The organism is Accumulibacter sp. (genome assembly GCF_029255285.1).
Taxonomy (GTDB): domain Bacteria; phylum Pseudomonadota; class Gammaproteobacteria; order Burkholderiales; family Rhodocyclaceae; genus Accumulibacter.
Genome location: NZ_JAPUVI010000098.1, coordinates 56,493 through 113,344, shown reverse-complemented (window position 1 = coordinate 113,344; position 56,852 = coordinate 56,493). Strand labels below are relative to the sequence as shown.

Genomic DNA, 56,852 nt, shown 5'->3' with positions numbered 1-56,852 from the left:
CACCGGCTTTCTCTATGCCGGGCTGATGATCGGCAAGGACGCGTCAGTCAAGACGGTCGAGTTCAATTGCCGCCTCGGCGACCCGGAAACGCAACCAATCATGATGCGCCTGAAATCGGACCTTCTGAACCTGCTGGAACACGCCGTCGCCGGCCGGCTGGATGAAGTCGAAGCCAGTTGGGATCGTCGGGTCGCCCTGGGCGTCGTTCTGGCGGCAGCCAACTACCCCGGCCAGCCGCGTACCGGGGACGTGATCCTTGGGCTGCCGCCGGGCTCCGACGACAGTCATGTCTTTCACGCCGGGACGACCGGGAAGGACGGCCGGATCCTGACTTCCGGCGGGCGCGTACTGTGCGTCACCGCCTTGGGCGACAACATTCGGCAAGCCCAGAAGCGCGCCTACGACGCGATCGTCGGCATTCACTTCGACGGCATGCAGTATCGCCGCGATATCGGCCATCGGGCCTTGAGCCGGTGAACTACAGGCGGTTGCGACCTGCTGGTAACGGGTGCGGCGAGTGATTCGGGAATGATGATCGACACGGACGTCCTGCGCGACTACTTCACGGGTTTGCAGGCGCGCCTGGTGTCAGCGGCCGAGGCGACCGAGGGCGCCGGCGGCGCCCGCTTCCGCCGCGACACGTGGGAAAAGGCTGCCGGCGCGACGCTTGGCGGCAGCGGCTGCACCTGCATCGTCGAGGAAGGACAAGTCTTCGAGCGCGGCGGCGTTGCTTTCTCGCAAGTGCACGGTGCGGCGCTGCCGGCGTCGGCGACCGCCAAGCGTCCCGAACTCGCGGGTCGCGCCTTTGCCGCGATGGGTGTTTCAGTGGTGCTGCATCCGCGCAACCCCTATTGCCCGACAGCGCACATGAACGTCCGCGCGCTGCTGGCCACGGCGGCCGAAGCGGAACCCGCGTGGTGGTTCGGCGGTGGCATGGATCTCACCCCCTACTACCCGTTCGTCGAGGACATCCGTCATTTCCACGCCACCTGCCGGCAGGCGCTTCTGCCCTTCGGCGACGATGTCTACGCGCGTTACAAGAAGGGGTGCGACGACTACTTCTTTCTCAAGCACCGCAACGAGCCGCGCGGCGTCGGCGGCGTGTTTTTCGACGATCTCAACGAGGGTGGCGTCGACCGCTGCTTCGCGCTGACGCGCGCGGTCGGCGACGCTTTCGCGGCCGCCTATCTGCCGATCGTCGAGCAAAGACGGGCGCTGCCCTACGGCGAGCGCGAGCGCGACTTCCAGGCTTACCGGCGTGGGCGCTACGTCGAGTTCAATCTGGTCTGGGACCGTGGCACGCTCTTCGGCCTGCAGTCGGGCGGACGCACCGAGTCGATCCTGATGTCGCTGCCACCGCTCGTCAAATGGCGTTACGACTGGCAACCGGACGCGGGTACACCGGAAGCCTCGATCTACGAGGTATTGGCGCCACGCGACTGGGTGTGAGCGGGCTTCTCCGACCGGGTCGAGCAGATCTCCGCGGCGATCCTGCGATGCCACATGCCGAGAACACCATTCGCGAGCGCCATGCCTAGGCACTGCCTATCGAGTGGAGGTTCATGCCGCACCGGACGTCCGACGATAGCCCCCTCGTCTCTATCCTCCTGTTTCAACAGGCTGACTACCAGGCGTCGAGTGTTGCCTCGGGTAGTCGCCCGTCGGCACGCGTAGGCGTTCGAGCAAGGAGTCACGTTTGGCGCGCGCCTGCTGCGCCGCTGCCGCCTTGACGTGCCCGAAGCCACGTATCCGCTCAGGCAGGCTGGCCAGTTCGAGCGCGGTGGAAAGTGTGGCCGGCCCGAGTCGCGACAGGATGAACTCGATATCGGCTTCGTAGTCGGTGATGAGTTGCCGTTCCAGGCGCCTTTCGCCGGTCCTGCCGAAAGGGTCGAGGAAGGTGCCGCGCAAGCGCTTCAGTCTGCTCAGCCAGACGAATACCGTCATCATCCACGGCCCGTAGCTACGTTTGCGGATTCTGCCTGTCCGGCGATCCGGCCTGGCGAGCAGGGGGGGGGCGAGGTGGAAGCGGAGCGTGAAATCCCCCTCGAACTCGTCGGACAACTGCTGGTGGAAGGCCGGGTCGGAATGAAGTCGCGCGACTTCGTACTCGTCCTTGACCGCCAGCAGCTTGTAATAGGCGGCAACGACAGCTTCGGTGAGCTTCGTCGATGGTACTCGCGCCTCCGCGGCGCGGACTCGCTCGACCAGCGTTCGGTAGCGTTCGGCGTAGCGGGCGTCCTGATAGATGGTGAGCATGTCCACGTAGCGCTGGATCGTTTCGTCGAGGGAGCGGGCGGGTGGCGACGAGACGCCCGCCGGCTGGAGAAGGCGAGCGACGGCGGCCGGGTCGTGCGCCGCGCGCCTGCCCCAAAGGAAGGCTAGACGGTTCTGGGCGACCGCCGCGCCATTGAGTTCGATCGATCGATCGATGGCCGCCAGCGAGAGCGGCACCAGTCCGCTCTGCCAGGCGACGCCGAGCAGGAAGAGGTTGGCGTAGAGCGCGTCACCCATCAGCCGGCGCGCCATCTCGGCGGTGTCGAGGAAGAGTGTCCGGCCAGCACCACAGGCCTCGTCCACTCGCGCGCGCATGGCTTGCCGTGGGAACTGCCAGTCGGCGTTGCGGGTGAATTCGGCGGTCGGCGTCTCGGCGATGTTGACGACGGCCCGCGTCTTGCCGGCGAGAACCTTTGACAAGGCTTCAGCACCGGCGGTGACGACCAAATCGCCACCGATCACGGCGTCCGCTTCGCCGGTCGCGATGCGTGCGGCATGCAAATCTTCGGGACGGTCGGCAATCCGCAGATGCGAGAAGACGGCACCGAATTTTTGCGCCAGACCCGTCATGTCGAGCACCGAGACGCCTTTGCCGTCGAGGTGTGCGGCCATGCCGAGTAGCGCGCCGAGGGTGACCACACCGGTGCCGCCGACGCCGGTGATCAGGATGTTGAAGGGGTGTCGCGTGTCGGCGAGTGCGGGTTCCGGAAGGTCGGCGAAAGCGGCGTCCAAGGCGCTCTCGTCAGCGGCGATGGCGCGGCCGGCGCGCCGCTTGCCGCCCTCGACGGTGACAAAACTCGGACAAAAGCCGTCAAGGCAGGAAAAGTCCTTGTTGCACGAGGACTGATCGATCGCCCGCTTGCGTCCAAGCTCGGTCTCGACCGGAACAACCGACAGGCAGTTCGACTGCACGCCGCAGTCGCCGCAGCCTTCGCAAACGGCCTGATTGATGAACACCCGCCGCGCCGGGTCGGCGAGTTTGCCACGCTTGCGTCGGCGGCGTTTCTCGGTGGCGCAGGTCTGATCGTAGATCAGCACCGAAACGCCGCGATGTTCACGCAGTTCGCGCTGTACGGCATCGAGCAGGTCGCGGTGATAGATTGGCGTGTTCGGAGCGAGGCCAGGCACGCCGTTGTATTTGGCGGGTTCGTCGGTGACGATGACGATCTTGGCGATTCCTTCGGCCTCGAGCTGGCGGGTGAGCTGCGGAACGCTCAGGCTGCCGTCGACCGGCTGTCCACCGGTCATCGCCACAGCGTCGTTGTAGAGGATCTTGTAGGTGATCGAAACGCCGGCGGCGATCGCCTGGCGGATGGCCAGCAGCCCGGAGTGAAAATAGGTGCCGTCGCCAAGGTTGGCGAAGATGTGCTGCTGGTCGGTGAAGGGCGCCTGACCGACCCAGGTGACACCTTCACCACCCATGTGGGTGAAGGTTGCCGTGTGCCGATCCATCCAGGTGACCATGTAGTGGCAGCCGATCCCGGCGACGGCGCGGGAGCCTTCGGGAACGCGGGTCGAGGTGTTGTGCGGGCAGCCGGAACAGAAGTAGGGTGTGCGCTGCATGGTCGCCGGCGCCGCTGAGCCAGTCGAGTTTGCCGTCGGGAGGGTGAGGCTGTTCTGCTTCGCTTCGAGAAGCGCCAGACGTTCGACGATGGCTGTTGAAGTGAAGAAGCGATCGATGCGCGCGGCCAGCGCACGCGCGACTTGCGCGACAGACAGTTCGCCGGCAGCGGGCAGCAGCCAGTCGCCGTGCGTCAGGTGGCCGCTGCTGGTCGGCAGCAGCGACCATTCGCCTTTCTCGTCGAACTTGCCCACAACGCGCGGGCGAACATCTTCGCGCCAGTTGTACAGCTCCTCCTTGAGCTGGTATTCGAGCAGTTGCCGTTTCTCCTCGACGACCAGGATCTCCTCGAGACCCTCGGCGAAGCGACGTACGCCGTCGGCTTCCAGCGGCCAGACCATGCCGACTTTGTAGAGGCGAATGCCGATGCGCGCGGCGAGTTCGTCGTCGATACCCAGTTCGGTCAGCGCCTGACGAACGTCGAGATAGGCCTTGCCGGCCGTGATGATTCCCAGCCGCGCCGGCGTCGCCGGGTCGCTGCTGTCGATGACGATGCGGTTTATCTGGTTGGCGCGACAATAGGCGAGCGCGGCGTAGAGCTTGCGGTTGAGCAGACGGGCTTCCTGCTGCAGAGGCGGGTCCGGCCAGCGAATGTTCAGCCCGTGCGGATCACTCTCCGGCATCGCGAAATCGTCGGGCAGGCGGATCACCGTCGACAGCGGATCGATCACTACAGACGCCGATGTCTCCACCGTATCGGCGAGCGCCTTCATCACCACCCAACACCCCGAGTAGCGGCTCATCGCCCAGCCATGCAGGCCGTAGTCGAGATACTCCTGGATGTTGGCCGGGTAGAGGACCGGCATCATCACCGCTTTGAAGATGTGCTCTGTCTGATGCGGCAGGGTCGACGACTTTGCCGCGTGGTCGTCGCCAGCGATCACCAGGACACCGCCGTGCCGGGCGGTGCCGGCCGCGTTGGCGTGACGGAAGACGTCGCCGCAGCGATCGACGCCAGGCCCCTTGCCGTACCACATGGCGAAGACCCCGTCGTAGCGTGCTCCGGGGAAGAGATTGAGTTGCTGCGTGCCCCACACCGCAGTCGCCGCGAGGTCTTCGTTGACCGCCGGCTGAAAGACGATGTGTTGCGTGTCGAGGTGTTGCTTGGCCTTCCACAGCGCCTGATCGAGTCCGCCGAGCGGGCTGCCGCGGTAGCCGGACACGAAGCCGGCCGTGTTCAGGCCGGCAGCCTCATCGCGCTGCCGCTGCAACATCGGCAGACGGACGAGGGCTTGCGTACCGGTCAGGAAGACGCGTCCCGAACTTGCCGTATAGCGGCTATCGAGCGTGACCGAGAGATCGCTCATTGCTTCTCCTCCTTTGCTATCAACGCCCGGTACCGGCTCTGGCCAGCGGCCGGCACAGCATCCTTGGCGGACGAGTCTACCGATCACGACTCTGAGACTCGCCACTCGTTCCCCATCTTGACCCGGAGCCCGAGTGGCGATGTCGGGGTCACTGCGCTGGCGCACTTCCGCCTGGTTGCCGTCGATATGGATGCGAGGCACTCGATCTGGCGGCAGCGCGTGTCGCTTTACGCCATGTTAACACGGCGCTTGGCTTGGACCTCCCGGAAACTCGCGCGCGATCAAGTCCGGTGCCTTCTGCCTCGGCACGCGTGGCCGTCCGACGTTTGTCACTCGATCTCTCCGCAGATGCGGCGAAATCGGCCCCCAGAGTTCAGTTCATTCCGTTTTTGCGAGGAGCTTCGCGGCTATTCGCCGATGGCCAGTCGTCAGGATCCCTCAGGCTGGGCAACGCCGAACCTGTCGAAGGAAAACCGATTGTCTGGCGGTGCTTGGCGCGGCCCCTCGCGGCCGGCCACCCAATAGAGGCCTCGGCTCGCCTCGCCGGCGGATAGAATTCGCCAGGACGATTTTCTCAACCCATCGGAGGAGCGAAACGCGGACTATCTTGAACCGCAACCGAGGCGACATGGATGTCTTCCTCGAGAAGCGCCAGGCGTCGATCCGCGGGGTCGTTGAAGAATTCGACCGGATCATCTTCCGAGGCTGTCTGAGCTCGATCCATCCGCCTGGCGCCGGGCCGGCTCCGCGTTCCCGCCCCTGGCACAGCTGCCGCGCTTCCGGTGCGCTAACAGCGGCGCGGATGATTTCCGTCTCGCCGGGCCATCAAACGAGCGTCCTATCCGTTGAGCGCTTTTTTTGTCGCATCAAGCCATTTCGACGTGCGCTCCAAGCTACGACAAACTCGCCGAGCGCTTCGCTTCCTTCATGACCCTCGTCACATCCGTCGTTTGGCTCGCTTGAACGTCAATGCCCTCTAGCGCAAGCCGGAAACATACTCGGCGAGCGCCCCGATCTGCTGATCGGAGAGTTTGCCCGCAATGGTCCGCATCACCTTTTCCGCATCGTTGGCGCGCTCATGGCTGCGGAAAGTCTTCAATTGGCTGGCCGTGTACTCGGCATACTGCCCGGCCAAACGCGGGTACTGCACCGGCAAGCCCGCGCCAGCCGGACCGTGGCAACCGGCGCAAGCGGGAATCCCTTTCTCGAAATCGCCCATGCGCCACAAGGTCTTACCTTCGGCGAGCAGCTTTTCGTCCTTGGCGACCGACGGCTTCATCTTCTGTTGCGAGAAATACACCGACAGCCCGCGCATGTCTTCGTCCGAAAGGGCAGCGACCATGCCGCTCATGATCGCGTTATTGCGCTCCGCCGGCTTGCCTTCCGCCGCTTTGAAGTTGCTCAGTTGTTTGTACAGGTACTCCGGGATCTGGCCGGCAAGAATCGGATTGGCCGGCGTTGGACTATTTCCATCGGCGCCGTGGCAGGCCACGCACACGCCCTCCGCGGTCGCCTTGGCTTTGGCCAAGTCAAACTTTGCTTTCGCCGGTTCGGTCGCGAAGGCGGAAAAACTGGCAGTCAGAAGAACCGCAAGTGCCGTGATACGAATCATGTCCAACTCCCATTGACAACATTGACGAATCCGAGGTCGAAGAAGCGAATCCATAAACGCCATATTCTATCTCAGTTTGTTCTCTCGGCGAATGCCGCCTTGGTTGGTGCGCCAGGTCTTGCGCAAATCCACCGGCACGCCCGGCGGTTTTCAATACCGATCCGGGTTGCCAAGTCGCTGGTGGCGAATTCACGGGGCGGCTCAAGGCGCACCAGTGCCAAGCCGGCACCGGCAGCAAGGGACTCTGGCGCGACAACAGCTTTGTCAAGCGCTCGTGGAGGAGCGTCAAGTACGAAGGGTGCCTGGCTACGACCGCGTCGCGTCCCGGAAGGCAAGGCGTTGGAGGTCGCCGGATTCTCGGCACTCGCGGCTGCAACGCGATCGGTGGCGTGAGTCCGGACGAACGGGGCCAACTCTGTCGCGGCAGCGTAGGCTAGCGCGGAAGCATGCGAATGACGGGGGCGACCATTTTCCGTCGTCAGGCTCATGCTTTCCCCGGTGGAGTTGCTGTTGGGCGCAGCAGGTCTATGTGGAACCTGGCTCTAGAACTTGTCCTGTCGCAGCACTTGCGCATCCACCAGGAAGCTCACGATTCCATAGTCCGCGTAGTAGCGCTCTTCGAGATGCGCGATGATAGCCAATGCGCTTTCTTCGCCGCACAGCACCTCGATGCGGATGTTGGCGCTGGAGGGCCAGGCGGCATCGCGCGTGCCATGTGTGCCGTAGCCGCGCGCATCGGTGATCGTGTAACCTTTGGCGCCCAGCGCCTTCAGGTCGCGGACGATGGAAGCCTCCAGTTCGGCTTCGCAGACGATGGTGAGCAGCTTGCGCAGCGACAGTCGAGTACCCATCAGGCGACTCCTTGAAGTTTGACCGCCAGCCAGTGGTAAAGCGGAATGCCGACCAGCAGATTGAAAGGAAAAGTAATGCCCAGCGCCGCACCGATCGACAGTGCCGGGTTGGCTTCGGGTACAGCGATGCGCATCGCGGCAGGCGCGGCGATGTAGGAAGCGCTGGCGTAAAGCGTGGCGAGCAGAACCGCACCGCCAACCGAGAGACCGAGTTCATTCGCCGTCACGATGCCCAACAGCCCAGCGCACGGCGGCATGACTGTGGCGAAGGCGAGCAGGAACGGTCCGCTACGCCGCAGGTCGGCCAAGCGGCTTGCCGCGACCAGCCCCATTTCAAGCAGGAAGAACGCCAGCATGCCCTTGAAAAGGTCGAAAAACAGCTTGTCGAGAGGTTTGATTCCCTCGCCACCTGCCACCCATCCGATGAGCAGACCGCCGACGAGGAGAACGATGCTCTTGCCGGACAAAACTTCGTGCAGAAGCGCTCCCCATCGGGTTGCGCCTGTCGTCCGCCGGGCCAGTATGACGCCGATCAGCAGCGCGGGGAATTCCAGCAGAACGAGAAATACGACCAGATAGCCTTCAGCCGGCTCGCCGAGCCGGGCAAGGAAGCTGGCCGCCACGGCAAAGGTCACGACACTCACCGAGCCATAATGGGCGGCAATCGACGCCGCATCGGCACGCGCCAAGCGACCGAAGCGGTGCAGGATGGGAAAGGCGGCGAGCGGAATCAGCGTGGCAACGAGAACCACGATCAGCGCCTGGCCCAGCAGGTCGGTCAGCGCGTAGCGAGACAGTTCCACACCGCCCTTCAGACCGATGGCCAGCAGCAGGAAGATGCTCAGTGATTCATAGAGCACACCCGGAATCTTCAGATCCGAGCGGACCAATCCGGCCAACAGACCAAGAATGAAGAACAGGATGACAGGTTCAATTGGCATGCGGCCTCACAGAAAAAGTAGAAATCGGTTCGCGGGCAACACGCTGGGCAACGCTTCGGAGCCGTCCGAGGGGCGGTGAGACATGATCGATTGCCTGGCGACGCTTGACCAAAATAGCTCTCCCACATCGCTTCTTGCCTGCTGGGGCCACTATTGCAGCTGCTTTCTATAAGTGCAAATCAATATTTATCAATAAATGATTTGTTGTAATTTATTTATCAAACGTCTTTGAATGACATTTGGATCGCCTGGAACCTGGCCATCGTGGCTCGACTGCACCGCATTACCCAAGCCGCAGAAGCGCCGCGTCGGATCGGTCATGCAAATTCCTACGCCGTCAGATGATCCTGTCGTGGTCGCTGCTGTCGCGGCCTGTCGATAAGGCTTGCCCCATCAGGCGCAACGCGTTTTCCCCTCAGTGATCGTTCTCCTCCTGGGGAGACTACCGCGCCGCCGACAACCGGTCAGAGCACGGCTCGCAGCGCGACGACGGTGCCGACGCCAATCGCCACCACGGCGATCATCGGCAGGCGCAGGATGGCGGCGCTGGCCGTGATCGCCGCCGCGACGGTTTCCGCTGGGCCGGTCGTGAGGACCGTCGGTGCGATGAGCGCCATCAACACGGCCGGCGGCAAGGCGTCGAGAGCGGCCTTGAGCCGCCCCTTGACGTTGACTCCGCGCATCAGATAGAGGCCGCCGACGCGCGTCAGGTAGGTCGCCGCCGCCATCGCAAGAATGGTGGCGACGGTCGGCAGGTCGTCGCTCATGTCGCCGCCTCGTCGTCACGGTGGAGAAGTGCCGCGACGACCACTCCGGCCAGGCCGCCGACGATGATGTACCAGGCGCCGGACAGCGCCAGTTTGGCGAGTGCGGCGCCGACCGCACTGGCAGCGAGCACCGCAGCGGTGCGCCGGCCTTTCCAGAAACCGGCGAGAATGGCGATGAACATCGCCGAGAAAGCGAAATCGAAGCCATAGGCGGCCGGGTTGCCGAGCGAGCGGCCGGCCATGGCGCCGGCCAGCGAGGCGGAGGTCCAGACCAGCCACATGGCGCTGGCGACGCCGAAGTAGTACGCCGGCCGCAGCGCTTCGCTGAGCGCCTTGCGCTCGGCGAAGGCCCAGCTTTCGTCGGTGAGCAGAAACATCGCCAACAGTCGGCCGGGGCCCGTGAAGCGGTCGAGATGTCGTTGCAGCGAGGCGCCCATCAGCAGATGCCGCAAGTTGACGACGAAGGTGGTGAACACGATCAGTACGAACGGCACCGGGTCGCGCCACATATCGACGGCGACGAACTGCGAGGCGCCGGCGAAAACGGTGGCACTGGTCAGCCAGGCCTGGAAGGGCGAAAATCCCCGCGCTGCCGCCAGTGTTCCCCACAGCAGACCGATCGGTGCGGCAGCGGCCAGCACCGGCAGGATATCGAGAACGCCATGACGAAAAGCGGCCGCTGGTGACGCCCGGCGCGTGCCAGGCTTCGCCGCTCGATCACTCATAGCCAGCGCGCGAGGACGGCGTACAGCTCGGCCTCCTTGAACGGCTTGGCGATGAAGTCGTCCATGCCGCTACTGGTGCAACGCTCGCGATCGCTGGCAAAAGCGTTGGCGGTCAGGGCGATGATTGGCACGGGCGCCTTGCCGCCGGCTGCGGTTTCCTTTTCGCGCGCCCGAATCTGCTGCGTTGCCGCAAAACCGTCGAGCTGCGGCATCTGACAGTCCATCAGAATCAGATCGAAACATTGCTCGCCGCTCATCCGGACGGCTTCGAGGCCGTTGTCCGCGAGACTGACCTGCAAACCGAAACGCTGCAGAAAAGCCTGCGCCACCAGTTGGTTCACGCTGTTGTCCTCGACTAGCAAGACGTGTCCGGAGAGTGGGCGGCTGAAGTCGGCCAGCGGCGCACTCGCCGAGGCGGCGAGATCCCGGCGACTTGCCTGCCAGGGTAGGGAAAACCAGAAGGTCGAGCCTTTCCCCGGATGGCTGTCGACGCCGATCTGGCCGCCCATCAAGGTGACAATCTGACGAGAAATCGCCAGGCCCAGGCCGCTGCCGCCATGCCGGCGGGTAGGCGAGTCGTCGGCCTGGGCAAAGGCATCGAATATTCTCGTTTGCTCGCCGTCTGCCACGCCGATTCCGGTGTCCTGCACGGCAAAGCGCAGGTACTGGTCGTCGAGCTTGTCTACCGTTACCCGGACGTGCCCGGAGTCGGTGAACTTGATGGCGTTGCCGATCAGGTTGGTGAGCACCTGGCGCAGACGTGCCAGGTCGCCGTGCAGGCCGGCGGGAACGTCGGCCCCGATGTGCGAGGAGAGCGTCAAGCCCTTGCTGGCGGCGGTGGCGGCAAAGGCCTCGAGGACATCGCCCAGCATGGTGTGCAGGTCGAAGTCGCTGGTTCGCAGTTCCAGCTTGCCCGCCTCGATCCTGGAAAAGTCGAGAATGTCGTTGATCAGGTCGAGCAGGGTCTGGCCGGAACGGTAGAGTGTTTGCAGCCGACTGCGCTGTTGCTCGGCGAGCGGAGTGGCGAGCAGCAGTTCGGCGAGGCCCAGCACGCCATTCAGCGGCGTGCGGATTTCATGGCTCATGTTGGCGAGGAACTGGGACTTGGCCTGGCTCGCCGCCTCGGCGGCTTCCTTGGCGGACTTGAGCTGGAGGCGAAGGCTGATCGAGTCGATGGTCATTCTTTCGAAGCGCCGGGCGTTCGAAAAAACGATGTAGACGAATAGAAAGGTGGCCGCTCCCGTGAGTTGCTGTCCGGGGATCCCGGAAGCGAGCAGCCACAGGCACATCGGGACCAGAGTAAGGCCGGCCAGGGGAACATAGGACAGGAAATACGCCGCCAGGGTAAACATCCCGGTGGCGGCGACGCCGATCAGATAGATACCGACGAAGAATTGCGCCTGACTTTCCGGCGGCGGAAAAAGGATGGTTCCGACGGTGGCCCAGAGCAGCCCGGCGGCGGTCGTGCCGATGACGAATCGCCGCGCCCATAGTGCCGCCGCGGCCGGCTCCGGAGCGGCGCGGCGGTAGCCGAGGATCAGCCGGTAGCGGGCCAGCGTGACGAGATGATGCGTCACGTACCAGCCGACAAGCAGGGCGGTAGAGGCCGACGACCAGAGGACGACGAGGACCAGCGTCGCACCGATGACCGACATGGCCAGCGTATGCGGCGTCAGCTGGTAGACCAGCGCGATCTGCTCGGCAAACACGCGTGCCGCGAAATCGCTCGGTCGGTATTCGGCGTGAGTCATCGCCGGTGGCTGTCGGCTACCAGCGATAGCCGTAGCGCTCGAGCAATTGCGCGGTTTCGCACAGAGGCAAGCCCATCACCCCCGAGTAACTGCCGGCGAGGTGCTCGACGAACATCGCGGCACGACCCTGGATGCCATAGGCGCCTGCCTTGTCCATCGGTTCCCGGCTTGCCACGTAGCGGTCGATCTCGCGCTCGTCGAGCTGGCGGAAGCGGACTTCGCTGATCGACAGCGCCGATTCGATGCGGCCTTCGTAGCCGAGCGCCACCGCCGTCAGGACGCGATGCGTCTGGCCGGAGAGGCGGCGCAGGATGCGCGCCGCATCCGCCGTGTCGAGCGGTTTGCCGATCAATTCGCCGGCCAGATCGATCGTCGTGTCGGCGGCCAACACCGGCTGCGCGGGCAGCTTTCGCCATTGGACGATGCGGCAGCCGTGCTCGGCCTTGGCATGGGCGACGCGTTGCACGTAGCCGACCGGGTTCTCGCCAGGCCGTGGCGTCTCGTCGAGTTCCGCTTCGTGGCGCGCCAGGCCGCGGAAGACGATGGTATCGAACTTGACGCCGATCTGGGCCAGCAACTCGCGCCGTCGCGGGCTGCGCGACGCCAGGTGTACGCGGGGCGGCGGTGGCGGGGTGAGCGTCATTCAGCCCTCGCGATGGTAAGGGTGCTGGCGCACGATGCTGATCGCACGATAGAGCTGTTCGCAGAGAATCAGGCGGGCAATGGCGTGCGGCAAGGTCAGGCTGGACAGGCGGATGGTCTCGTCAGCCTGTTGTTTCAAGCTTTCGTCGACGCCGTCGGCGCCGCCGATCACGAAGGCCGTCGCGCCACCGGTACGCATCCAGGCCGCCAGGCGTTCGGCCAGTTGGCGCGTCGCCAGGTCGACGCCGCGCTCGTCGAGAACGATGATCCGCTGGTAGCCGTTCAGCGCGGCGAGCAGGCGGGCTTTCTCGGCCGCCAGCAGTTGTGCGCGGTTTTTCGCACCGCGCGCTTCCGGCCGGATTTCGACGATCGCCAACGGCAGTTCGCGCGGCATGCGCCGGATGTACTCGGCGCAGCCCTGGATGACCCAGTCCGGCGCCTTGTGGCCGACCGCCAGAATGCCCAGTTTCATCCCTCGCCGAGGTGGCTGGCTTCGGCCGCGGCTCGGTGCAGTCGCTGCGCTGTCTTGCCGCCCCACAACTCTTCGAGTTTGTAGTAGCTGCGGATGGCCGGTTGCATCACATGTACGACGATATCGCCCAGGTCGACCAGAACCCACTCGCCGATTTCCTCGCCTTCGCACGAGAGGACGCCGGCACCAGCTTCGCGCACCTTGTCCTGGACGTTGCGGGCCAGTGACTTGACCTGGCGGTTGGAGTCACCACAGGCAATGACCAGGCGGTCGAAGAGCGGCGTCAGCCGGCTGGTGTCGATCACTTGGATGTCGCGCCCCTTGATGTCTGCGAGCGCGTCGACGACGAGTCTTTCGAGTTGAGCGAGTTTCATTGCGCGGTCAGTTCTCCTGGTAAAGGCGGTGCTGCTGCAGATGGGCGAGCACTTCGTCAGGCAGCAGATAGCGCGCACTACGGCGGCCGGCGAGCAAGGCGCGAATCTGCGTTGCCGAGATCGCCAGTTGGGTGGTGGCAAACGAAGCGATGCGTCCGCACGGCGATTCGGCGAGCGCCGCGGGACGGTCGCAGAAGCGCTGTCGCCAGTCGGCCGCCAGTGCGGCGGGCAATTGGCCGAGATCGATAGGGTGGCCGGGCCGATGGGCAACCGCCAGGTGTGCCAGATCGTACAGCGATGGCCAGCGATGCCAGGCGGGCAGGGCGGCAAACGCGTCGGCGCCGAGCAGCAGGACCAGCGGGCGTCGTGGGCCATAGTGATCGACTTGCCGCAGGCGCTCGAGGGTGGGAACGGTGTAGCTCGTGCGGGCCGCTTCGACTTCGGCCGTATCGAGCACGAAGCGCGGGTTGTCGGCAATCGCCAGACGAACCATGGTCAGCCGCTGCCATGCGGCGACTCGCGGCGTTTCGCGCAGCGCCGGCTGGCCAGCCGGAATCCAGCGGATTCCGGCCAGGTCGAGCGCGTCGACGGCTTCCTCGGCGAGGCGCAGGTGTCCGTAATGGACCGGATCGAAGGTGCCGCCGTAGATTCCCAGCGGCCTGTCGTCCTGCGCTTCAGGCATCGACGTCGGTACTGACGAAGACGTCCCGGTAGCTGACGTAGAAGCTGGCGAACAGCGTCGGCGCGAGAACGAGGATGATCAATACCATGGCCATGACGGCGAACAGACCGCTACCCTCGGGCAGCAGCACCGCCAGTAGTCCCAGGAGCAGACCCGGAATCAGCGCCGCCACGCAGACGATGGCCAGCGCGTAGACCAGGAACGCCCGCCAGTTCCGGGCGCAAGCGAAGAAACTGAAGAACAGCGCCTTGGCCGGCGAAAAGCCGTGCCAGGCGGCGAGCAGCGGCGCGTACCAGTAGGCCATGATGAGCGGACAGAGCAGCGCCAGAGCTATCTGGAGGGCCGACAACAGGCTGCCGTCGGCGACCGACTTTTCGTCGTATTTCTCGCCGATCAGCATCAGGCGCATCAACTCGCCGCCGTCGGCCAACGCGGACAACGCGAGAATCCCGCTGGTCGCTACGAGGTAGATCGCGCCAAGCGTCAGCAAGGAGCGCAGGTTGCTCTGGAAGCCGGAAAAAAGGATCTGCGGCGCCAACGGCTGACCCCGCTCGATGAGGCGGCAGGCGTTCATCAGGCTGACCGAAAAGGCTGGAATGCAGAGCGTGCTGGCGATCGTGCCGAGCCAGGGGATGACGTTCACCAGGGCCATCAACATCCAGTAGCTGACGATCAGGAAAGGCAGCATCAACTGATTGCGACGGAGGATGCCGAATCCGCCGGTCAGCCAGCGCCAGCCGCGTGCGGCGGGAAGAGTCAGGGCTTGCATGGCGTGAGAGTGTTCAGGCGGCGACGAAGATGTCGCGATAAGACGCATAGACGGCGCCGGCCAGCACGGGCCCGAGGACCAGAAAACCGAGGCCGAAAGGTAGCGCGGCAAAAAAAGCGAGCACCATGACGATCAGTCCGAACACCAGAAACACGACCAAGTTCCTGAGGCAGGCGTTGAAGCTCGCCTTCAGCGCGTCGACCGGCGCCAGGTTGTTGAACATCACCAGCGCCGGTGCAAACCAGATCGCCATGGCGATCGGTATCGACAGCGCCAGCCAGAGCGTCGCGGCCACCAGCATGCCGCCGACCGCCAGGCCGGCGCCGGCCGGATTGCCCATCAGCAGGCCACCGGCCACGCTGCCGCCGCCGAACACGACCACCAGCAGGCCGACCACCAGCATGCCCAGCATGTAGAGTACGCCGAGCATCATCAGCGGGCCGGTGTTGCGCTGGAAACCGGCGAACAGGTCGCCGATTTCCAGCGGCTCGGCGTTGGCCACCTTCCGGCAGGCGACCAGCATGCCGGCGCCGAGTACCGGCATCAGCAGATGCGCGGCGAGCTGACCGATCAGGGGGACGATCGCCAGACCGATGAAGAGTACGATGACGATCACCATCATCGCAATCCAGGCACCGGGATTGGAGATGAAGATCGTCCAGCCCTGTTTGAGCCAGTCGAACGAGTCGGCGATGTCGACGCGACGGCTGGCGCCGTTGAAGACGGGAGCGGGAATCGGGAAGTGTTCGTTGTCCATGGCCGTGCCGAGGTGGTGGTAAGGATGTGGATGCTAGCCGCCCTGGCATCGTCAGGCAAGCCGGGCAGGAGCGGGGTCGGCGGCGCGACGGGCGAGCAGGATGGCCCGGTAGGTCGCCGGTTCTCGCGCCACGACCAGTTTGCCGGGTCGTGGCAGATGACGGTCGTACAGTCGCGACAGCCAGAAACGTAAGGCGGCGGCGCGCAACATCGTCGGCCACGCCAGGCGCTCGCGGCGGTCGAGCGGCCGGCGTGCGTCGTAGGCGGCAAGCAAGGCGGCGCTGCGTGCCTCGTCCAATTCGCCATCGGCCGAAGTGCACCAGTCGTTCACCGTGACGGCGAGGTCGAACAGCAGGTCGTCTACCCCCGCGAAGTAGAAATCGAGCAGGCCGCTGACGCGATGGCCGACGAACAGCACGTTGTCGCGGAAGAGGTCGGCGTGGATCACGCCACGTGGCAGGTCCGGCGGTCGGCTGGCCTGCTGATGAGCGAGTTCGTCGCGCAGCAATTGCGCATCGTCTGCCGCGAGCTGCGACTCGATCTGCGCCGCGACGCCCGCGCACCAGGCCGTATCGCGTTGGTGTGGCAAGGGATTCGGGTACGACTGCGCGGCCAGATGGAGGTCGGCCAGGAGGCGGCCGATGGCCGCGCATTGCGCCAGGTCCGGCGCACTTTCCGAGCGTCCGGGCAGCCGCTGGACGATCACCGCCGGTTTGCCACCGAGTTCGGTGAGATACCCGTCGTGGACAGTCGCGACCGGGGCCGGACACGGGATGGCGCGCTCGGCCAGGTGCGCCATCAGCCCGACATAAAACGGAATCGCCAGACGGTCGACGACTTCGAAGATCGTCAGCACGTAGTCGCCCTGGGTCGTGGTGAGGTAAAAGTTCGAGTTCTGCACGCCCTCCGCGATCTCTTCGAGCGACTGCAGCGTCCCCAGCGCATAGCCCGCCAGGCAGGCGCTCGCCTGCTCGGCACTAAGCGAGGTAAAAACCGACACGACGCTTCGGCAGAGCTCGCCGGCCGGGGTTCGCGCGCTCCGTGGCCAGGCTCAGAAGGTACCGATGACCCACTGCGGCACGCTCACGTCATGGCCACCCATGGTTTCCTGGCTGAAGTTGCCGTCTCCTTGACGGTCGATCAGCCAGTAGGGGATGCCGTCCGCCGGGATCACCTTGATGCGGTAAAGCCGGCCGTTGATGCGGTGTTCCTCGACCGTGTCGCTGTCGCGTTTCCTGATCGTCACCTCGGGTTCGAGTGCCGCGTCGAAGGGTGCCATTTCCGGTGGCGGCGGCGGGACAGCCGGCAGGGCCTGCAGATCCTGGTTCTGTGCGACAGCCGCGGCAGCGGTAAAGGCGAGGACGGCGAACAGGGCTGGCGTGCGGCGCATGGGAAAGCTTCCAGGTGGTCGATCGGAGAATGGCATCAAGCAATGCCGATTGTAGTACAGATTGCGCGACAGGCTTTGTTCGCAGGGCAATCGCGTGAATGTCTTGGTCGTCGAGAGCTTGCCGCGCTCCAGGTCTTGCCCCGTTCCGCTTCCTGTTGGCGAGATGCAGCGAGTACAGGAAAGCTTTCATCCAGCACCACTTGACCGCCCTGTCGGCGTTCGCGAGCCAGCGCCTTGCCGGCGAGTCCCGCGGCCTCCCCGCAGCTCCGGAAGCAGCCATCGCCCTGGCTCAGCGTTCGCGCAGGCTCTCGTCGGCGTGCTGCAGCAGCGGACTGAGAAAGTACTCGATGACCCGCCGCCGGCCGGTTTTCACCTCGACGGTGACCGCCATGCCCGGCGACAACTGGACGACCTTGCCCTCGACCGGCATCGTCGTGCGGCCGAGTAGCACGCGTGCCGAGTAGATCAGCCCCCTCTTCTCGTCGTTGATCGCGTCGCCCGAGACATGCGTCACCCGCCCCGGAACCGTCCCGTGGCGGGTAAAAGGGAAGGTCTCGATCTTCACCACCGCCTCCTGCCCGGCATCGACGAAGCCGACGTCCTTGTTCTCGATGAAGGCTTCGACTTCGAGCGGATTGTCGACCGGAACGATCACCATCAGCGCCTGCGCCGGCGTCACGACGCCGCCGACGGTAGGCACCGCCAGTTGCTGCACCGTTCCGTCCACTGGTGCCGTCAGCGTCAGCAGACGGCCGCGCGACTCCGCCTTGATCAGTTCCTGGCCGAAGGTGCTGGCCTTCTGTTCCGCCTCGTTCAGGGTGTCGAGCGCCAGCCGCCGCGTTTCGGCGATCAGCGCCGCACGCTGCCCCCGGACCTCGGCGATCGCCGCCGTCAGTTCCCTGAGCCGGCTGCGCTGCGTCGCCAGATCGCCCTCCTGCTCGATGCGTACCTGCTCCTTCTCCAGGTAGCCGTGCTTCGAGATGAACTCCTTGTCCACCAGATCGCGAAAATCCAGCGCCCGCTGGCGGGCGATGGGCACCGTCTGCTCCAGCTTGCCCACGATCTCCTGCGTCGAGCCCAGTTCCGCCTGGCGGCGCTCGAGGTCGGCGTCGATACGCCGCCGCCTGGCCTGGTACTCGCCGTACTGGCCGTCGAGAATACGCTGCTCCTGCGCCTGGCGCTCGGCCGGAACGTCCGGCAGCCGCTCGAGCACCGGCGGCAGGCCGGCGTCGATCGCCGCCAGCAGCGCACGCGCCCGGGCGCCCTGCGCGAGCGCGCTGATGCGGTCGTTGGCGAAACGCGCGCGGTCGGCTTCGGCACTCGTCGCGTCGAGTTCGAGCAGCACCTCGCCGGTCTTCACCGGCTGCCCGTCGCTCACCCGGATCGCCTTCACGGTCGCCGTCTCGAAAGGCTGGATCGTCTTGCTCCGGTCGCTCGGGACGATGCGGCCGCGCGCCGTGGCGACGATGTCGATCTGCCCGAAAACCGCCCACAGCACGGCGATCGCGGCAAAAGCGACGAGCAGCCACATGGCCGCGCGCGGCGCCGGCGAGACCGGCGTCTCCTGCAGCTCGAGCGCCGCCGGCAGGAACTGCGTCTCGTGCGGCAGGCGCGGCGGGTCGTCGAGACGCTTCCGCTCGCGCCAGGACTGTCCGAAAACGGCGGCGTAACGCCGCCCGAGATCGAGCGCCGCGGCCAGCCGTGGCGTGCGCGGCCGGCTCATCGCGCCGCCCCCTGCTGCAGCCGATGCAGCCGGGCGTAGTGCCCCGCCTCGTGCGCCAGCAGTTCGGCGTGCGTCCCCTGTTCGGCGATCTGCCCGCGGTCGATGACCACGATGCGGTGCGCATCGCGCACGGCGCTCAACCGGTGCGCGATGATGAGCACCGTCCGACCCTGGCAGATGCCCTGCATGTTGTTCTGGATGACGCGCTCCGACTCGTAGTCGAGCGCGCTCGTCGCTTCGTCGAAAATCAGGATGCGCGGGTTGCCGATCAGCGCCCGGGCGATCGCGATGCGCTGCCGCTGGCCGCCGGAGAGCGTCGCGCCATGTTCGCCGACGACCGTATCGTAGCCTTCCGGCAGTTCGAGAATGAAATCGTACGCGCCGGCCAGCCTGGCGGCGGCGATCACCGCCGGCATCGGCAGCCCGGGGTCGGCGAGTGCGATGTTGTCGCGGATCGTGCGGTTGAACAGCATGTTCTCCTGCAGCACGACGCCGATCTGCCGGCGCAGGCTGCCGGTGTCGGCGAGCGCCAGGTCGACGCCGTCGATCAGCACGCGGCCGCGCTCGGGGACGTACAGCCGCTGCACCAGCTTGGCGAGCGTGCTCTTGCCCGAACCCGAACGGCCGACGAGGCCGATCACCTGGCCGGCTTCGATGGTCAGATCGATGCCGCGCAGAATCTCCGGCGAATCCGGGCGGTAGCGGAAGACGACCTGGTCGAACTCGATGCGCCCGGCGAGCGGCGGCAGCGTGCTGCGGTTGGCGCGCGCGATCTCCGGCCGGGCGTTGAGGATGTCGCCCAGGCGCTGCACCGAAATGCCGGTCTGCTGGAAGTCCGTCCACAGTTGCGCCAGGCGCATCACCGGCGTCGCGACGCGGCCGGCCAGCATGTTGAAGGCGATCAACTGGCCGACGGTGAGTTCGCCGTCGATCACCAGGCGCGCGCCGAGCCACATCGTCGCCACGGTGACGAGCTTGCCGATCAGCGAAACGCCTTCGTGCGCCAGCGTGCCGAGCGTCGCGCAGCGGAAGCCGGCGCTGACGTAGGCCGCCTGCTGATTCTCCCAGCGGCGCGTCATCTGCGGTTCGACGGCCATCGCCTTGAGCGTGTCGAGGCCGTTGATCGTCTCCACCAGAAAAGCCTGGTTTTCGGCGCCGCGGTTGAACTTCTCGTTCAGCCGGGCGCGCAGGAGCGGCGTGATGGCCAGCGACAGGACGAGGTAGCACGGCAGCGAGGCGACGACGACGAGCGTCAGCCAGCCGCTGTAGGCCAGCATGACGGCGATGAAGACGACCGAGAAGACGAGGTCGAGGAGCAGCGTGATGGCGTTGCCGGTGAGAAACTGGCGGATGTTCTCGAGTTCGCGCACGCGCGCCACGGTGTCGCCGACCCGGCGCGCCTGGAAGTAGGCGAGCGGCAGGTTGAGCAGGTGACGGAACAGGCGCGCGCCGAGTTCGACGTCGATGCGGCTCGTGGTGTGCGCGAAGACATAGGTCCGCAGTGCGGAGAGGGCGACCTCGAAGACGACGACGACCAGCAGGCCGCCGGCGATGACGTCGAGCGTCGTCAGCCCGCGGTGCACCAGCACCTTGTCCATCACCACCTGGAAGAAGAGCGGCGTGACGAGCGCGAAGAGCTGCAGGACGAAGGAGACGAGCAGCACTTCGCCGAGCAGCTTGCGGTATTTGACGACCGCCGGGATGAACCAGGTGAAGTCGAAGCGCGCCAGTTCGCCGGCCAGCGAGGCGCGCGAGGCGAAGAGGATCAGTTCGCCGCTCCAGCGCGCGGCGAAGTCGGCGTGGCCGAGGATCTGCGGGCGCGCGAGCCCGGGATCCTGGATCAGAACCTGCCCGGCGTCGGCGCGCGCGACGATGAAGAAGCGGCCGTCGACGGCGCGCGCCAGCGCCGGCAGCGGCGTGCGGTCGAGGCGCGAGAGGTCGCTGCGCACGAGCCGCGCGCGCAGGCCGAGGGCTTTGGCGGCGAGGAGGATCTGGGGAGCGGCGAAGGGCTGGCCGGCTTCCTGAAAGTCGTGCGCGAGCTGGTCGGGGTCGGCGGCGACGTGATGGAAGCGGGCCAGCATGACAAGGCCGGCGAGGCCGCTGTCGAGCGGCGGCGCGGCGTGGGCGCCAGCGGCGGAGGGCCCGGCGCCGGCCTCGGGCGCCGCCGCCGGGCGGGGCGCCCCCGGCGCGGCGCCGGGTGGCGGTGCGCCGTCCGGCGCGCCTGGCGTCGCCGGACGGCGGGCGGCATCGCGCGGCGGGCTCGCTTCAGGCATGAGCGATCCTCTCCCCCGCCGGCCGGCGGGGAAGTGCGAGGCGAAGCGGCACGCCTACTGCCAGTTGGCCGCCAGCACCGGCGCCAGGGCGTCCTGGTAGGCCGGCGGCAGGCTCGTCTGTCCGGCCGCCGGCGGGGAGAAGGCGGCCATCGCCTGCACCAGCGCTTCGACCCGGCTGTCGAGCAGGAGCTTGTTGTCGGCCGTCCGGAACTGTTCGACGTGCGACGACGCGCCCGTGTACCAGTTCTGGATGGTCAGCGAGTCGGTCGTGCCGATGACGCTGACCTGCAGGTCGTTGCCGACGTGGCGGAACCAGAGCTGGTCGGTCGCGATGCCGGCGGCGAACAGTGCGAGGTCGGTGTTGCCGGCCGTCGCGTCGCTGTCGACGACGATGTCGGCGCCGCCGCCACGCGCGAAGCGGTAGCTGTCGTTGCCCAGACCGCCGCTCAGGACGTCGTTGCCGGCGCCGCCGTCGAGGACGTTGGCCAGCCCGTTGCCGCTCAGCGTGTCGTCGAAGGCGCTGCCGGAGAGGTTCTCGATGCCGCTCAGGGTGTCGCTGCCGGCACCGCCGGTGACTTGCGCCGTAGAGACCGCCAGACTGACGCTGACGCCGGCCGTGGCGGAGGCGTAGGAAGCCTCGTCGTTGCCGGCGTCGCCGTTGAGCACGTCGTTGCCGTCGCCGCCACTCAGGATGTCGTTGCCGGCGTTGCCGTACAAGCTGTCGTCGCCGGCGCCGCCGTCGAGGGTGTCGTTGCCGCCGTTGCCGTAAACCGTGTCGTTGCCGCCGTCGGCGTAGACCTTGTCGTCCCATTGGCCGAAGTCGGTGAAGCTGGTGGCGCCGTCGCCCAGGTGGACGCCCAGCGTCGCGACCAGTTGCTGCGCTCCGTACGTCTGGCCGTCGGCGAAGCTGAACTGGCTGACCATCTGGTCGCTTTGGTTGCGGACGCGGTAGAAGTAGTCAACCAGGCTGATCGTGTCGCCGCCGCCGAACTGCACTTCGAGGTGGTTCGCGGAACGGAACAGCGTCGCTTCGCCGGCCGTGTAGTCGGCGACCTGTACCCGGTTGTCGGCGCCGCTGTTCCAGCCGCTGTCGGCGAAGCGGTCGATGCCGTTGCCGCGCTGATAGCGCAAGGTGTCGTTGCCGGCGCCGCCGTCGAGGCTGTCGTTGCCGGCGCCGCCGCTCAGGATGTCGTTGCCGTCGTTGCCGAGCAGGCTGTCGTCGCCAGCGCCGCCGTCGAGGGTGTCGTTGCCGTCCGACCCGAACGCCGTGTCGTTGCCGCCACCCACGAGCAGAATGTCGTCGCCGGCTTGACCGTTGATGTAGTCGAGGCCGCTGACCCCGACATAGATGTCGTCGCCCGCCCCCGGCGTCGCGGTGAAGTGCGAGCCCATCGCCGTCCGGATCGCCTCCCAGTCGCCATCCGCTTCGGCCTGCGCCATCCAGTTGGCGAGAATCTGTTCGCCGCTCCAGCCCATGGCGCGCAGACCCTGGCCGGCGTACTTGATCAGTTCGAGCCGGTCGATGAAGGCGTTCGGCTTGTCGGCCAGGTATTCGGCGTCGAGCTGGCTTTCGAGCGCCGTGAAGTCGGCGTGGATACCGGTTTCGTCGATGCTCAGGGTGACGGCGTCGAGGTAGGATTCGAGTCGTGTCTGCACGACGAGTCCGTCGTAGATGGATTGCTTGAGAGCGTCGTAGCTTTGTTCGAGCAAGGAGGCTTGCTGGTCGGCGAGCTGAAGATAGAGGTGCGTTCCGACCAGACCCGTGGTGGGATCGGTTTCGGTCCGGGTGTTGACGAATTGTCCGTTGCCGCGCATGACACCCAAGTCCTGGACGTCGACGAAGTGGGTGCCGTTGAAGGTTTCGAGAACCTCGATCAGGTGTTCGAGTCGGGCAACCCGGGCGATTTTTGCCTGCAGCGCTGCCGCTTCGGTGGGGGACAGGAGTTCGCCCGACCCGAAGTGGTCTTCCATGCCGGGCAGCCGGTAGTGCAGGGTATAGCCCTTCTCCTGCGCGGCGGCGAGAGACGAGGTGAAGTCGCTGCTCTCGGCCCATTGGTCGATCAGGGCGTCGAGGTTGCCGAGCAGTTGGGCGCGCGTCAGACGGCCGGCGCTGACCAGACTCTGCAGGGTGGCGGCGAGTTCGGGCGACAGGCTGGCGGCTTCGCGCAGGTCGCGCACGGCGCCGCTGCCTTGCATGTCGGGCAGGGTGGCGACGGCGCTGGTGTCGAGGGTGTCGGTGAATTCCCGATGGAAGGTGTCGTCGGCCAGGTTGACGTCGGCGAGGTTGCCGGCGACGGCGCCGGTGGTGCCGACGCTGCCGTCGCTGCGCGTGTAGGTGCCGAGGTCGGCGATCTGGTTGCCGTTGGCGAGCGTCTGGCTGTTGGCGGTCTTGACGACGTCGATCGAGGCGATGCCGAGCGCGTTGAGCGTGAACAACTCGCCGCTCTGGCTGATGCCGTCCTGGTTGAGGTCGCGCCAGACGCGCAGGCCGGCGAACTGGGCGTCGAGGCGGCTGACCTTGCCGTCGGCGTTGCTGTCGAGGTCGGCAAGGGCGGCGAAACCGTCGGCGGCGCTTTTGCCGTCGCTCTTGATCGTCGAGTCGCCGAAGAGTTCGCGGCCGGAGTCGATGACGCCGTTGCCGTTGCGGTCGAGGACGAGGAAGCCGTCGTCGGAACTGACCCAGCCGGTGCCGGTCTTGACGCCGTCGCCGTCGTGGTCGAAGAGGATCGGGTTGGTGGCGGAGGCACCGACGGTTTCGAGACCGTCACCGTCGAGGTCGAGGGTCAAGGGGTCGCGGCGCGGGGTGAAGCGGGAGGAGGCGGTGAAGGTGGAGTTAGTGGCGGGATCAACACGTGCTTTCCCTCGTTCTATGATCTGATTTCGATACTCTGAATACTGTCGCTGTAGATCGTCGCTTGCTGCACCACCCCATGCCCAAGAACCATAAGCGGGTGCTGGAGGCGTTGTATACCACTTTCCATCTTGCTCGTTATACCAATACCCACCGATATTGTTTGGTGGACATGAAAAGTCAACAGTACAATCCCCCAGTCCCGGCGACCAAATAAATAGTCTTACATAAAAAGTATTTGGTGAAAAAAATAATTTGACCAACTTCCCTACGGCTTCCATTGTTTTGTCTCCTATCCAAACAAAACCATTGCCCCTATGAAATAAAGCGCAATAAATAAACCAATAGTCAATGCCAAACGTCCGACCTTGTTCACTGGAAACGGCTTCCTTATTCCCCACTCATACAAGAAAACCATGCCGCAGAAGGCGAAAAACAAGATAAGCTCACCCAGGAAATACTCCTTCATACCCGCATTAGCCAAGGCACAAAAGGTGCAGCGCATCTCGTTGCGACAAATTTAAGAAAAACCGTCGACGTATCAGATGGCGTGCTGTAGTACGCCATTATTTGCCCGGCAAGGTTTGCCGTGGAATTAATGCTCATTGTCTTACCTCCGTTATTTTTCGTTCCAGAATCGCGGTCCCCAAAAAGCCGACCAACCCAATGATCAAACCGACGAATACCGATTCGCGCCCCATCTTTGTTCTGGAATCAGTAGAAGAAAAACGTACACCGCGGTGAGGCCCAGGTCGCAGATGAGTATCCGGCGTCGTCTCTTGGCGTCAAAGCGTGGTTTCTTCACGCTGCCTGAATTAACGGTCTCACGATCTGTGGCCGCACGCCTGGGGTCGGTTTCCGTCATGGCAATTCGTCCTTCCCATCGTTACCCGTCAGCCACCCCGATGAGCTGTGATGGGCAACTATCCGTAGCGGCGCGTCTCCCATCCCACCCACCGCAACCGGCGAACCCGGCGAACCCGGCACCGGGCGCCGATCCGCCTGCCACCAGCCCGACCACCCCAAGGCTCGACGCATTGGCCCCTTCCTACTGCCCATTCGCCGCCACCAGCACCGGTGCAAAGGCGTCCTGCCAGGCGCTCATCGGGCCGCTCTGCGCGGCGGGCGGCGGGGCGAAGGCGGCCATCGCCTGCAGCAGCACGTCGATCCGGCAGTCGACCGGGGGGAAATTGCCACCGAGGTCGCCGCCGATGGCGGCGACGACGCGGGCTTCGCCGCTCGTGCGCCGGACGACCTCTTCTTCCCGAACCGGCGACGCCAAGCCGTCGGAAGCCAGAATCTGGCCGGACAGCGCGCCGACACGGTCGACCCGGCCGTCGCCGTCGCGGTCGAGAACGAGGAAGGCGTCGTCGCTTTCGAGCCAGCCGTCGACGGTCTTGAGTCCCTGGCCGGCCGGGTCGGCGGACGGGTCGGCGGGGTCGGTGCCGCTCGCCACGCGGACTTCCTTGTCGACGGCGAGCGGCTCGCGAGGAGCGGCGGCGAGCGAAGCGGCGGCAAGCGAGGCAAATCGCTGCCAGAACGCGCGCTGTTCGCTTTCCAGCGCACTCGCTGCGCCGGGACGTTCGTTGAGCGGGCCGTCGGTTCCGGACTGGCGACTCGCCGATCGGGCCGATGCCCGGAGTTCCTGCCAGGGGTTGTTCATGAGTGTGACCGCCTTCCTGCGGGTGGGTGGCTGGCGCCGGTGGCGGGAGAAGTCGCCGGGCGAGGCGCACGGGGTGGCCAGGGGCGGCGGGCGGGCGCGGTTCGGGCAATGGGTTTGCTTGCGCGGGCGCGGTGCGAGAGCGTGGTCCGCGTCGCCATGACCGGGTGTGGGGAGGGGTTTTGAGGCGACTGGCGCTCGTCGCGGCGCCGACGGCGGGTGCCGGGCATCGCCGGTCGGCGAGTCGGGCCGCTCATCGCGCCTGCCCCGGCCCGGATCGATTTGCCCCGCACTTCCCCGCTCACTGCACGGCCTTCCTTCCCGCTGCCTCGACGCGTTCCGCGCCCCGCGCCGGGGTCGACGAACGGTCGGCGAGACGGCGCAATGGCGTTCTTTCGTGCGGCGTAGGTTCCGACCGTGCCGGGCGCCGTACCGGGTCTTCTCCCGCTCGGCTCCGGCCGGCGACCCTACCCCCCTCGGTCGCTCGTCGGTCGCGTGCGCCACCTCCTCCAGCGCACTGCGGCGCACTCTACGCCCTGTGCGGGCTGGCCCTTTTGATCGGGGTCAACAAGTAGGCCGGTCGCGCCGAGTTGGAAGTCGATGCGGCTCGTGGTTCGCGCCGGCGCAGGTCCGCGATCCCGCAGGAGTCAAGCTCGATTTCCTCGTTGGTCATGACGAACGAAGACGAAACGGTACTTGCGCCGCTCCTTCGCAACGTCGCTTCAGGCGACGATTTCCTGGCCGCGCTCCTGCACCAAGGGCAAGCGCTCGAGGGCCGTGCCCGTGGGCCGCTGCTGGCCGATTTTCCACTTCCGCACCGTCGAAAGGCGGGTGTTCGGAAGGCGGGCGAACACCGCCTGGCTGACCCGCGCGGCTTCGCGGATTGGCTCGATCTGCTCCGGCGCGAGGGGCGCCACGGGCGGCAGGCGCAGGCGGTCGAGTTCCCGCATCGTGTTTTGATCCCTCACGCCGGCCTGGTGCCGTCCGCCGGCCGTCTCGTGGGCAGTCTCAAGAATCCTGTCGATGTTGCTGCGCTCTAGACCACGTCACGCCATTCCCGATCTGCTGGTGAGCTTGGCCCCGGCAGGCGGCCACGTCATGATCGACGCCATGGGCACTCGGCCAACGCGTGGTCGGGGGACGAACTCTGCCATAATGCCAGGGATTCGCCAGCACCCAGGGCATGGCCGCGCCGGGCCGGGCCCCGGCGGTCTGGTGCGCAAGTTTCCTTTCCTCCTTGTCCTGCCTGCCGATGCCTACTCTGCTGCTGGTTGATGGATCGTCCTATCTTTACCGTGCCTTCTATGCGCTACCCGATCTGCGCACGACGACGGGCGAGCCGACCGGCGCGCTGCATGGCGTCCTGAACATGCTGCGCCGCCTGGAAAGCGACTACCAGGCGGCGAGTGTGGCTTACAAGGCGTGCGTCTTCGACGCCAAGGGAAGAACCTTCCGCGACGACTGGTATCCGGAGTACAAGGCCAAGCGGCCGCCGATGCCTGACGACATGGCGCGCCAGATCGAACCGCTGAACATCGCCATCGCGGCTCTCGGTTGGCCCGTGGTGATCATCGACGGCGTCGAGGCCGACGACGTCATCGGCACGCTGGCCAGGCAGGCCGCGGCGGCCGGCGTCGAGGTGGTGGTGTCTACCGGCGACAAGGATCTGGCGCAACTCGTCGGCCCGCGAGTCAGGTTGATCAATACGATGAGCAACGAGGCGCTAGACGAGGCCGGCGTATGCGCCAAGTTCGGCGTGCCGCCGGAGCGCATCGTCGACTATCTGGCGCTCGTCGGGGACGCGGTCGACAACGTTCCGGGGGTCGACAAGGTGGGGCCGAAGACCGCCGTCAAGTGGCTGAGCCAATACGGCTCGCTCGACGGGCTGATCGCCGCCGCGCCGTCGATGGCTGGCGTGGTTGGCGAGAATCTTCGCCGGTCGCTCGATTTCCTGCCTTTGGCGAAGCGCTTGTTGAGCGTGCGCTGCGATCTCGAGTTGCCGTTCGCGCTGACCGACCTGACGCCTCGTCCAGTCGACCGCGAGCGCCTGGTCGAGCTCTTTACGCGCTACGAGATGCAATCCTGGCGGCGCGACGTGCAGGCCGCGGAGTCGGCCGCTGGCGCGCGGCCTGCCATGGCGGCCGAGAGCGCCGGCTTGCCGGCCGTCCACTCGGGCGTGCCGCCGGGTGGCACGCACCGGGCGGCCTACGAGACGATCGTCGATTGGCCAACCTTCGACGGCTGGCTGCGCAAGATCGAGGGGGCCGCGCTGACCGCCCTCGATACGGAAACGACCAGTCTCGATCCGCTGGCGGCGCGTATCGTCGGCCTGTCGCTCGCTGTCGCGCCAGGTGAGGCGGCCTATCTGCCGCTCGCGCACGATTACCCCGGAGTGCCGGTACAACTGCCGCGCGACCCAGTGCTGGCGCGTCTGAAGCCGTGGCTGGAATCGCCCGGTCACGCCAAGATCGGTCAGCACCTGAAATACGATCAGCACGTCCTGGCCAACCACGGCATCGCGCTGGCCGGTGTCCGGCACGATACGCTGCTGCAATCCTACGTGCTCGAATCCGGCAAGGATGGCGCGCGCGGCCATGATCTCGGGCAATTGGCGGCGCGCCACCTCGGCCTGTCGACCATCGCTTACGAAACGCTGTGCGGCAAGGGGGCGAATCAGATCGGCTTCGACCAGGTGGCGATCGACCAGGCCGCCGACTACGCGGCCGAAGACGCCGACCTCTGCCTGCGTTTGCACACGGTGCTTTATCCGCAGATCCGCTCGGACACCGGGTTGGCGCGTGTTTATGAGGCGATCGAAATGCCGGTGCGCGATATTTTGTTCCGCATGGAGCGTCACGGGGTGCTGATCGACAGCGCACGCCTGAACCGTCAGAGTCACGAAATCGGCAGGCGGCTGCTCGAACTCGAGCAACTTGCGCACTCTGCCGCCGGCCAGCCGTTCAACGTGAACTCGCCGAAACAACTGGCGGAGATCCTGTTCGACAAGCTCGGCCTGCCGGTGAAGAAGAAGACGCCGTCGGGAACGCCGTCGACCGACGAGGAGGTGCTCTCCGAACTGGCACTCGACTACCCGTTGCCGAAAATCCTGCTCGAATCCCGGCAACTCGCCAAGCTCAAAGGCACCTATACCGACAAACTGCCCAAGATGGTCAACAGCGCCACCGGGCGCGTACACACTAGCTACGCGCAGGCGGTGGCGGTCACCGGCCGATTGGCGTCGAGCGACCCGAACCTGCAGAACATTCCGGTACGCACGGCCGAAGGCCGGCGCATCCGCGCCGCCTTCATCGCGCCGCCCGGCAGTTCGCTCGTCTCGGCCGACTATTCGCAGATCGAACTGCGGATCATGGCCCACCTGTCGCAGGACCCACGTCTGCTCGAAGCCTTTGCGCAGGGCGAGGACGTGCATCGGGCGACGGCGGCGGAGATCTTCGGCGTCCGGCCCGACGAGGTCGGTCCCGACCAGCGGCGCGTCGCCAAGGTCATCAACTTTGGACTGATCTACGGCATGAGCGCCTTCGGCCTGGCGCGCGAACTGGCTCTCGAACGCAGCGCCGCACAAGCCTACATCGAGCGCTATTTTGCCCGTTACCCCGGCGTGGCGCGCTATATGGCGACGACGCGCGAGACGGCCAAGGCCAGGGGTTACGTCGAGACGGTTTTCGGCCGCCGGCTGTGGCTGCCGGAAATTCGCTCGAGTCAGGCTGGCCGCCGCCAGGGCGCCGAACGGGCGGCGATCAACGCCCCGATGCAGGGTTCGGCGGCCGATCTGATCAAGTCGGCGATGATTGCCGTGCAAGGCTGGCTGGACGCCGAGTGCCGGCGCAGCCGCCTCTTGCTGCAGGTGCACGACGAATTGGTGCTCGAAGTGCCGGACGACGAGTTGCCGGCGGTACGTAGCGCGTTGCCCCGGCTGATGACCGAGTTCGCCGGATTGCGCGTGCCTTTGGTGGTCGATGTCGGTGTCGGTGCCAATTGGGACGAGGCGCATTGAGCCCTTCGATGGCGGAATGCCGCGCGCCGGCCTGCGGCGCGCTTCGGGTGCGCTCCGACCGCGCAGCCACGGGGGAAGCAAGGGGAGAGGCTGAATCGTCGTCGGGGTTACGTCCGCGGCCGGCGTGCTGACTGGCGAGTGGGCGGTCGAGTCAGCATTGTGGAGCCGCGTTTGGAAACTGTCCCCGGCCTCTCACTCGGCTTGCGCGGCGGTACCACGAGCGGCTTTGACGCTGGGCACATAGGCGAAATCGGCGATCAGGATGTGGTTGTAGAACCAGCCGTTGATCAGAAAGTGGACTTTCTCGGCGATCTCGTCCAGCGTCATCTGCTTGGCGTTCTCGAGCAGTTCGATGAGCATGCGGCGGAACTCCGCGTGCAGGCGCTTATGTGCTTCCAGGCCGGGGTAGTGACAGGCGGCCATCATCTCTTCTTCTTCGCGCAGATGCACCTTGACGTATTCGGTCAACATCGCGAGTGATTTCAGCACCCTGATGTGTTCGCCGTTGCCCGCGAAGGTGGCGGCCAGTTCAAACAGTTGCCGGTGCTGCGCATCGATTGTCGGCAAGCCGACTTCGATTTTCGATGACCACTCGGCCAACTCAAATTTCATTCCTTTCTCCATCCATGGTCGTCGGCTTGCCGGTCAGGACGAAAGCGGGCCCGCCAGGTCGATTTGATCCGAGAGGGCCAGCCAGCGATCCTCGAGCGTTGCCAGCTCTTCAGCAATCTGCTTCAGCCGCCTGCCGGTCGCCGCCAGATCGTGAGGCGACAGCACGGTGGACAAGCGGGCTTCGAGAGAGTGCTGCTCCTTTTGCAACTCGAGCAGATCCTGCTCGATCCTGCCTTGGTCGCGTTGCAGTGCCTTGAGGTTCCCGGGCGTCTTTTTTCCTTCGCCGGCGGCGTCCGACCGCGCCGGCTGCCTGGCGCCCTTCGTCGTTTCTCTGAGGCTTTCGCGGTTGCGTCTGGCTTCGTCGAGCAGGTAGCGCTGGTAGTCGTCGAGGTCGCCGGCGAAGTCCTCCACGCCGCCACGCGCCACCAACCAGAATTCGTCGCATACCGAGCGCAAGAGCGCCCGATCGTGACTGACGAGCATGACGCTTCCTTCGAATTCGTTGAGCGCCATCGATAGCGCTTCACGAGTGGCGAGATCGAGATGGTTGGTGGGTTCGTCGAGCAGCAACAGGTTGGGACGCTGCCAGACGATCATACACAGTACGAGACGTGCCTTCTCGCCGCCGCTCATCGTGCCGACCGGCTGCTTGACCATTTCGCCGCTGAAGTTGAACGTGCCAAGGAAGGTGCGCAAGTCCTGCTCGCGGTCGCTTTGTCCGTTCGCCGCGCCTTCCCTGGCCAGGCGCAGCAGGTGTTCGAGCGGGGTTTCGGCCGGGCGCAGGACGTCCAGTTCCTGTTGCGCGAAGTAGCCGATGTTGAGGCCACGTCCCGCGTGGATGACGCCAGCGGTGCAAGTCAGGACGCGCGCGATCGTCTTGACCAGCGTCGACTTGCCCTGGCCGTTGGCGCCAAGGATACCGATCCGCTGACCGGCCAGTACCGACCGCCTGACTTGGCGGACGATCACGGTCGGCGGCGTACCGGCCGGAGCGTCCGCTGGTGGCGGATAGCCGAAGGAGGTGTCTTCCATGACCAGCATCGGGTTGGGCAGGCTGGCCGGTTCACGGAACTCGAAACTGAAGTCGGCGCTGGTCAGTATCGGCGCCAGGCGCTCGATTCTTTCCAGCGCCTTGATCCGGCTCTGCGCCTGTCTGGCCTTGGTGGCCTTGGCCTTGAAGCGAACAATGAAACTCTGCAGGTGGGCGATTTTCTCCTGCTGCTTCTGATACGCGTTCTGCTGCAGTTCCAGTTGCTGGGCGCGCAGTTCCTCGAAGGCGCTGTAGTTGCCGCCATAACGCGTCAGCTTGCCGTTTTCCAGGTGCAGCGTCACCGTGCTGACCGCGTCGAGAAACTCCCGATCGTGGCTGATCACCAGCAAGGTGCCCGCGTAGCGTTTGAGCCAGGACTCGAGCCAAACCAGAGCGTCGAGGTCGAGGTGATTGGTCGGCTCGTCGAGCAGCAGAAGATCGGACGGGCACATCAGCGCCCGCGCCAATTGCAGACGCATTCGCCAGCCCCCCGAGAAGCTGTCGACCGGTTGGTCGAGGGCGCTCGGTTTGAAACCCAGGCCGAGGATCAGCGTCTGCGCGCGCGCCTGCGCATCGTGTGCGCCGGCGTCGTGCAAAACCATGTAGGCGTGCGCCAGTCGCTCGCCGTCGCCGGCGGCTTCGGCCAGGCGCAGCTCGGCCTGCGCGGCGAGCAGCGCTGTATCGCCGCCGAGCACGAAGTCGGTCGCGCTGTCGGCGCTGGACGGCATTTCCTGCGTGACCTGCGCCAGGCGCCAGTGCGCGGGGCGCGAGAACTCTCCGGCGTCTTCGTGCAGGCTGCCGTCGAGCAGCGCGAACAGGGTCGTCTTGCCGGCTCCGTTACGGCCCACGAGGCCCGCCTTTTCGCCCGGGTTGACGGTCACTGATGCCCCATCCAGCAGGGCCTTGCCGCCACGGCGCAGGGTGACGCCCTGCAGGGTGATCATGCCGCGGCGACTATGGCCGATCGACCGGCGGTGGCCGCGCGGCGGTGTTCGGGCGCGGCGCGGTCGAGCTTCATCGGAAGATCACGGTCTTGTTGGCGTGCACCAGCACCCGGTCTTCGAGGTGGTAACGCAAGCCGCGCGCGAGAACCGCCTTTTCGATGTCCTTGCCGTAGCGCACCATGTCTTCGACCGAATCGGAGTGGTCGATGCGAATCACGTCCTGCTCGATGATCGGTCCCTGATCCAGCTCACTGGTGACGTAGTGGCAGGTGGCGCCGATCAGCTTGACGCCGCGCTGGTAGGCCTGGTGGTAGGGGCGGGCACCCACGAAGCTCGGCAGAAAGGAATGGTGAATGTTGATCATCTGGCCGGGGTAGCGGTCGCACAGGTCGGGCGGCAGGATTTGCATGTAGCGCGCGAGCACCATCGTGTCACCCTTGACTTCGTCGTAGATGCGGCGGATCTCGGCGTAGGCGGCTGGCTTGTTGTCCGGGTTGACCGGCACGTGGTGGAAGGGGATGCCGTGCCATTCCACGAGTGCCTTGAAGGAGTCGTGATTCGAGATGACGCAGCAAATCTCGATATCGAGTTCCTTGGATTGCCAGCGCGAAAGGAGATCGTAGAGGCAATGCTCCTGCTTGCTGACCATGATCACGACGCGCCGTTTCACCGCCGAATCACTGATCTTCCAGGTCATCGACAGTTCGTCGGCGAGTGGCCGAAAGCGCTCGCGGAACTCAGCCAGGTGGAAGGGTAGGGAATCGGCTCGCACTTCCATGCGCATGAAGTAGCGGCCATCACGGTCACCGTTGCCGTCGTCGGCATGATAGCTCGATTCGAGGATCCAGCCGCGATGCTGAGCGATGAAGCCCGAGACGCGCGCAATGATGCCGACCTGATCCGGGCAGGATCCGGACAAGGTGTAGAAGCGTCGCACTGGCATCAGCCGGCGGATGCCCGGCGCAGTTGGGCAGTAAAGGCCTGGTCGATTGCCGCGCGCAGTTCGGGATAGGTGTGGGTCACTGGAAACTGCGGGAACTCACGACTGACGTTCTCGGGCGGGTGAAAGAGTATGCCCGCGTGGGCCTCGGAGAGCATGGCCGTGTCGTTGTACGAATCGCCCGCCGCAACGACCGAAAACTGCAGATCCTTCAATCGCCGCACCGCCTCGCGCTTCTGATCGGGCATGCGCAGTCGGTAGTTGACCAGTCGGCCGTCAGCGTCGGTGACCAGACTGTGGCAGAACAGCGTCGGCCAGCCAAGCTGCCGCATCAGCGGGTGGGCGAACTCGTAGAAGGTATCCGACAGAATGATCAACTGGTAGGCTTCACGCAGTTCGTCAACAAAGGAGCGCGCACCGTCGAGCGGGCCCATCTCGGCGATGACCTGCTGGATGTCGCGCAGCCCGAGACCCTTGTCAGCCAGCAGGCGCAGGCGATACTTCATCAGCTTGTCGTAATCCGGTTCGTCGCGCGTGGTCAGGCGTAACTCGGGGATGCCGGTGCGCGTGGCGAACTCGATCCAGATTTCAGGGACCAATACGCCTTCGAGGTCGAGGCAGACGATTTGCACGGCGGGCTCCCAGAAGCTGTGTTGGGCTTAAAGCGGCGATTCTACCAAATCTCCTGCGCCGGGGCCTCGATAGCGACAGGATGGTCGGCGAACGAGCGGCCAGCGGTTCGAGAAGGCCCGACTTGCGCGCTGGCGAGGATGTCCAGACGCCGGCCTCGGCGATATATAGTGCACGGGTGTTCGGTTCGCACGCCCGACGGGTGCGTAAGGAGAAATTGATGTCTGTGAGCGGTTGGCTGGGAGGGTTTTCGCTGTGCTTGCTGTGCTCCGGGGCGGTGGCCGGAGACGAGGCGGCGCCGCCGCCGGAGGTTCCACAGACGCTCGAAGAGGCGACGGCGCAGCGCGCGCGGGCCGAAGCGATGCGCGCCGAGGCGGAGCGCCTGCACACGGACGAGCAGGCCCGGTGCTATCGCAAATTCCTAGTCAACGATTGTCTCATCGAGGCCAAGAAGCGCTATACCGAGGCGATCGTCGAAGCGCGCCGGCTCGACCAGCCGGCACGGGAGTTCGAGCGCGAGGCCAAGAGGCAGGAACTGGCCGCCAAGGAAGCGCAGCGGGCGGTCGACCTGGCGCGGCGCGAAGCCGAGCAAAAAGAAAGCGCCGAGCGTTATCGCAGCGAGGAAGCGGCGAAGGCGGCCGAGCGCGAAAAGAAGCTGGCGGACAAGGCTCGGCAGGCCGAGGAAGGGCGCCGGAAAGCGGCGGCGGACGAAGCGCGTCGCCAGGCCAAGCTCGAGAAACGGGCCAAACAGGACGCCGAGCGGGCGGCAAAGAAATCCGCTAGTCAGTAAGTCGTGGCGGCCGCGCGATCGGCTTTCTCGGCCTGCTGGGCATGGTCAGGAAGGCGGGCGGTCAGCGTTCAGCAAATCGTCCGGCGTCGCCGCGAGAAACCTCGCCGCCGGCGTCCATCGACCAGGGATGTGACGACAGGCCCAGACGACGAGTTGCTGAATCACTGGCAGCAACTCCGCCCCCTTTCGGGTGAGGAAATACTCGTAACGAACCGGTTTCTCCTGGTAGACGCGCCGCTCGACAATGCCCAGCTTTTCGAGGCGGCGCAAGCGACTGGCAAGTATGTTGGTGGGAATGCCTTCCGGTGACGATTGGAAGTCGCCAAACCGGCGCTTGTCCACGATCATGTCGCGAACGATGACCAGAGTCCACTTGTCTCCCAGCAGGTCCAGGGCGGAAGCCAGGGGACATCGGGAACGGTAGTTTTCATCGGTTTCGGAGTTCACGGCGCTTACTCTAACCGCGGCATCGTGATGTTTGCAAATTCACACTTGCAAATAACAAGTCTCTGTGCCACCCTACGCAAGTGACTTTTGATTTGCAAGTCACGCGTTTGTTGTCCTATTCACTTGAGGAGAAACTCATGGATGATCCCACCCAGACAGCCCCAAGCTTGGCAGGTGCCTGCTTATGTCGCGCGGTGCGTTACGAAGTCCACGCCAGTCCGGTCATGACCGGCATCTGCTATTGCACCAGTTGCCGAAAACTGAGCGGCGCCGGGCATGCTTTCCACGCCTTGTTCCCCGCGGCGGCGGTGAAGGTCGAAGGCGACGTTCGCGACTACCGGTGGATGGCCGACAGCGGCCATCAGGTGACCACCAGTTTCTGCCCGATCTGTGGCAGCCCGCTGTTCGGCCGAAGTTCCGGCATGCCGGGAACCCTCACGCTACGCGTCGCCAGCCTGGAGGACCCCTCCGCCATCCAACCCCAGATGGCGATCTACGTCGACCGCCTTCTCCCTTGGGACCATCTCGACCCGTCCTTGACCGCCTTCCCTGCCATGCCACCAATGGAAAAGCCGGCATAAACGTGGTGCCATCCGAACCAGCGCCAGGATGACGCCGGTTCGGCGGGGCTGACTGGCCCCCGGTCTGAAGGTCGGCGCGGAGTGGCGCGGCGCTTCGTCAGTCCAGTCCCCGGCGGCGTCGTTCGGCCGTCGGCGACCAGCGAAACCATGGTTCGCGCTTTCGTGGCCGTGCTGGACTCGCCGACCATCGAACTGTAAAATCGGTTCCCCGCGCAAAAAAAGCCAGTTGATGATCGTTTCCATAATACAACCATGTTTCGTGCCCTGGCTCGGTTATTTTGAACAGATGGCCCTGGCCGATGTTTTCATCTATTTGGACGACGTCCAGTACACGAAAAAGGATTGGCGCAACAATAACCAACTGAAGTCGCCATACGGTGCCAAGCCGATCCACGTTCCGGTGAGCAATGCTTCGACCGGAATATTGATCAACGAGGCGCTGATTTCCTACAATGAAAAATGGGAAGAGGTTATCTTGAACAAGTTGCGCGAATGGTACAAGAAGGCACCGTTTTTTAGCCAGGTCGTGGCACTGGTCGAGTCCGTCATACACCGGAAATATCAGAAGCTGGTTGACTTGAATTATGGACTGAATGCCGCTATTTGCCAGTACGTCGAAATCGATACCCCGACCCTGCGTGCCTCCGACATTCCCAAGCGAACGGTGGACAAGAACGCCAGGATCCTCGAGCTCTGTCAGCACTGCCCAGGGATCAAGGTCCTTTACGACGGGAAGTCGGCGCAGCGTTTTCTCGATGTCGAACTGTTCAAAAAAAACGGCATCGAGGTCGTTTTCCAGGACTATGTTCATGTGCCCTACAGACAACTTTGGGGAGATTTTCTGCCTTACATGTCGGTGCTCGATCTGCTGATGAACCATGGCCCGAAGTCTCTGGGAATGATCGTCAACGACTGCTCGGTGGCGAGACTGAGTAGCGCGCTGGGGCGTCGATGAGAACTTGCCCGGTGTCCGGCAGCGAGGCATGGGAGCCGGTTTACTCTTCGGTCGGCGGCCGTATCATGACCGGCGACCAGCGAATCGTCAGCGGACGGCTTGCCAAGCTCATCTGTCCGGCGAGTGGCGTGGTGGCCAACGAACTGGCCTTTTCGCCAGACGAGTTGGAAGTGCTGTATGGCCGCGAGTACGAGTTGAATACTTTGGGCAGAGAGGAGCATTTTTTTTATACGCCACAAGGCATCGTCGCCAGATCGCAAGTCTTTTTCGAGTGGGTTGTCCCTCATCTGCCGGAAAACTTCGACTCATTGTTGGAAATCGGTTGTGGCGAGGGCAATCTTCTCGCGAGGATTGCCGCGCGCTATCCCGAGCGCAACTGCGCCGGCTTCGACGGCAGCCATAAGGCGGCGCAGCTCGCGCGTGCCAAGGGGCTGAAGGTCGAACAGTGCATTATAGACGGCGAGCGGCCGATTCCCACGGCCGATGTTTTTCTGCTGGTCAACGTAATTGAGCATATCGAGGACATACCCTTGCTGCTCGCCTGTCTCCGGAATTCCTTGAGCGAGCGCGGCCGACTTATATTCTGCCTGCCCATTCAGGATTATGGCGGTTACGACGTATTCTTTGCCGAACATGTCTGGCATTTTACGGCCGATCAATTCGCGTGTATTTTGAGAAGGAATGGCCTGACGATCGTGCACAGCGACACCGAGCATGCGATCAATCACGGGATCGGTCTCTTCGTGTGCGAAAAATCGGCTGGCGAAGCGCCGCCGGTAGCCACCGCCTACAGCGACGTCATACGGCAGAACGTGGCCGTCTGGCGGGATAGATTTCGCCAGCTCGACGACTATGTCACGGCTCATCGCTTTGGCCGAGTGGCGATTTTTGGCGCCGGCGAGGTTGCCACTCTATTTCTGACTTTTACTTCCTTGGCGCGCTGCAATATTGTCGCCTGCATCGATGACACCAAGAGTCCCGGCGAAGAAAAGCACGGCATTCCGATTTATGGCTCCGAGTGGCTGACCGAACACCAGGTGGATTGCTTGTTTCTGACTGTAAACCAGAAATATCATGCGCGGATTAGGGACAAGCTGCGGGACGTAGCGGTCAGGATTCATGCGATCTATTGAAGTTCGTGTTCGTTACTGCGCCGACTGGCGCATTCAAGAGCGGCTGGCCAGGCTGCCCGCCGCATTCCTCGACCACCAACTTGGCCTATGATCGGTACCCGGTGAAAAATTATTTGTTGATTTTGCCGATTGCTATTCTCGTGACCTACAGCCAGATCGTCGTCAAGTGGCGTTCGCTCACCGCAGATCAACCCGCGCCATCGGGTTTTCCCGAGCATCTCGTGCACTTTGTTACCGATCCGGTCGTTCTGTCGGCCTACCTGGCGGCGCTCTTTGCCTCTTTTGCCTGGCTTTTTGTCATTACGAAGCTGCCTTTGACCGTCGCCTTCCCCGTTTATATCGGTCTTACCTTCGCCATGGTCATCTTCGGAGGCTGGTTCTTTCTTTCCGAAACATTGAGCACGACGAGAGTGCTGGCTGTTTTTCTGATCTTTGGTGGAATCGTTTTGGGAGTGGCCTCGGATGCCTGACGGGCATCCACCGACGATCGACCTTTGGTTGGCCGAGGTTCGTCTGCTCTTCGTCGACGTGGCGCCCGCTTTATTGTCGCTCTTCGACAGCTATGCTGCGGAGGCGGCATTTGGCCGGCGTTACATCGCGGCCGACCTCGAACGACTGGTGCCCGGGGCGAGGATCCTGGAGGTCGGCGCGGGATCGCTGCTGCTGAGTTGCCAGTTGATGAGAGAAGGATTCGCCGTCACCGCTCTCGAGCCAGTCAGCGTGGGGTTTTCGCATTTTGATGAGATGCGGCGGCTGGTCTTGGAGAAGGCGCGTGCTTTGGCTTGCTGCCCGGAAATCATTGACCAGGCGGCCGAAGTGCTCGCTGTTGACCAGCGCTTCGATTATGCATTTTCGGTCAACGTGATGGAACATGTGGACGACGTGGCGCTGGTGCTGAAGAACGTCGGCCGGAGCATGCGGGTCGGCGCCAGCTATCGCTTCACTTGTCCGAATTATCTTTTCCCCTATGAACCGCACTTCGACATCCCGACCCTGTTTTCGAAACGCTTAACGGAAAGACTGCTCGGGGAGAAAATATTCGCCAGCTCGAGAATGGGCGATCCCGCCGGCACATGGCAATCGCTCAACTGGATAACTGTTCCTCAACTCAAGAGGTATGTTCGACGGCTGACGGGGCTCAGGTTGACGTTCAACCGCTCCATGCTGGTATCGACTTTGGCCCGCGTCGCTTCGGATCCCGATTTCGCTGGTCGTCGCTCGCCGGCTTTACGCCGTCTGCTGATGATGATGGTTCGCTGGCGCATGCATCATTTGTTCGGCGGCATTCCGGCTGCTCTGCAACCAATCATGGATTGCCGCCTCGAGAAAATCGGCGAGTGTCAGGAGATCTGATGGCACAGATTACCCACGGTGTGCGGGCCGTTCTATCACACCCGCTGATCTATTCGTCGTTTCAGTCGCTCATGGGAGCGCATCGGAATCGGCAGAACTTTGCCGCCAATTACGTCAAACCGTTCAGCGGGATGAAGGTGCTCGACCTGGGTTGCGGCCCGGCGCACATCCTTGCCTATCTGCCGGAAGTGGATTATTGGGGCTTCGATATCAGCGAAGCCTATATTGCACAGGCCAAGGCGAAGTTCGGACCACGTGGCCGCTTCAACTGCAAACAACTCGAACAGGAAGATCTCGCCGCCCTACCGAAGTTCGACGTCGTTCTGGCGATGGGGCTGATGCATCATCTGGACGATTCGGTGGCCGTCGGCGTCCTGCATCTGGCGCATGAGGCACTGCAGGCCGGCGGCCGATTGTTGACCACCGATCCCTGTCTGGACCCGTCACAGAGTTTTCTGGCCGGCATTTTGGTGCGCAACGACCGTGGCCAGAATGTGCGTGATAAGGAAGGGTATCGGGCCTTGGTGGAAAGGGTGTTTTCGTCACCACGCGTTGAGGTGCACCATCAAGTATGGATTCCGTACACGTATTGTTTCATGGAATGCCGGAAATGACCCGGCGATCGATCGCACCGACGGAGGCTTGAGGTGAACAGCGTGAAAATTCCCTTCAATCGGCCTTACATGACAGGAAAGGAACTCTACTATATTGCCGAAGCGAAGTTCGGGAACATGCTGGCCGGCGACGGCCCTTTCACCAAGCGTTGTCATCAGTGGCTGGAGCAACGCACCGGCGCGGCTAAAGCGTTATTGACTCATTCCTGTACCGCCGCTTTGGAAATCTCGGCCTTGTTACTGGATATTCGGCCGGGCGACGAAGTCATCATGCCGTCCTACACCTTCGTTTCAACGGCCAATGCTTTTGCTCTACGCGGTGGCGTTCCGGTTTTTGTGGATATTCGTGAAGACACCTTGAACCTCGACGAGAGTTTGGTCGAAGGCGCCATCAGCTCGCGTACCAAGGCGATCGTCCCGGTGCACTATGCCGGGGTGGCCTGCGAGATGGATGCCATGCTGGCGATTGCGCAGCGGCACGGTCTCAAGGTGGTGGAAGATGCGGCGCAAGGCGTCATGTCGAGCTACAAGACGCGCCCGCTGGGCAGCATCGGCGACCTGGGGGCTTACAGCTTCCATGAGACGAAGAACGTCATTTCAGGCGAGGGCGGAGCGCTGTTGGTCAACGATCGCGAGCTCGCCTTGCGTGCCGAGATCATTCGCGAAAAAGGCACCGATCGCAGCCGCTTTTTTCGGGGTGAGGTCGACAAATACACTTGGCAGGAGCTTGGCTCATCTTTTCTCCCGGGCGAACTCATCGCCGCATTTCTCTGGGCGCAATTGGAAGAGGCGGAAAGGATTACCGAAGATCGCTTGGCGAGTTGGCAGCGCTATCACACACTACTCGAAGCGCTGGAGGCCAAGGGCCTGCTTCGTCGCCCGGTCGTGCCTGAGGATTGCCAGCACAATGCGCACATGTATTACGTCCTGTTAGCGTCTGGTATCGACCGGCAGCAGATACTGGATGAACTACGGCGTGAGCAGATTTACGCCTTGTTTCATTACGTCCCTCTCCATTCGTCGCCCGGCGGGCAGCGGTACGGCCGAGTGTGCGGTGAATTGACCGTCACCGATAGATGCGCTCAGAGCCTTCTCCGTTTGCCGCTATGGCTCGGCATCAGCGCCGAACAGCAAAGCCGGGTCGCCGACACGCTGCGCGATGCCTTGCTGCGCGCCGGATAATCAAAAGGCGAATCCTCTCGCGCCGCTCGGGTCGGAGAGACTCGTCGGCGCCGGCTAGTCAGTTCAATTCTCAGTGATGAAAATTTCAGCGTACAGATCGATTTTTCACGCCTTGCCGGATCAGCAACTGCTGGTGCTGAGCTATGTCTTTGCTCATTGCGGCGTGTTCTTCGTGCTGCCAGCGATCTACTGGGATGACTGGGTATTGTTTGGCCACGCGGCGGGCGACATTCTGGCGCGCTTCAAGATGGCCGGCACGCCATTCGGACTCTACGCCCAGCTACACAACTACATGCAGCTTCTCGGGCCGATCGGTTACAAGTGCGCTACTTTTTTGCTCTATCTGGGATCGGCCGTCGCTTTCTACAAGATCTTGGCCCGCCAGCAATGGCTGACCAGCGAAAGCCGTTTCCTGATTGCCTTGCTGTTTGCCGTGCTGCCTTTTAACTTTGCGCGGATAATCGGCATAACACTGCCCTACGCGCTGAGTAATTTCCTTTTCTTTCTCGCCTGGTATTGGCTCTTGACGCACAAAGTGCTCGCCGGCGGGCTGTTCCTGTTCGCCTTCTTTACTCAATCTTACTTGGTTTTCTACCTCTTGCCGATACTCGAACTGCTGCGCCGTGAATTATTTTTGTCCGGGTTTTCGTGGCGCGGCGATCTGCCGCGAGAAGCGTTGCTTTGGACACTCCGGAACCTTCCCCTGGTGGCCTTGCCGGTGGTCGTTTTCCTGATCAAGACCTTATATTTTCCGCCGACCGGGTTCTATGCCGGCTATAACGAGGGTTTTGGCCTGGAGAAGTTGTGGCCGACGCTGAAAATCGTTTATTCCGATTTTATCGGGCAAGACCTGTCGTTGCCACTGTTGGTCATCGGCTTGCTGCTGGCGCGTGCGCTGCTGTCGCGCGTCAAGGGTATCTTTCCCGATTGCAGCGTGCTCCTGGCGGGTCTGATCGCCATTGCGCTGGCACTCTTTCCCTATCTGATCCTCGGCTTGGCACCGGTGTTCGAGGAATGGCCGGCTAGTCGCCATCAGCTCTTGTTACCTTTGGGAGTCGCCTGCCTGACGGTGGGAGGGGTCGGTTACCTGGGGCCGGCGTTGGCCCGTCATGCCATTGGATTGGTATTGGCAATATCCTTTGCCATGAACTTCAATGCCTACTATGTTGCCTATCTGGACTGGCGCAAACAGACCGCCGTGCTCGAATTCTTGCGTGATAGCGACTTCAAACAGGCGGATGTCATTTTGCTCGACGATCGAACCGAAACTCGATTCCGACGAACGCTCGGCTTCTACGAATGGAGTGGGATAGTCAGGCTGGCCTATGGCGACGATCGTCGATTCGCCATGCGGATCGACGAGTATCCAAACTATCTAGGCGGCAGGTATGACCAATACTTTCTCCCGATGTATAATGCGGGGCACCACAAGCGACACGATGAAAACGCGGTGCGAGTCTTGGTCATCGATTATGTGAAGCAGATCGGGGCGCCGCCCCTGATGTTCGGTCGGCAGAACTATTCGATAAGGCTGGCACCTGTCGAGTCACTGAGGAAAGATTTATGCAGAGTGTGCTCGTAACCGGGGCGTCCGGGTTTCTTGGCCAGGCGGTTTGCCGCGCGCTTCTGCACCGCCGGCATCGGGTGCTTGCCATGGCACGCCAGCCCGCCGGCTGGTCGCATCCGGACCTGCAAACCTGGCTGGTCAAGGATATCGCCGCGATTCCCGCTGACGAGTTCGAACTCTTGAAGAAAGTCGATACGGTGGTGCATTGCGCCGGGCGGGCGCACAAACTCCGGGACGACGCTGCGGATCCTCTGGTCGAGTTTCGTCGGATCAATGCCGAAGCCAGCGTGAACCTGGCACGCCGAGCGGCCGATGCGGGAGTCAAGCGCTTCATTTTCGTCAGTTCGATCAGCGTGAATGGGAGCACTTCCGGCGCGAAGCCGTTTCGGGACGATGATCCGCCCGCTCCCGATACTCCTTATGGCCAGTCCAAATGGGAGGCCGAGCAAGGCTTGATGGCGCTGCACGCGGAAAGTCGCATGACGATGCACATCGTTCGTCCGCCGATGATCTACGGTCCGCAGGCGCCGGGCAATTTTGCCTTGCTTGCCAAGCTCGTGGCCAGGGGCTGGCCCTTGCCGTTTGGCGCGCTGCATGCACCGCGCAGTTTCGTGGCCAGAGACAACGTCGTGGATCTCCTGGTTCATCTGGTGCGTCACCCCGACCCGCCGTCGGGCGTCTTTCTGGTCGCGGATTCCGAAACGGTGCCCACCACGGAATTCGTGCGAACGATGGCTCAGGCGATGGGCGTGACGCCCCGGCTGCTGCCCGTTCCCGCGCGGCTGCTCGAAATGATGGCCGGCCTGTTTGGCCGCGGTGACCAGATACGCAAGATGGCCGTTCCGCTGGCGGTGGATAGTTCGTCGACCTGTCGGCGGCTGGGCTGGACGCCACCAGTGGCTCTGCGTGTTGCGATGCAGCGCGCGCTGGCCCCCAGAATCGATGAAGGTTACGAAGAGGAGCAAACCGCGTGAGCAGAGTCTTCATCATTGCCGAAGCCGGCGTCAACCACAATGGCAGCGAGGCGATGGCGCTGCAACTCGTCGACATCGCCGCCGCCAGCGGTGCGGATGCCATCAAGTTTCAAAGTTTCTCGGCCGACAAACTGGTTGCCAAAGGGACCGCCAAAGCGGCCTATCAGCAACGCACGACCGGTGCCGGTGACCAGCATAGCATGTTGCGCGCACTCGAGCTTTCCGACGCGGTGTACCAACGGCTGGCCAAGGCGTGCGCCGAACGTGGCATCGAGTTCATGTCTACGCCCTTCGACGAAGGCGCCGCGGACATGCTTCTCTCGCTCGGCATGAAACGGATCAAGGTGCCGTCCGGCGAAATTACCAACTTGCCGTTCTTGCGTTACCTCGCGCAGAAGAGGCTGCCAATGATCATTTCCAGCGGCATGGCGGATTTGGCCGAGATAGGGAGCGCGATGGCTGCCGTGCGCGAGGTTTGGTCGGCGCCGGACGGCGACGTTTCGGACGACCGGATCACCGTGTTGCACTGTACGTCCAACTATCCGGCGGAGTTTCGAGACGTCAATCTGCGGGCGATGAAATCGATTGCCGATGCGTTTCGGATTCCCGTAGGTTACTCCGACCATACCCGAGGTATCGCCGTGGCCACCGCCGCAGTAGCGCTGGGAGCCGTGGTCATCGAAAAGCACTTCACCATCGATACCTCCCTTCCCGGACCGGACCACAGCGCGTCGCTGACACCGACCGAACTGACGTCGCTGGTGCAGAGCATTCGCGCGGTCGAGCAGTGTCTGGGTGATGCCGAGAAACGGCCGACGGCCTCCGAAATGCCTATCCGGGCCCTGGTACGCCGCAGCGTCACACTGGCGGTCGAACGAAAGGCAGGCGATGTGCTTGCCGCGAGCGACCTGGTGCTGTTGCGTCCCGGTAGCGGAATCGCGCCGGCCGAACTTGACGAGGTGGTCGGCAGGACGCTGCGGCGCGACCTTACCGCGGGCACGACTTTGCGGTGGTCGGACCTGAAATGACACGCCGTATCTGCTACGTCAGCGGCACGCGCGCCGACTTCGGCCTGATGCAGTCCACGCTCCAGGCTATCCATCGGTCGCCGGATTTGCGTCTCGACGTCCTCGTCACGGGCATGCACCTGAGTGCCGCCCATGGCTACACGGTGAGCGAGATTTGCTCCGCCGGCTTGACCATCAGGGGGCAGGTGCCGCTCGACCTGGAACCCGCCACCGGTGCCACGATGGCGCGCAACATCGGCCAGATGATCTGGCGGTTTGTGGACGAGCTGGAGGTCGATCGGCCCGATTTCGTGCTGCTGCTGGGTGATCGGGGGGAAATGCTGGCGGGCGCCGTCGCCGCCATCCACTTGAATGTTCCGGCCGTCCATATTCACGGAGGAGAGCGCTCGGGTACGGTCGACGAACCTGTTCGTCATGCCATATCCAAGCTCGCGCACTATCATTTCGTGGCGACCGACGCGTCTCGTGAGCGTCTCATCAGGATGGGAGAATCGGCTGAGCGGGTATTCGGTACCGGTGCGCCAGGGCTCGACGGACTGGAGGCGCTGGCCGACTTGCCGCGCGACGCGCTTTGTCGCTCGGAGGGACTGGATGAAACTCGTCCGCTGGCCCTGATGGTCTTTCATCCGGTGTTGCAGGAAGCCGAGTCGGCCGGAGAATCGGCGCGGACGATCATGGAAAGCCTGGCTTCGCGTCGTTGCCAAGTCGTTGCCTTGCTGCCCAACTCGGATGCCGGAAGCAGTCACATCCGGGAGGTGCTGCTCGCGCAACAGAGCAACCCTGAAGTCCGGTTGCTGACCCATTTGCCAAGAGCCGAATTCGCCTCCTGGATGGCCTGTTGCGACGTGCTGATCGGCAACTCCAGCGCCGGGATCATCGAAGCCGCCACCTTCGGCACACCGGTGCTCAACCTTGGGTGCCGACAGAATCTGCGCGAACGCAACGCCAACACTCTCGACGTCCGACTGGACAAGGGCGAAATCATCGCGGCCCTCGATCGTGCGCTGAGCCATGGCCGTTTCGCGCCTGCCAACGTCTATGGTGACGGGAAGGCAGGGCCACGCATCGTGGATTTGCTTTCCTCGCTGCCGATCGACGCCGATTTGATGGCCAAGACCAATGCCTATTAAGACTGTACATCTGCTCGGTGCCGGCGGGCATTGCCGCGTCGTGATCGACGCGCTGTTGTGCTGCGGCTGGACTACAGCAGCGATCCGCGTGCGAGACGATCGTGCCGCGCTGGCGGGTTTGTCGATACTCGGATGCCGGGTGGAGACGCCGGTCCGTCCCGGTCGCCCCCTGTCTGGCAAAGTACACGCCGCCGTGGGGTCGGGTGCGATTCGGGAATCCCTGCTTCTCGACTCCACTCTCGCGCGCCGCGATTGGCTGGCGATCGTCCATCCGCGGGCCAGTGTGGCGGCTTCCGCGACGCTCGGCGAAGGCGTCTTCGTCGCCGCTCAGGCCGTCGTGGGGCCCTGCGCGCGCATCGGCGCGGCGACCATCGTCAATCATGGTGCCGTGGTCGATCACGACTGTTCGGTCGGCGACTTCTGCCACGTCGCTCCTCTCGCCTCACTGGGCGGTGGCGTACAGGTCGGGCGAGGCGTCCTGATTGGCGCGGGGGCCAGGGTTCTCCCGGAAATCAGGATCGGCGACGGCGTCGTCATCGGCGCTGGCGCGGTAGTCATCGGCCATGTGCCACCGGGCCAGACTTGGCAAGGTGTGCCCGCCCAGCCTTCACACAAAGGACAATGATGCACGATATCAAGCTCCTGGCCGTCAGTCGGAAGACGAGCCTCAGGGAAGCCCTTGCCAGACTCGACCTGACGGGCGCGGGGCTATTGTTGTTGGTGGGCACCGATGGTTGTTTCGAGCGCACGGTGACGGACGGTGACTTGCGCCGTTTGTTGCTCAACGGCGCCGGCCTGGACAGTTCACTCGAACAATTGCCGCCGAAGCAGTCACAAGTCATTGCCCGGGGCGCCAGCCGCAGGGAAGCGCTGGACCGCATGAATCATCACGGCATCAATCACTTGCCGGTGATCGACGAGAACAATCAGGTGGTCGAGGTGCTCGATCGGAAGGAAATCGATACGCAGATTCTCCTATCGACGCCGCACATGGGCGATACGGAACGCGATTACGTCGAAGAGGCCTTTCGCACCAACTGGATTGCTCCGCTGGGGCCCAATGTCGATGCCTTCGAACGCGAGTTGGCCGAAAAGGTCGGAGCCCGCCACGCGGCCGCCTTGTCGTCGGGCACCGCCGCCATTCATCTGGGCTTGCGCATCCTGGGTGTCGGCCAGGGCGACAGGGTATTCTGCTCGACCTTGACCTTCGCCGCCAGCGCCAACCCCATCGTCTATCAAGGAGCCGAACCTGTTTTCATCGATTCGGACGACAGCAGTTGGAACATGTCGCCGCTCGCTCTCGAGCGTGCCTTCGAGGCGGCCAGGAAAGAGGGCTGGCTGCCCAAGGCGGTAATCGTCGTCAGCCTCTATGGACAGAGCGCGGACATGGACCCGCTGATGAGCCTCTGCGAGCGCTACGGAGTTCCCATCCTGGAGGATGCGGCGGAATCTCTCGGCGCGACCTACAAGGGCAGGGCGAGCGGCACGTTTGGTCGTATCGGGGTTTATTCGTTCAATGGCAACAAGATCATAACGACTTCGGGCGGTGGCATGCTGGTCTCGGACGATGCCGACGTGGTGGCCAAAGCGCGCTATCTGTCGACTCAAGCGCGCGATCCTGCGCCGCATTATCAGCATTCGGAGATCGGCTTCAACTACCGCATGAGCAACATTCTGGCCGGTGTCGGCCGCGGACAGCTGCGCGTTCTCGACCAACGGGTCGAGTCCCGGCGCGAAGTGTTTGCGTCCTACCGAACGGCGTTGGCCGACATTCCCGTCATCACCTGGATGCCAGAGCCCGACTGGAGCTATTCCACGCACTGGCTGACCGCCTGCACCATCTCGGCGGCGGCCGGCATCACGCGCTTGGAACTGATGCAGCGTATGGCGGCGGAGTTGATCGAAGTTCGGCCTCTCTGGAAACCGATGCACCTGCAGCCGGTATTCGCCGGCTGCCGCTATTTCACGGCGGGCAGCGACTCGGTGGCGGACCGGCTGTTCGATCAGGGTCTGTGTTTGCCGTCGGGGTCGAACATGCCGTCGGATCATGTCGACCGCGTCGTATCCGTGCTGAGAAAGTACCTGCGCTGAGGGGTGCAATGAAGCGGCTGTTCGATATCTTCCTTTGCCTGCTGGTCGTGCCGGTGCTGATTCTGCCGATTTGTCTCATCGCCCTGGCCGTGCGGCTGACCTCCAAAGGGCCGGTGTTGTACTGGTCCGATCGGGTGGGCAAAAACAACCGTTTGTTCGGCATGCCCAAGTTCCGTAGCATGAGGGCCGACACACCCGCCGTGGCCACGCACCTGCTGCGGGAACCGGAGATCTATCTGACGCGTATCGGTTCATTGCTGCGCAGGAGCAGTCTGGACGAACTGCCGCAACTCTGGAGTATCCTGAAGGGCGACATGAGCTTTGTCGGACCGCGCCCCGCGCTGTTCAATCAGGATGACCTGATCGCCTTGCGCACGCAGTGCGGGGTGCATCAACTGGTGCCCGGGCTGACCGGCTGGGCGCAGGTCAACGGGCGAGACGAGTTGCCGATCCCCGAGAAAGTCGCCCTTGACCAGCAGTACCTTGAGCGGCAGTCGCTCGGCTTCGACATCAGGATACTGTGGCTGACCTGGGTGAAGGTGCTGCGGCGCGACGGGGTGTCGCACTGAGCGGCACGGCAACGATTGCCGCGGGCGCGGCGGGGAGACACGTGTCGGCGGAACTGGCTGAGGATTCCCGCGAGTTGCCGAGACTCTCAGTTGTTTCTGGCTGTCTGCAACGGAGGGGTTGTTTGTCTTGATTCGCGCAGAGCGGCAGGGTTGGCTAATCGGGTCTTCAAGAATGGAAGCATCGAGCCGAATGTTGAAAGCATTTTTGTCGTTGCCGAGAAGGCACAAACAAGCGATCGCCGTGGCGACGGATTTTCTGCTGCTGTTGCTCGCCTTCTGGTCGGCCCTCGCCCTGCGTTTCGAAACCTGGAATCCTCAACTGACTGGTCACGGGTGGCAGATGCTGGCGGCCCCGCTGGTCGCGATTCCGGTTTTCATCCGGCTCGGCCTGTACCGCGCCGTCACCCGCTTCATGGAGGATCGCGTGGTGTTCGTGGTGGCCGGCGGGGTGAGCCTGTCCGTCCTGCTGGTCGCCGCCATGGTGGCACTTACGCACACGCCGGGCCTGTCGCGCGGCGTGTTGGTGATCTACTGGTTGCTGGCCTGCCTTTACGTCGGTGCGTCGCGCTTTCTGGCACGCAGCCTGTTTCTCCGTGCCGAGCGCCGCCAGGATCAGCGCAAGCGGGTGGCGATCTACGGCGCTGGTCAGGCGGGAACGCAACTGGCGTATGCGCTGCGGGCCGGGCGCGAGTATCTGCCGGTGGCTTTTCTCGACGACAGTCCGGCCAAGCAGAAGACCGAGGTTGCCGGATTGCGGGTTCACGCACCACGCAAGCTGGCTTCGATGATCGCCAGCAAGCGGGTCGACGAGGTGTTGCTGGCCATTCCCTCGGCGAGCCGGGCCAGACGGGCCGAGATCATCGAGGCGATGGACGGCCTGCATTGCAAGCTCAAGCTGGTTCCCGGAATGGCCGATGTGGTCAGTGGAAATGTGTCGGTCGACGTCATCCGCGAGGTCGAGATCGAGGATTTGCTCGGCCGCGAATCAGTATCGCCTGATGCCGCCCTGCTCGGACGCTGCATTACCGGGAAAACGGTACTGGTTTCCGGGGCGGGTGGCTCGATCGGTTCGGAGTTGTGTCGCCAGATCGTACGGCTACAGCCCTCGCGGCTCGTGTTGCTCGAGCGTTCCGAGTTCGCGCTGTATTCGATCGAGCAGGAACTTGTCGCGCTGTGCGCGCGCCGCAAACTGTCTGTCGAGCTGATGCCGCTGCTCGGATCGGTGACCAATCGGCCGCGCAACGAACTGATGATGAAGAGTCTTGGCGTGCAGACGGTCTATCACGCGGCGGCGTACAAGCATGTACCCCTGGTCGAACACAATCCCATCGAAGGGATTCGCAACAATGCCGTAGGCACGCGGCGGTTGGCGGAGGCGGCGCTGGCGGCCGGCGTGGAGACTTTCGTCCTGATCTCGACCGACAAAGCCGTCCGCCCGACCAATGTGATGGGCGCCAGCAAACGGCTGGCCGAACTGATCCTGCAGGCGCTGGCGCGTCAAGGGGGCGTCACCCGTTTCTGCATGGTGCGCTTCGGCAATGTGCTGGGCTCCTCTGGTTCGGTGGTGCCGCTGTTCCGCAAACAGATCGCGGCGGGCGGGCCGATCACGCTGACGCATACCGAGATAACGCGTTACTTCATGACCATTCCCGAGGCCGCACAACTCGTGATACAGGCGGGTTCGATGGGTCAGGGGGGTGAAGTGTACGTGTTGGACATGGGCAAACCGGTTAGAATCCTCGACCTCGCTCGCCGCATGGTGCATCTGAGTGGGCTGGAGTTGCGTGACCAGGCGCATCCGGACGGCGACATCGCGATCGAGGTGGTTGGTCTTCGCCCAGGTGAAAAGCTGTACGAGGAGTTGCTGATCGGCGAGAACGTCGAAGGCACCTCGCACCCGCTGATCATGCGGGCTTACGAGCAGGAACTGCCGTGGACGCTGCTGAGTGAACGGTTGGAGCAACTGGAGACGGCCAGCCGGGATTTGGATTATGACAAGGTGCTGACCATCCTGGCTTCGCTGGTCGAGGAGTATGCTCCGGCCAGGCATGGCGATGACGAACTGCTGTGGCGCGCCATGGCCAGAACCGCCAAGGCTGGCGCGGTTGTGCATTGAACGTTCTTGGGAATCGGGATCGATGAGTGAAAACGGGGTGCTGCCGGGCGAAGATCTGCAAGAGATGACTCTGTGGGCCAGGTTGTTGGTCGGTTGGTACTACGTACTTGGCGGTGCCGTCCTAGGGGTGGCCGGGGCGGGCTTGGCGATTGCCTTTCTCCCGGCGACCTACGAAGCCATTGCCGTCATTCAGGTGGGGCAGATTGGGCAGATTGGGCAGGTTGCACAGAACACCCCGCTGCTTGTTGAGCCGCCCGCTCAGGCTGTCGAGCGAATGAAAGCCGCTTCCTTTCAGTTCGCGCTGGCGCAAAGTCTCGGCGACCAAGAGTGGAGCGACGCCTTGTCGCGCTCTCCGTTCGCCACGACGAAATATTTGTCGGTGCAGATACTCAGAGCAACGGTGACGGCGCCCCTGATCGAGTTGAAGGCGCGGGCTGGCAGTCCGGAGAGAGCGAAGACAATCGCCGAGGCCGCGGTTGCGGAACTGGCAAGGCGGCAGGCCGACATCTCGAAGCCGGTGGTGGATAAGATGAGCGCCGACTTGGCGATCACCAAAGAGAAACTCGCCAGTGCGGAGCGCGAGTTGGAGAAACTCGAGAAAATCTCCGCTATGAAAGCTCCGCGGGATGATCAATTCACACAGGTTGCGCTGATCGCGTCGCTGTACGTTCAGAAACAGGCCGAGGTGTATGCTGCGCGCCAGGCGATAATGGCCTACGAAACGGCTTTGTTGCCTCCGGCGACGCAATCGGCGAGGGCGATCGAAGCGCCTTTCGTGGCGGACAAGCCGGTTTCGCCAAACAGAATTCTGCTCATCGTCGGGGGCTTGGTCGGAGGGCTGTTGGTCGGTGCCTTGTCGGCTCTGCTGGTCGACGCTTGGCGGCGAGTGAAGCGGATTGACGCGGGCGAGGCCCGGATGTAGGCACAATGGCGTTTTGCCGGGTGGATCAGCGCTTGGCCAGCGCCTGCACGGGATCGAGCCGCGCTGCCTGGCGCGCCGGCAAGACGCCGAAGAGAATGCCGGTCAGCAGTGCCGTGCCTAGCCCGGCGAGCACCGCCCAGCCCGGCGGAAATGCCGGGTAGGCGGGGTAGAGTTGTCGGATGATCGCGGCTCCGGCGTGACCGAGCGCAAAGCCGAGCACGGCGCCGGCCACCGAGAGCATCGCTGCCTCGGTGAGAAAAGCCTTGCCTATCGTCACTCCGGTGGCGCCGAGCGCCTTGAGCAGGCCGATCTCGGCGGTGCGCTGCGCGACCGAGACGAGCATCACGTTCATTACCAGGATGCCGGCTACCGCCAGGCTGATCGCCGCGATTCCCGCCACCGCCAGCGTCATGGTTCCGAGCAGGCGGTCGAAGGTGGCGAGCACGGCGTCCTGGGTGATGATCGTCACGTCCAGTTCGCCCTCGTGGCGCAGCCGGAGGATTTCGGTGACCTGCGCCTTGGCCGGCTCGATGGCCTCGCGACTCGTCGCTTCGACCAGAATGCGGAAAAGCGTGTTGCTGTTGAACATCGCTTGTGCCAGCGCAACCGGAACGATCACCAGTTCGTCGGTGTTCATCCCCAGTCCCTGGCCGCTCGCGGCGAGGATGCCGACGACACGGAAACGCCGGTCGCCGACGCGCACCACTTGCCCGAGCGCAGGTCCGCGACCGAACATCTCGTCGCGGATCTTGGCGCCGATGACGGCTTCCGAGGCGCCGCGCCGCCAGTCGCCCGATGGCAGAAAGCGCCCCTGGGCGAGGGCCAGGCGACGCACCTCGATGAACTCGGCCGTCGTTCCGGCGACCGTCACCTCACGCAGCTTGCCGCCGGCGCTGATTTCCGAAGTGCCGACGGCGAGCGGCGCGGCACGGTACACGGCGCTGGCGCGCAGCAGCGCCTGCGCGTCGTCGATGGTCAGGTCGCGCGGCGTGCTGGTGACCGCGTTGCCCGGGTTGAAGCCGCCGGTCTGCGAGCGTCCGGGCAGGACGATCACCAGATTGCTGCCAATCGAGGAAAACTCGTTCAGGACGTAACGTCGCGCACCGTCGCCGAGCGCCGTCAGGACGACGACAGCCGCGACACCGATCGCCATCGCCAGGACCAGCAAGGTGGTACGCAAGGGGTTGCCGGTCGCCGCGCCACGCGCGAAGCGAATCAGGTCGGTCGTGCGCATGGATCCGCGGCTTCCTCGGCCAGGCGTCGGCGGTCGTGCCGCAAGGTGCCGTCCTCCATCAGCAACTGGCGTGGCGCGCGCGCGCCTAGACCGCCGTCGTGGGTGACGACGATCAGCGTTACGCCGCGTCCGTTGAGTTCTTCGAGCAGACGCATCACCTCTTCGCCGGTGGCGCGATCGAGGTTGCCAGTCGGTTCGTCGGCCAGGATCACTGCCGGCCGCATGATCGTCGCACGGGCGATCGCGACACGTTGGCGCTGGCCGCCGGAAAGTTGGTCGGGACGATGATCGGCGCGGTTTTCCAGCCCGTAGTCGCACAGCGCGCGGGCGACCCGTTCGGCGCGCTGCGCCGGTGCAATCCCGGCCAGGATCATCGGCAGCGCGATGTTTTCGGCCGCGCTGAGCCGCGGCACCAGGTGAAAGCTCTGGAAAACAAAGCCGATCTGCTCGCTGCGCACACGCGCCTGTTCTTCGGCCGACAAGGTCGTGACGTCGCGGCCGGCGAGACGATAGACGCCGCCGTCGGGGCGGTCGAGCAGGCCGAGGAGGTTGAGCAGCGTCGATTTGCCGGAGCCGGACGGGCCCATCACGGCGACGTATTCGCCGGCCCCGATCGAGACGTCGAGCCGGCGCAGCGCGTGCACCTCGCTGTCGCCAAGGCGGAAGACGCGCTCGATGCCGGCAAGCTCGATCAGTTCGGAGTTCATCGACCACTTGCCGGTTTGCTATCCACTATGTAGTTTGCCCCGGCCTTGACGCCGGCACGTTCGAGCGAGGTGACGACGCGCTCGCCGGCCACCAGGCCTGTCAGCACCTCGGTATATTCCCAGTTGGCGAGGCCGGTCTTCACCTGGCGTTCCTCGAGCCGGCCGTCGGCCGCCGCCACCAGAACGCGGCCGCCCTCGAGCAGCGCCGAGGTCGGCACGCGGACCACCTGCTGACGGACGGCGAGGATCACCTCGATGTCGGCGCTGTAACCGACCAGCAACTTGCCGGGTGCGGCCGGGTCGTCGAAAACGGCTTCGATGTCGACCGTGCGCGCCTGTTTCTCGACCGCCGAGACGTAGGGCGCGACGCGCTTGACGCGACCAGGGAAGGACTGTTTCGGCAGCGCGTCGAGACTGATGCGCACCGGCTGCCCGGCGACGATCTTTGGCGCGTCGACTTCGTCCATCGGTGCCTTGACGTACAGGCACGAATCGTCGATCAGGTCGATTGCCGGTGGTGTCGGCACGCCGGGCGGAGAAGGTGTCGAGTACTCGCCGACCTCGCCGACGATCTTGGCGATCGTCCCGTCGAAGGGCGCGTAAAGCACCGTTCGTCCCTGCTCGACTCGTGTCAGGCTGACCTTGGCCTCGGTTTGCGCGACGTCGGCGCGCGCCGCCTGACAGCCGGCACGCTTGGCCAGCGCTTCGCTGCGCGCGCTGTCCTCACGCGCCCCCGAGACGAAGCCGCGGGCGCGCAAGGCCGATTGACGCTCGGCCTCGCGCTCGGCGTTGGCGGCCATGGCGCAGGCTTCGCTGACCCGATGGCGTGCCGTCGCCACCTGCGACACGGCCAGGGCGCTCTGTGCCTGCTGATCGTCGTTCCACAGCTTCATCAGCAGCTGCCCCCGGCGCACGCGATCTCCCTCCTTCACCGTCAGCCGCTCGATGCGGCCACCGCTGATGGTGGACAGTTTGGTCCGCTGGCACGCTTCTACCGTTCCGGCTCGCGTGTTGGCCAGTGTCGATTCGACTTGGCCGAGTTCGATCTCCTTGAGCACGACGGCTACCGGCTGCGGTCGCGAAACCCACCACACGCCGGCGGCGAGCAACAGAAGTACGGCGAGGGCGATCGACAGGCGGTGGAGCAGGGGCATGGCGGTACTCGGTGGGGAAAGCCGTAGGGCCAAACGCGCTATGGTCCGACGAATCCGTCGGGCTGACAAGGGCGGTGAGCGACCCGGCGGATCGCCCATCGGCGGTCGTCGCCACCAGGTCGCCGCGTCGCGTGCTAGAATCGCGCCCCCCGCCTTCGGCCGTCTGCCTCGATGTCTCCACTCAATTCGCCGCAACGCGAAGCCGTCCGCTATCTCGACGGCCCGCTGCTGGTTCTTGCCGGGGCCGGTTCCGGCAAGACACGCGTCATCACGGAGAAAATCGCTTATCTGATCGATTCCTGCGGCGTCAGCCCGGGTCACATCGCCGCCATCACCTTCACCAACAAGGCGGCGCGGGAAATGCAGGAACGGGTCGCCAGACTGCTTTCCGGAAGGCAGGTCAACGGCCTGACGATTTCGACCTTTCACGCCCTCGGCGTGCGCATCATGCGCGAAGAGGCGGCGATGCTCGGCTACAAGCCGAACTTCTCGATTCTAGACGCTGGAGACTGCTTCTCCATTCTTGCCGACCTGGCTGGCAGTGTCGACAAAAGCGGCATCCGCAAGCTGCAGGGGCTGATTTCGCGCTGGAAAAGTGCTTTGTTGTCCCCGGACCAGGCGCGCAGGCAGGCGTGCGGCGCAAGCGAGGTGCTGGCCGCCCAGGTTTTCGCCAGTTATGCGGCCACGCTGCGCGCTTATCAGGCGGTCGATTTCGACGACCTGATCGCACTGCCGGTGGCGCTCTTCGAGGACTTTCCGGCAGTACGCGACAAGTGGCAGAATCGCCTGCGTTACCTGTTGATAGACGAATACCAGGACACCAATGCCGCGCAATACCGTTTGCTCCGGCTGCTTGCTGGGCCGCGTGCGGCATTCACCGCCGTCGGCGACGACGACCAGGCGATCTACGGCTGGCGCGGCGCCGACATTGCGAACCTGCGCGGATTGGCAGACGACTACCCGAACCTCAGGTTGATCAAGCTCGAGCAGAACTATCGCTCGACGGTGCGCATCCTCAAGGCGGCCAACGCGCTGATCGGACACAACGAGAAACTGTTCGACAAGAAACTGTGGTCCAACCTCGGCCATGGCGACCCGATCACCGTCAGTATTTGCCGGGACAGCGAAAAGGAGGCCGAGTCGGTGGTGATGAAGCTGCAGGCGCATCGCTTCGAGCATGGCGGTGCTTTTCGCGACTACGCGATCCTCTACCGCGGTAATTTCCAGGCGCGTGCCCTCGAACAACAGTTGCGCCAGCAACGCATTCCCTACCTGCTGTCGGGCGGACAATCCTTCTTCGAGAAAAGCGAGATCAAGGACATCACCTCGTACTTGCGTCTGCTTGCCAACGGCGATGACGATCCGGCCTTCCTTCGCGCCGTCGCCACCCCCAGGCGTGGCGTCGGAGTCACCACGCTGCAGGCGCTCGGCGCCTATGCGGGTGAACGCCGCCGTTCATTGTTCGAAGCGGCCGGCGAACAGGGTTTCGTGCCACGGGTGTCGGCGCGGCAACTGGCCCCGCTACTCGAATTCTGTGCCTTCATCGAGCGCTTGCGCGCGCGCGCCGCCGCCGAGCCGCCGGCGGTGCTGCTGACCGACCTCGTCGCGGCAATCGCCTACGAAGCGTGGCTGTTCGAACATGACGAGGCACGTGCCGCGCGTGCGAAACTGGCGAACGTGAGGGAGTTCTGCGACTGGCTGGGCAAGAAAGGCGACGAGGAGGGAAAAACCCTCATTGAGTTGACGCAGACGATGGCGCTGCTCAACAGGCTCGACAAACAGGATGCCGACCTCGATGCGGTACGTTTGTCGACGCTGCACGCCGCCAAGGGCCTGGAGTTCCGGCACGTCTTTCTGATCGGTGTCGAGGAAGGCATTCTGCCGCACCGTGAAGCCGAGGCCGACCAGCGGATCGAGGAAGAGCGCCGCCTGATGTACGTCGGCATTACACGAGCGCAACGCTCGCTGCATCTGAGTTATGCCGAGAAGCGCCAGCAGGGGCGCGAACGGGTCGCCTGTCAGGGCTCGCGTTTCATCGACGAACTGGGTCGTGACGATCTGCGCTTTTCCGGCGGCGGCGAGGAGGCTGTCGCGAACAAGGCGACTGGCGCCGATCGCCTGGCGGCGCTGCGGGCCATGCTCGCCAAGGCGCGATGAACCAAGTCCTTCGGCGCCGCCGCCGGGCCGCGGCGGCGGCCGGCCGGAGCCGTTACTTGGACAGACCGACCAGGTGCTCGACGGCTGCCTTGATCTCGGCGTCGGTCAAGTCGGCGGCACCCCCTTTCGGTGGCATCGCGTTCTTGCCGTTGATCACGCTCTTGATCAGCGCCGCGTTTCCGCTGGCAATGCGCGGTGCCCACGCCGCCTTGTCGCCCGCTTTCGGCGCCCCGGCCGCGCCACTGGCGTGGCAGGCCATGCATACCGTGTTGTAGACCGTGGCTCCATCACGCGGTTTGCCATCGGACTTGGCTGGCGCCGCTTTGGCCAACTCGATCTTCGCCACCGGCTGGATACGCGCATCGGCTTCGTCGCTGACCGCGTTCCTGCTACCACCGCCTTTGCCGACGAACGACAGCGGCCAGATCACAGCGATCAGGATGACGGCGATGACGATGGTGATCATCAGGATCGCTCGCGACGGGTTGGGTTTCTGAGCCATGCCAAAGTCCTTAGTGGTATGCGGGAAAAGACG

The 56,852-nt window shown here is 64.1% G+C and carries 51 protein-coding genes (1 of these 51 only partly in view); 21 read left to right on the top strand and 30 right to left on the bottom strand.

Annotation, left to right across the window (positions count from 1 at the left end; all coding sequences use genetic code 11):
• Both purD and hemF read left to right on the top strand, forming a co-directional pair.
• Window positions 1-478, top strand: the 3' end of a protein-coding gene (purD, locus tag Q1M07_RS14425; protein ID WP_300454613.1) for a phosphoribosylamine--glycine ligase. It extends 794 nt beyond the left edge of the window; the window shows 478 of its 1,272 coding nt (coding positions 795-1,272); the start codon falls outside the window, past its left edge; it ends in the stop codon at window positions 476-478.
• A gap of 54 nt (window positions 479-532) precedes the next feature.
• Entirely contained in the window at window positions 533-1,450 is a 918-nt protein-coding gene (gene hemF / locus Q1M07_RS14420; protein WP_300454642.1) for an oxygen-dependent coproporphyrinogen oxidase, read from the top strand.
• Between the two features lie 150 nt (window positions 1,451-1,600).
• Here hemF and Q1M07_RS14415 read toward each other — a convergent pair whose 3' ends face one another.
• From Q1M07_RS14415 to Q1M07_RS14315, 21 genes are all read right to left on the bottom strand, one after another.
• Entirely contained in the window at window positions 1,601-5,203 is a 3,603-nt protein-coding gene (locus Q1M07_RS14415) for an indolepyruvate ferredoxin oxidoreductase family protein (protein WP_300454612.1), read from the bottom strand.
• A gap of 976 nt (window positions 5,204-6,179) precedes the next feature.
• Complete coding sequence (locus Q1M07_RS14410) at window positions 6,180-6,815, bottom strand: c-type cytochrome (protein WP_300454611.1); 636 nt, start codon at window positions 6,813-6,815, stop codon at window positions 6,180-6,182.
• A gap of 542 nt (window positions 6,816-7,357) precedes the next feature.
• On the bottom strand, window positions 7,358-7,666 hold the full coding sequence (locus Q1M07_RS14405) for a transcriptional regulator (RefSeq protein WP_300454610.1): 309 nt from the start codon (window positions 7,664-7,666) through the stop codon (window positions 7,358-7,360).
• Window positions 7,666-8,607 (bottom strand): sodium-dependent bicarbonate transport family permease, encoded by a 942-nt coding sequence (locus Q1M07_RS14400; RefSeq protein ID WP_300454609.1) that lies wholly within the window; start codon window positions 8,605-8,607, stop codon window positions 7,666-7,668. Before Q1M07_RS14400 ends, Q1M07_RS14405 begins: the two co-directional genes overlap by 1 nt.
• A 189-nt stretch (window positions 8,608-8,796) precedes the next feature.
• On the bottom strand, window positions 8,797-8,928 hold the full coding sequence (locus Q1M07_RS14395) for a hypothetical protein (RefSeq protein ID WP_300454608.1): 132 nt from the start codon (window positions 8,926-8,928) through the stop codon (window positions 8,797-8,799).
• Between the two features lie 143 nt (window positions 8,929-9,071).
• Window positions 9,072-9,374: an AzlD family protein gene (locus Q1M07_RS14390; RefSeq protein WP_300454607.1), complete on the bottom strand. Its 303-nt coding sequence runs from the start codon at window positions 9,372-9,374 to the stop codon at window positions 9,072-9,074.
• A complete protein-coding gene (locus Q1M07_RS14385; RefSeq protein WP_300454606.1) occupies window positions 9,371-10,099 on the bottom strand; it encodes an AzlC family ABC transporter permease in 729 nt (242 codons plus the stop codon). Before Q1M07_RS14385 ends, Q1M07_RS14390 begins: the two co-directional genes overlap by 4 nt.
• Entirely contained in the window at window positions 10,096-11,850 is a 1,755-nt protein-coding gene (locus tag Q1M07_RS14380) for an ATP-binding protein (protein ID WP_300454605.1), read from the bottom strand. The genes Q1M07_RS14385 and Q1M07_RS14380 overlap by 4 nt, the downstream gene beginning before the upstream one ends.
• A gap of 16 nt (window positions 11,851-11,866) precedes the next feature.
• Complete coding sequence (locus Q1M07_RS14375) at window positions 11,867-12,493, bottom strand: Maf family protein (protein ID WP_300454604.1); 627 nt, start codon at window positions 12,491-12,493, stop codon at window positions 11,867-11,869.
• Window positions 12,494-12,964 carry a 23S rRNA (pseudouridine(1915)-N(3))-methyltransferase RlmH gene (gene rlmH / locus Q1M07_RS14370; protein ID WP_300454603.1) on the bottom strand — a complete coding sequence of 157 codons (471 nt, stop codon included), beginning with the start codon at window positions 12,962-12,964 and terminating at the stop codon, window positions 12,494-12,496. It abuts the gene before it with no gap.
• Window positions 12,961-13,338 carry a ribosome silencing factor gene (gene rsfS / locus Q1M07_RS14365; RefSeq protein ID WP_300454602.1) on the bottom strand — a complete coding sequence of 126 codons (378 nt, stop codon included), beginning with the start codon at window positions 13,336-13,338 and terminating at the stop codon, window positions 12,961-12,963. Before rsfS ends, rlmH begins: the two co-directional genes overlap by 4 nt.
• 7 nt (window positions 13,339-13,345) lie before the next feature.
• The gene (gene nadD, locus Q1M07_RS14360) at window positions 13,346-14,020 is read right to left on the bottom strand and encodes a nicotinate-nucleotide adenylyltransferase (protein ID WP_300454601.1); all 675 of its coding nucleotides are present in this window, start codon (window positions 14,018-14,020) and stop codon (window positions 13,346-13,348) included.
• Window positions 14,013-14,789, bottom strand: coding sequence for a BPSS1780 family membrane protein (locus Q1M07_RS14355; protein ID WP_300454600.1), 777 nt, complete (start codon window positions 14,787-14,789; stop codon window positions 14,013-14,015). Before Q1M07_RS14355 ends, nadD begins: the two co-directional genes overlap by 8 nt.
• Window positions 14,790-14,802: 13 nt before the next feature.
• Window positions 14,803-15,546, bottom strand: coding sequence for a BPSS1780 family membrane protein (locus Q1M07_RS14350; RefSeq protein ID WP_300454599.1), 744 nt, complete (start codon window positions 15,544-15,546; stop codon window positions 14,803-14,805).
• Window positions 15,547-15,597: 51 nt separating this feature from the next.
• Window positions 15,598-16,545, bottom strand: a complete 948-nt coding sequence (locus Q1M07_RS14345; RefSeq protein WP_300454598.1) for a homoserine kinase — start codon at window positions 16,543-16,545, stop codon at window positions 15,598-15,600.
• Window positions 16,546-16,596: 51 nt separating this feature from the next.
• Window positions 16,597-16,935, bottom strand: coding sequence for a DUF2782 domain-containing protein (locus Q1M07_RS14340; protein ID WP_300454597.1), 339 nt, complete (start codon window positions 16,933-16,935; stop codon window positions 16,597-16,599).
• 289 nt (window positions 16,936-17,224) lie between these two features.
• Window positions 17,225-18,658: an HlyD family type I secretion periplasmic adaptor subunit gene (locus Q1M07_RS14335; RefSeq protein ID WP_300454596.1), complete on the bottom strand. Its 1,434-nt coding sequence runs from the start codon at window positions 18,656-18,658 to the stop codon at window positions 17,225-17,227.
• Entirely contained in the window at window positions 18,655-20,931 is a 2,277-nt protein-coding gene (locus Q1M07_RS14330; RefSeq protein WP_300454595.1) for a type I secretion system permease/ATPase, read from the bottom strand. Before Q1M07_RS14330 ends, Q1M07_RS14335 begins: the two co-directional genes overlap by 4 nt.
• Window positions 20,932-20,985: 54 nt before the next feature.
• The gene (locus Q1M07_RS14325; protein WP_300454594.1) at window positions 20,986-23,718 is read right to left on the bottom strand and encodes a calcium-binding protein; all 2,733 of its coding nucleotides are present in this window, start codon (window positions 23,716-23,718) and stop codon (window positions 20,986-20,988) included.
• Between the two features lie 1,112 nt (window positions 23,719-24,830).
• Window positions 24,831-25,445, bottom strand: coding sequence for a hypothetical protein (locus Q1M07_RS14320; RefSeq protein WP_300454593.1), 615 nt, complete (start codon window positions 25,443-25,445; stop codon window positions 24,831-24,833).
• Between the two features lie 719 nt (window positions 25,446-26,164).
• Window positions 26,165-26,392, bottom strand: a complete 228-nt coding sequence (locus tag Q1M07_RS14315; RefSeq protein ID WP_366984135.1) for a transcriptional regulator — start codon at window positions 26,390-26,392, stop codon at window positions 26,165-26,167.
• 302 nt (window positions 26,393-26,694) lie between these two features.
• Between Q1M07_RS14315 and polA the strand changes: the two genes are divergently transcribed.
• The gene (polA, locus tag Q1M07_RS14310) at window positions 26,695-29,457 is read left to right on the top strand and encodes a DNA polymerase I (protein WP_300454592.1); all 2,763 of its coding nucleotides are present in this window, start codon (window positions 26,695-26,697) and stop codon (window positions 29,455-29,457) included.
• A gap of 192 nt (window positions 29,458-29,649) precedes the next feature.
• Here the strand turns inward: polA and Q1M07_RS14305 are convergent, their stop codons facing one another.
• The 4 genes from Q1M07_RS14305 to thrH form a co-directional block, all read right to left on the bottom strand.
• Window positions 29,650-30,069, bottom strand: coding sequence for a hemerythrin family protein (locus Q1M07_RS14305; RefSeq protein ID WP_300454591.1), 420 nt, complete (start codon window positions 30,067-30,069; stop codon window positions 29,650-29,652).
• A 33-nt stretch (window positions 30,070-30,102) separates the two neighbouring features.
• Window positions 30,103-32,043, bottom strand: a complete 1,941-nt coding sequence (locus tag Q1M07_RS14300; protein WP_300454590.1) for an ATP-binding cassette domain-containing protein — start codon at window positions 32,041-32,043, stop codon at window positions 30,103-30,105.
• A gap of 70 nt (window positions 32,044-32,113) precedes the next feature.
• Window positions 32,114-32,986, bottom strand: coding sequence for a formyltetrahydrofolate deformylase (gene purU / locus Q1M07_RS14295; protein ID WP_300454589.1), 873 nt, complete (start codon window positions 32,984-32,986; stop codon window positions 32,114-32,116).
• Entirely contained in the window at window positions 32,986-33,615 is a 630-nt protein-coding gene (thrH, locus tag Q1M07_RS14290) for a bifunctional phosphoserine phosphatase/homoserine phosphotransferase ThrH (protein ID WP_300454588.1), read from the bottom strand. The genes purU and thrH overlap by 1 nt, the downstream gene beginning before the upstream one ends.
• A gap of 218 nt (window positions 33,616-33,833) precedes the next feature.
• On the opposite strand from thrH, the gene Q1M07_RS14285 reads away from it, so the two are divergent.
• Window positions 33,834-34,403: a hypothetical protein gene (locus tag Q1M07_RS14285; protein ID WP_300454587.1), complete on the top strand. Its 570-nt coding sequence runs from the start codon at window positions 33,834-33,836 to the stop codon at window positions 34,401-34,403.
• 45 nt (window positions 34,404-34,448) lie between these two features.
• On the opposite strand, the gene Q1M07_RS14280 is transcribed toward Q1M07_RS14285, so the two are convergent.
• A complete protein-coding gene (locus tag Q1M07_RS14280; RefSeq protein ID WP_300454586.1) occupies window positions 34,449-34,850 on the bottom strand; it encodes a helix-turn-helix domain-containing protein in 402 nt (133 codons plus the stop codon).
• Between the two features lie 137 nt (window positions 34,851-34,987).
• On the opposite strand from Q1M07_RS14280, the gene Q1M07_RS14275 reads away from it, so the two are divergent.
• The 16 genes from Q1M07_RS14275 to Q1M07_RS14200 all read left to right on the top strand — a co-directional run bounded on the left by Q1M07_RS14275 (window position 34,988) and on the right by Q1M07_RS14200 (window position 51,065).
• On the top strand, window positions 34,988-35,431 hold the full coding sequence (locus tag Q1M07_RS14275) for a GFA family protein (RefSeq protein WP_300454585.1): 444 nt from the start codon (window positions 34,988-34,990) through the stop codon (window positions 35,429-35,431).
• A 229-nt stretch (window positions 35,432-35,660) separates the two neighbouring features.
• Window positions 35,661-36,386, top strand: a complete 726-nt coding sequence (locus Q1M07_RS14270) for a WbqC family protein (RefSeq protein ID WP_300454640.1) — start codon at window positions 35,661-35,663, stop codon at window positions 36,384-36,386.
• A 131-nt stretch (window positions 36,387-36,517) separates the two neighbouring features.
• Window positions 36,518-37,519, top strand: a complete 1,002-nt coding sequence (locus Q1M07_RS14265) for a class I SAM-dependent methyltransferase (protein WP_300454584.1) — start codon at window positions 36,518-36,520, stop codon at window positions 37,517-37,519.
• Window positions 37,516-37,989: a hypothetical protein gene (locus Q1M07_RS14260; protein ID WP_300454583.1), complete on the top strand. Its 474-nt coding sequence runs from the start codon at window positions 37,516-37,518 to the stop codon at window positions 37,987-37,989. Before Q1M07_RS14265 ends, Q1M07_RS14260 begins: the two co-directional genes overlap by 4 nt.
• Before the next feature lie 28 nt (window positions 37,990-38,017).
• Window positions 38,018-38,872, top strand: coding sequence for a methyltransferase domain-containing protein (locus Q1M07_RS14255; protein ID WP_300454582.1), 855 nt, complete (start codon window positions 38,018-38,020; stop codon window positions 38,870-38,872).
• Complete coding sequence (locus Q1M07_RS14250; RefSeq protein WP_300454581.1) at window positions 38,872-39,486, top strand: class I SAM-dependent methyltransferase; 615 nt, start codon at window positions 38,872-38,874, stop codon at window positions 39,484-39,486. Before Q1M07_RS14255 ends, Q1M07_RS14250 begins: the two co-directional genes overlap by 1 nt.
• 33 nt (window positions 39,487-39,519) lie before the next feature.
• Window positions 39,520-40,668 carry a dTDP-4-amino-4,6-dideoxygalactose transaminase gene (gene rffA, locus Q1M07_RS14245; RefSeq protein ID WP_300454580.1) on the top strand — a complete coding sequence of 383 codons (1,149 nt, stop codon included), beginning with the start codon at window positions 39,520-39,522 and terminating at the stop codon, window positions 40,666-40,668.
• A gap of 76 nt (window positions 40,669-40,744) precedes the next feature.
• The gene (locus tag Q1M07_RS14240) at window positions 40,745-42,250 is read left to right on the top strand and encodes a hypothetical protein (RefSeq protein WP_300454579.1); all 1,506 of its coding nucleotides are present in this window, start codon (window positions 40,745-40,747) and stop codon (window positions 42,248-42,250) included.
• The gene (locus tag Q1M07_RS14235; RefSeq protein WP_300454578.1) at window positions 42,232-43,209 is read left to right on the top strand and encodes an NAD-dependent epimerase/dehydratase family protein; all 978 of its coding nucleotides are present in this window, start codon (window positions 42,232-42,234) and stop codon (window positions 43,207-43,209) included. Before Q1M07_RS14240 ends, Q1M07_RS14235 begins: the two co-directional genes overlap by 19 nt.
• Window positions 43,206-44,237, top strand: coding sequence for an N-acetylneuraminate synthase (neuB, locus tag Q1M07_RS14230; protein ID WP_300454577.1), 1,032 nt, complete (start codon window positions 43,206-43,208; stop codon window positions 44,235-44,237). Before Q1M07_RS14235 ends, neuB begins: the two co-directional genes overlap by 4 nt.
• Entirely contained in the window at window positions 44,234-45,367 is a 1,134-nt protein-coding gene (gene neuC / locus Q1M07_RS14225) for a UDP-N-acetylglucosamine 2-epimerase (protein ID WP_300454576.1), read from the top strand. The genes neuB and neuC overlap by 4 nt, the downstream gene beginning before the upstream one ends.
• Complete coding sequence (locus Q1M07_RS14220; protein WP_300454575.1) at window positions 45,357-45,992, top strand: NeuD/PglB/VioB family sugar acetyltransferase; 636 nt, start codon at window positions 45,357-45,359, stop codon at window positions 45,990-45,992. The genes neuC and Q1M07_RS14220 overlap by 11 nt, the downstream gene beginning before the upstream one ends.
• Entirely contained in the window at window positions 45,992-47,458 is a 1,467-nt protein-coding gene (locus Q1M07_RS14215; protein WP_300454574.1) for an aminotransferase class I/II-fold pyridoxal phosphate-dependent enzyme, read from the top strand. The genes Q1M07_RS14220 and Q1M07_RS14215 overlap by 1 nt, the downstream gene beginning before the upstream one ends.
• A gap of 8 nt (window positions 47,459-47,466) precedes the next feature.
• On the top strand, window positions 47,467-48,027 hold the full coding sequence (locus tag Q1M07_RS14210) for a sugar transferase (RefSeq protein ID WP_300454573.1): 561 nt from the start codon (window positions 47,467-47,469) through the stop codon (window positions 48,025-48,027).
• A gap of 190 nt (window positions 48,028-48,217) precedes the next feature.
• A complete protein-coding gene (locus Q1M07_RS14205; RefSeq protein WP_300454572.1) occupies window positions 48,218-50,143 on the top strand; it encodes a nucleoside-diphosphate sugar epimerase/dehydratase in 1,926 nt (641 codons plus the stop codon).
• A gap of 22 nt (window positions 50,144-50,165) precedes the next feature.
• Window positions 50,166-51,065 (top strand): hypothetical protein, encoded by a 900-nt coding sequence (locus tag Q1M07_RS14200; protein ID WP_300454571.1) that lies wholly within the window; start codon window positions 50,166-50,168, stop codon window positions 51,063-51,065.
• A 25-nt stretch (window positions 51,066-51,090) separates the two neighbouring features.
• On the opposite strand, the gene Q1M07_RS14195 is transcribed toward Q1M07_RS14200, so the two are convergent.
• From Q1M07_RS14195 to Q1M07_RS14185, 3 genes are read right to left on the bottom strand one after another with little or no spacing between them, the layout of a single operon-like run.
• Window positions 51,091-52,299 carry an ABC transporter permease gene (locus tag Q1M07_RS14195; RefSeq protein ID WP_300454570.1) on the bottom strand — a complete coding sequence of 403 codons (1,209 nt, stop codon included), beginning with the start codon at window positions 52,297-52,299 and terminating at the stop codon, window positions 51,091-51,093.
• A complete protein-coding gene (locus Q1M07_RS14190) occupies window positions 52,281-53,006 on the bottom strand; it encodes an ABC transporter ATP-binding protein (RefSeq protein ID WP_300454569.1) in 726 nt (241 codons plus the stop codon). The genes Q1M07_RS14195 and Q1M07_RS14190 overlap by 19 nt, the downstream gene beginning before the upstream one ends.
• A complete protein-coding gene (locus Q1M07_RS14185) occupies window positions 53,003-54,160 on the bottom strand; it encodes an efflux RND transporter periplasmic adaptor subunit (RefSeq protein WP_300454568.1) in 1,158 nt (385 codons plus the stop codon). Before Q1M07_RS14185 ends, Q1M07_RS14190 begins: the two co-directional genes overlap by 4 nt.
• A gap of 171 nt (window positions 54,161-54,331) precedes the next feature.
• Here Q1M07_RS14185 and Q1M07_RS14180 point away from each other — a divergent pair, with 171 nt between their 5' ends.
• Window positions 54,332-56,317: a UvrD-helicase domain-containing protein gene (locus Q1M07_RS14180; RefSeq protein WP_300454567.1), complete on the top strand. Its 1,986-nt coding sequence runs from the start codon at window positions 54,332-54,334 to the stop codon at window positions 56,315-56,317.
• A gap of 52 nt (window positions 56,318-56,369) precedes the next feature.
• On the opposite strand, the gene Q1M07_RS14175 is transcribed toward Q1M07_RS14180, so the two are convergent.
• Complete coding sequence (locus Q1M07_RS14175) at window positions 56,370-56,819, bottom strand: c-type cytochrome (RefSeq protein WP_300454566.1); 450 nt, start codon at window positions 56,817-56,819, stop codon at window positions 56,370-56,372.
• Window positions 56,820-56,852 lie beyond the last annotated feature (33 nt).

What these genes read in the sequence shown, in the direction of transcription:
- hemF (WP_300454642.1), top strand. Translation starts at nt 533, where the DNA reads ATGATCGACACGGACGTCCTGCGCGACTACTTCACGGGTTTGCAGGCG.
- Q1M07_RS14415 (WP_300454612.1), bottom strand. Translation starts at nt 5,203, where the DNA reads ATGAGCGATCTCTCGGTCACGCTCGATAGCCGCTATACGGCAAGTTCG.
- Q1M07_RS14410 (WP_300454611.1), bottom strand. Translation starts at nt 6,815, where the DNA reads ATGATTCGTATCACGGCACTTGCGGTTCTTCTGACTGCCAGTTTTTCC.
- Q1M07_RS14405 (WP_300454610.1), bottom strand. Translation starts at nt 7,666, where the DNA reads ATGGGTACTCGACTGTCGCTGCGCAAGCTGCTCACCATCGTCTGCGAA.
- Q1M07_RS14400 (WP_300454609.1), bottom strand. Translation starts at nt 8,607, where the DNA reads ATGCCAATTGAACCTGTCATCCTGTTCTTCATTCTTGGTCTGTTGGCC.
- Q1M07_RS14395 (WP_300454608.1), bottom strand. Translation starts at nt 8,928, where the DNA reads ATGACCGATCCGACGCGGCGCTTCTGCGGCTTGGGTAATGCGGTGCAG.
- Q1M07_RS14390 (WP_300454607.1), bottom strand. Translation starts at nt 9,374, where the DNA reads ATGAGCGACGACCTGCCGACCGTCGCCACCATTCTTGCGATGGCGGCG.
- Q1M07_RS14385 (WP_300454606.1), bottom strand. Translation starts at nt 10,099, where the DNA reads ATGAGTGATCGAGCGGCGAAGCCTGGCACGCGCCGGGCGTCACCAGCG.
- Q1M07_RS14380 (WP_300454605.1), bottom strand. Translation starts at nt 11,850, where the DNA reads ATGACTCACGCCGAATACCGACCGAGCGATTTCGCGGCACGCGTGTTT.
- Q1M07_RS14375 (WP_300454604.1), bottom strand. Translation starts at nt 12,493, where the DNA reads ATGACGCTCACCCCGCCACCGCCGCCCCGCGTACACCTGGCGTCGCGC.
- rlmH (WP_300454603.1), bottom strand. Translation starts at nt 12,964, where the DNA reads ATGAAACTGGGCATTCTGGCGGTCGGCCACAAGGCGCCGGACTGGGTC.
- rsfS (WP_300454602.1), bottom strand. Translation starts at nt 13,338, where the DNA reads ATGAAACTCGCTCAACTCGAAAGACTCGTCGTCGACGCGCTCGCAGAC.
- nadD (WP_300454601.1), bottom strand. Translation starts at nt 14,020, where the DNA reads ATGCCTGAAGCGCAGGACGACAGGCCGCTGGGAATCTACGGCGGCACC.
- Q1M07_RS14355 (WP_300454600.1), bottom strand. Translation starts at nt 14,789, where the DNA reads ATGCAAGCCCTGACTCTTCCCGCCGCACGCGGCTGGCGCTGGCTGACC.
- Q1M07_RS14350 (WP_300454599.1), bottom strand. Translation starts at nt 15,546, where the DNA reads ATGGACAACGAACACTTCCCGATTCCCGCTCCCGTCTTCAACGGCGCC.
- Q1M07_RS14340 (WP_300454597.1), bottom strand. Translation starts at nt 16,935, where the DNA reads ATGCGCCGCACGCCAGCCCTGTTCGCCGTCCTCGCCTTTACCGCTGCC.
- Q1M07_RS14335 (WP_300454596.1), bottom strand. Translation starts at nt 18,658, where the DNA reads ATGAGCCGGCCGCGCACGCCACGGCTGGCCGCGGCGCTCGATCTCGGG.
- Q1M07_RS14330 (WP_300454595.1), bottom strand. Translation starts at nt 20,931, where the DNA reads ATGCCTGAAGCGAGCCCGCCGCGCGATGCCGCCCGCCGTCCGGCGACG.
- Q1M07_RS14320 (WP_300454593.1), bottom strand. Translation starts at nt 25,445, where the DNA reads ATGAACAACCCCTGGCAGGAACTCCGGGCATCGGCCCGATCGGCGAGT.
- Q1M07_RS14315 (WP_366984135.1), bottom strand. Translation starts at nt 26,392, where the DNA reads ATGCGGGAACTCGACCGCCTGCGCCTGCCGCCCGTGGCGCCCCTCGCG.
- polA (WP_300454592.1), top strand. Translation starts at nt 26,695, where the DNA reads ATGCCTACTCTGCTGCTGGTTGATGGATCGTCCTATCTTTACCGTGCC.
- Q1M07_RS14305 (WP_300454591.1), bottom strand. Translation starts at nt 30,069, where the DNA reads ATGAAATTTGAGTTGGCCGAGTGGTCATCGAAAATCGAAGTCGGCTTG.
- Q1M07_RS14300 (WP_300454590.1), bottom strand. Translation starts at nt 32,043, where the DNA reads ATGATCACCCTGCAGGGCGTCACCCTGCGCCGTGGCGGCAAGGCCCTG.
- purU (WP_300454589.1), bottom strand. Translation starts at nt 32,986, where the DNA reads ATGCCAGTGCGACGCTTCTACACCTTGTCCGGATCCTGCCCGGATCAG.
- Q1M07_RS14285 (WP_300454587.1), top strand. Translation starts at nt 33,834, where the DNA reads ATGTCTGTGAGCGGTTGGCTGGGAGGGTTTTCGCTGTGCTTGCTGTGC.
- Q1M07_RS14275 (WP_300454585.1), top strand. Translation starts at nt 34,988, where the DNA reads ATGGATGATCCCACCCAGACAGCCCCAAGCTTGGCAGGTGCCTGCTTA.
- Q1M07_RS14270 (WP_300454640.1), top strand. Translation starts at nt 35,661, where the DNA reads ATGATCGTTTCCATAATACAACCATGTTTCGTGCCCTGGCTCGGTTAT.
- Q1M07_RS14250 (WP_300454581.1), top strand. Translation starts at nt 38,872, where the DNA reads ATGGCACAGATTACCCACGGTGTGCGGGCCGTTCTATCACACCCGCTG.
- Q1M07_RS14240 (WP_300454579.1), top strand. Translation starts at nt 40,745, where the DNA reads ATGAAAATTTCAGCGTACAGATCGATTTTTCACGCCTTGCCGGATCAG.
- Q1M07_RS14235 (WP_300454578.1), top strand. Translation starts at nt 42,232, where the DNA reads ATGCAGAGTGTGCTCGTAACCGGGGCGTCCGGGTTTCTTGGCCAGGCG.
- neuC (WP_300454576.1), top strand. Translation starts at nt 44,234, where the DNA reads ATGACACGCCGTATCTGCTACGTCAGCGGCACGCGCGCCGACTTCGGC.
- Q1M07_RS14220 (WP_300454575.1), top strand. Translation starts at nt 45,357, where the DNA reads ATGCCTATTAAGACTGTACATCTGCTCGGTGCCGGCGGGCATTGCCGC.
- Q1M07_RS14215 (WP_300454574.1), top strand. Translation starts at nt 45,992, where the DNA reads ATGCACGATATCAAGCTCCTGGCCGTCAGTCGGAAGACGAGCCTCAGG.
- Q1M07_RS14210 (WP_300454573.1), top strand. Translation starts at nt 47,467, where the DNA reads ATGAAGCGGCTGTTCGATATCTTCCTTTGCCTGCTGGTCGTGCCGGTG.
- Q1M07_RS14205 (WP_300454572.1), top strand. Translation starts at nt 48,218, where the DNA reads ATGTTGAAAGCATTTTTGTCGTTGCCGAGAAGGCACAAACAAGCGATC.
- Q1M07_RS14200 (WP_300454571.1), top strand. Translation starts at nt 50,166, where the DNA reads ATGAGTGAAAACGGGGTGCTGCCGGGCGAAGATCTGCAAGAGATGACT.
- Q1M07_RS14195 (WP_300454570.1), bottom strand. Translation starts at nt 52,299, where the DNA reads ATGCGCACGACCGACCTGATTCGCTTCGCGCGTGGCGCGGCGACCGGC.
- Q1M07_RS14190 (WP_300454569.1), bottom strand. Translation starts at nt 53,006, where the DNA reads ATGAACTCCGAACTGATCGAGCTTGCCGGCATCGAGCGCGTCTTCCGC.
- Q1M07_RS14185 (WP_300454568.1), bottom strand. Translation starts at nt 54,160, where the DNA reads ATGCCCCTGCTCCACCGCCTGTCGATCGCCCTCGCCGTACTTCTGTTG.
- Q1M07_RS14180 (WP_300454567.1), top strand. Translation starts at nt 54,332, where the DNA reads ATGTCTCCACTCAATTCGCCGCAACGCGAAGCCGTCCGCTATCTCGAC.
- Q1M07_RS14175 (WP_300454566.1), bottom strand. Translation starts at nt 56,819, where the DNA reads ATGGCTCAGAAACCCAACCCGTCGCGAGCGATCCTGATGATCACCATC.